Source organism: Kitasatospora indigofera, from assembly GCF_014655955.1.
GTDB lineage: Bacteria > Actinomycetota > Actinomycetes > Streptomycetales > Streptomycetaceae > Kitasatospora > Kitasatospora indigofera.
In genome coordinates this window covers 1-56,372 of sequence record NZ_BNBO01000023.1, presented here as the reverse complement: position 1 = coordinate 56,372, position 56,372 = coordinate 1, and the positions used below count along the sequence as shown (strand labels likewise).

Genomic DNA, 56,372 nt, shown 5'->3' with positions numbered 1-56,372 from the left:
ACCGGGCGGCCGTCCGGGCCGGGGCCGAGCAGGAAGACCGCGTCGGGCGGGGTGCCGTTCTCCGCGTCGCAGTGGGCGGCGGCCACCGTGCCGGGCTTGCCGTCCCCCAGGTCGGCGCCGAAGTGCACCGAGATCTTCACCGGGAAGGGTCCGCAGTCGAGGGGAAGTTCGGCCTTGGCCGGATCGGGTGCCTCGGCGGCCGGCAGGGCCCTGGGGGCCGGGCGTATCGGCGCGGGCGTCCCGGAGGCCGGGCCCGCCGCGAGCGCGCCGGCCACCACCGCGGCGCAGCCTGCGGCCACCACCGCCCAGTGCTTGACGCCGGGACGGGCGTGCCCGGGCCCGGCCGGCGGCCGGGCACCTCCCGCGGTCGTCCCCTCGGCCGTCGCCGTCCCGGACGCTGCTTCCACCAGGCGTTCCCCTCCACCGGTACGGTGCCCCCGCCGGGCACGGCGGGTGTCTGTGAGCGAGCATCCTCCCACACGCCGCCGGCGCTCCCCGCAGGGGGTCGGACGACCGCCGGGGCTCGCTCCACCTGCGACGACGCGAGGGGCGGTGCGAAGGGCCCGGGGCCCTTCGCACCGCCCCTCGCGGTGGTGTCGTGGTGGTGTCGCGGTGGTGTCGCGGTCAGCCGAGGTCCGGCGCGCCGGGCGCGTCCGTCTCGACGGCCTTGGCGGCGGCGCGGGCGGCGGCCCGCTCCTGGAGGCTCTGCTCGGGGGACCCGTTGTCGTAGTCCTCGCCGTACGAGCCCTTGGAGGGCCGGCGGCGGCGCAGCGGCGGCTCGACGCCGTCGGCGAGGCGGCGGGAGGTCAGCAGGAAGCCGGTGTGGCCGATCATGCGGTGGTCCGGCCGGACGGCCAGGCCCTCCAGGTGCCAGGTGCGGACCATGGTCTCCCAGGCCTGCGGCTCGGTGAAGGTGCCGTGGTCGCGCAGCGCCTCGACGGTCTTCGACATCTGCGTGGTGGTGGCCACGTAGCAGCAGATCAGACCGCCGGGGACGAGCGCCTTGGAGGCGACGTCCAGGCACTCCCAGGGAGCGAGCATGTCGAGGATGACACGGTCGACGTCGGCCTCGACCAGGTTGTCCTGGAGGTCACCGACGGTGAGCTTCCAGGCCGGGTGGGGGCCGCCGAAGTAGCGCTCGACATTGCCCTTGGCGATGTCCGCGAAGTCCTGGCGGCGCTCGTAGGAGGCCAGCAGGCCGGTGTCGCCGACGGCGCGCAGCAGGTAGGTGCTGAGCGCGCCGGAGCCGACGCCGGCCTCGACCACGCGGGCGCCGGCGAAGATGTCGGCCATCGCCAGGATCTGCCCCGCGTCCTTGGGGTAGATCACGGCGGCGCCGCGGGGCATGGACAGGACGTAGTCGGGGAGCAGGGGGCGCAGCGCGAGGTACGGGACGTTACCCGTGGTGCGCACGACCGTGCCCTCGGGGGCGCCGATCAGCTCGTCGTGGGGGAACGCACCCTTGTGGGTGTGGAACTGGTTCCCGGCCTGGAGCGTGAACGTGTAGTGGCGGCCCTTGGGGTCGGTCAGCTGGACCTGGTCCCCGACCTGGAAGGGCCCGCGTCGGCGGGTGGCACCGGTCGGTTCGGACATGCGGACAATTCTAAGGGCTGGCAGCCGTCCCACCGACCACAGTGATCACTGTGGTCACGCCGGCCGCCCGGTGAGGGCCTCAGGACGCCCCGGGCGCCCTCCCGGGCTCCCCTGCCCCCGGCCCGGCACGGGACGGCCTCAGCGGCCCGCGACGGCCTTGCTGAGCCGCTGCTCGACGTCGGTCAGCGCCAGCACCCCGTACGCCGACCCGTCCGGCTCGACCACCAGGTACTCGCTGGCCGGGGTCGCCCGCAGGGCCCGCAGCAGGTCCTCGCCGGCCAGGTCGGCCGGCAGCCGCAGGCCCGGCTCCAGGTCGCGGGCGAGGGCGCCCACCGCGACCCACGGACGGCGCTGCTCGGGCACCGCCCGCACCGCGGACTCCCGGACCACGGCGATCGGCGCCCCCAGCCCGTCCACCACCAGGACGGCGCCGGCCCCGGCCTCCCGGGCCCGGCGCAGCGCCTCGCCGAGCGGCGTGTCGGCGGTGACCGGGACAGCCCGCCGGGCCAGCTCCCGCAGCCGCAGGCCGGGCAGCGCCTCCTTCAGCCGGGCGCCCCGCAGGCCGCCGACCGCGCCGTTCCAGATGATCGCGGCCAGGATCGCGGCCAGCGCCGCGTCGATCAGGGTGTCCGTCCCGGTGCGGCCGCCGTCGTCCCGCGAGGCGCTGAACAGCGGCAGGCCGATCAGCACCGCGACGGCCAGCGCCCGGCCGGCCCAGGAGGCCGCCACGGTGCCGGCCATCGGGCGGCCGGTCAGGCCCCAGACCACGGCGCGCAGCATCCGGCCGCCGTCCAGCGGCAGGCCGGGCAGCAGGTTGAACACGGCGACCACGAAGTTGCTGACCATCAGCCCGGCCAGCAGCACCCCGGGCACGCTGGAGAGCTCCACCAGCCGGCCGGCCGCCAGGAAGACCCCGCCGAGCACCACCGAGAGCAGCGGCCCGGCGAAGGCCAGCCAGAACTCGCGGGCCGGGGTCTGCGCCTCGTTCTCGATCTCCGAGATGCCGCCCAGGAACTGCAGCTGGATCCGGCGCACGCCGAGCTTGTAGCGCAGCGCGACCAGGGTGTGCGCCAGCTCGTGCACCAGGACCGAGGCGTAGAAGGCGATCGCGAAGGACAGCGCGACCAGGTAGCGGGTGCCGCCCAGCTCCGGCAGCACCCGGGCGAGCTGCCCGCCGAAGATCCAGGTGATCAGCGCGGCGATGACGAACCAGGACGGGGTGACGTAGACCGGCACGCCGAACGGGCGGCCCATCAGGATGCCGCCGCGCGGGCCGGGCCCGCCGGCCGGGGGCGTGCCCGCGCCGGGTGTCCCGCCGGGCGGTGGCTGTTCGGAGGTCTGCTGCCCCCTGGTGTCGCTCACCGGTGTCCCTTCAGCTCGTCGTCCCCGTCGTGTCCGCGCCGTCCGCCCACGCTACGTGATCTCCGGCGGAATCCGGCGCCCGCCCCTCCTACGGGTCTCATACCCGTATCCGGCCCTCCCCAGAGCCGGCCGTGTCAGCGCCGTGGCAGCGGAATGACAGCGTTGGGCCATAGGGTCGGGGCATGCACCAGACCGACCACGGCCCGACCGTCGAGGCGCCGGCCCGCCGGGCCGCGCCCCCGACGGGGCTGTCCCCGTCGCGTGCGGGGGACTTCCTGACCTGTCCGCTGCTCTACCGGCTCCGGGTGATCGACAAGCTGCCCGAGCCGCCCAGCCCGGCCGCCACCCGCGGCACCCTCGTCCACGCCGTCCTGGAACGGCTCTTCGACAGCCCCGCCGCGGAGCGGACCCACGAGCGCGCGCTCGGCCTGCTGCGCCCGCAGTGGGAGCGGCTGCTGGGCGAGCGCCCGGAGCTGGCCGGCCTGTTCGGCGGCGGCGAGGGCGGCGCCGCGGAGCCGGACGGCGCCGCGCTGACCCGCTGGCTGGCGGACGCCGAGAAGCTGATCGGCCAGTGGTTCCGGCTGGAGGACCCGACCCGGCTGCACCCCGTCGAGCGCGAGCTCTACGTGGAGACGGCCCTGGAGTCGGGCCTGCTGCTGCGCGGCTACATCGACCGGGTGGACGTCGCGCCGACCGGTGAGGTGCGGCTGGTCGACTACAAGACCGGCCGGGCGCCCTCGCGGGACTTCGAGGGCAAGGCCATGTTCCAGATGAAGTTCTACGCCCTGGTGGTGTGGCGCTGGAAGGGCGTGATCCCGAAGCGGCTGCAGCTGGTCTACCTGGGCGGGGGCGGCGACGTGGTGTCGTACGACCCGGACGAGGCGGACCTGCGCGCGGTGGAGCGCAAGCTCATGGCGCTCTGGGAGACCATCTCGCAGGCGGTGGCCACCGGCGAGTTCCCGGCCACCAGGAACCGGCTATGCGACTGGTGCGACCACAAGGCGAGCTGCCCGGAGTTCGGCGGCACTCCCCCGCCGTACCCGCTCCCGCTGACCGGACCGCCCGTGGCGGGCGCGGCCGGTGGCGTCCCGGCCGCGCGGGACGGCTCCGCGCCCGCTCCCCCGGCCCCGGCGGCGTCGGTGCCCCCGGCCGCGCCCGCCACCCGATCCGACGAGGACGACCCCGCCGCCGAGGCGCCGCAGGGGTCGGACGAGCACCTGAGCAAGGAGTCCTAGGTGACGATCCGAGTGCTGCTGGTCGACGACCAGCCACTGCTCCGCACCGGCTTCCGGATGATCCTGGAGGCCGAGTCCGACCTGGTGGTGGTCGGCGAGGCCGGCGACGGCCAGCAGGCGCTGGACCAGGTCCGGGCGCTGCAGCCCGACGTGGTGCTGATGGACATCCGGATGCCCCGGATGGACGGCGTCGAGGCCACCCGCCGGATCGCCGGCCCCGGCCGCGACGGCCCGGCCAAGGTCCTGGTGCTGACCACCTTCGACCTGGACGAGTACGTGGTCGAGGCGCTCCGGGCGGGGGCCAGCGGCTTCCTGCTCAAGGACGTCCCGGCCGAGGAGCTGGTGCAGGCGATCCGGGTGGTCGCCGACGGCGCCGCGATGCTCGCCCCGAGCATCACCCGCCGGCTGCTGGACATGTACGCCACCAAGCTCCCGTCCGGGGACGAGGCGCCGCCGCAGGCCCTCACCGCGCTGACGGAGCGTGAGCTGGAGGTGCTCCGGCTGGTCGCCCGCGGCCTGTCGAACGCCGAGATCGCGGCCGAACTCTTCGTCAGCGAGACCACGGTGAAGACCCACGTCGGCCATGTGCTGACCAAGCTCCAGCTGCGCGACCGGGTGCAGGCGGCGGTGTACGCCTACGAGAGCGGGCTGGTGCGCCCCGGCGCGCTGTAGAACGCGGTCGCGCAGGGGCCGGGCGCCGACGACGGTGCCCGGCCCCTGCGCGTCGGGCCGCGCGGGCGTGCCCGTCCGACCGTGCGTCAGGCCCCGGGCGCCGGGCGGATCCGCCCGGGCACGAGGGTGGCCCCGGACATGAGGGTGGCCCGTCCGCCCCCTTGCACCAGGAGGGGCGGACGGGCCACCGGTCTGCGGGGCCGCGGCCCTGCTACTTGCTGCGGCCGATCTCCCAGAACCGGAACACGCCGGTGGTGTCGACCGTGGACTCCACGCCCGTGATGTTGGAGCGGAAGGCGTAGAAGGACTTCGCCTGGAAGATCGGGATCAGCGGGACGCCCTCGGCGGTGATGTTCTGCATCTGCGCGAAGACGGCGCCCGCGGCGGCCCGGTCGACCTGCTTGAGGCTCTCCGGCAGCAGCTTGTCGCTGATCCGGGGGTCGTTCCAGCCGGTGTGGTAGGCGCCGCCGTCGACGACCAGCGGGGCGACGAAGTTGTCCGGGTCCGGGTAGTCGGCCGTCCAGCCGATCGTGTAGGCCTGGTAGCTGCCGGCCTTCCAGCCCTTCTTGAACTTCTCCCAGTCGGCCTCCTGGGTGACCGTCACCTGGAAGAGGCCGCTGGCCTCCAGCTGCTTCTTCATCTCGGCGGCCTCGGCGCCCTCGGCCCGGGCCCGGGACCAGGTGAGGCTCAGCTTGACCGGCAGGGACACCTTGGCGGCGGTCAGGATCTGCTTGGCCTTCGCCACGTCCGGGTCGCCGTACTTGTCGAAGAAGGCGGTGTTGTGGCCGGCCACCCCGGCGGGGACCACCGAGTAGAGCGGCTGGACGGTGCGGGCGTAGACGTCGCGGGCCAGCACCTTGCGGTCCAGCAGCTGGGCGACCGCCTGGCGCACCGCGGGGTTGCCGGTGACGGCGTCCTTGGTGTTGAAGGCCAGGTAGCGGGTCTCGGAGCTGTCGCCGTCGGCGACCTGGACGGCCGTCTTGCCGGCCTGCTGGTCCGCCAGGTACTGGGCGCCCGCGCCCGGGTCGAGGCTGTTGTCGGTGAGGTCGACCTCGCCGGTGTCGAGGGCGGCCTTGAGGTCCGAGCCCTTGAGGAAGTACCGCAGGGTGAACTTCTTGTTCCGCAGCTTCTCGTCGCCGCTGAACTGGTCGTTGGCGACCAGGGTGACCTTGCCGGGCACCTTGGTGCCGCCGTCCGAGGCCATCGTCTCCAGGCTGTCGATCTTGTACGGGCCGGAGCCGACCAGCTTGTCGTTGGGCAGCAGCTTGTCGGCCGGGAACACCTGGTGGTCGACGATCGCGCCGGCCGAGCTGGCCAGCTTGGCCGGCAGCACCGCGTCCGGCTGGGTGAGCGTGAAGGTCACGTCGGTGTCGCCCTTGGCCTCCACCGACTTGATGGAGTCGAGCAGCGAGGACGGACCGTTGTCGTCCTTGATCTTCTTCATCCGCTCGATGGAGAAGACCACGTCCTGCGCGGTCAGCGGGTGGCCGTTGGAGAACTTCAGGCCGGAGCGCAGGGTGCAGTGGTAGGTGGTGGCGTCGGCCCCGGTGAACTCACAGGACTGCGCGGCGTCCGGGCTCGGCGCGGAGCTGCCGGCGGGGAACTTCAGCAGCGACTGGAAGGTGTTGTGCAGCAGCAGCCAGGAGCCGTTGTCGTAGGCACCGGCCGGGTCCAGCACGTTGGTGACGCTGGTGGTGCCCATCACGATCGCCCCGCCCGGGTCCGAACCGGTGACGGCCTTGGTGACGGAGCCGCAGCCCGCGACGGTGGTGGCGACGAGTCCGGCACAGGTGAGCGCTGCCAGTCGTTGAGCTGAAGTCATGCGGGTGGCGTCCTTCTCGGTGCGGCCGGCGGTGTGTGCCGGTGGCCTCCGCGCTGCCGCTCCCGATCGGGAGTGCGCCGGTGCGGCCGGGTGCCGCGCACCCACAGGCCCGACGGGGTTGCCCGTCTTCGGTGGTGGCGCGCGACATGAGGGTGTGGGGCGACAGCGGCCGGCCGGCCGGGATGGTTGTCCGGCTGGGGGCGACCGCTGAGCGGAATCGATCGGAAGTAGCGTGCCACATCGGCCGGGGATCGCCCCCACTCGTGCGGGGTCCGATCGAACTCCCGTCCGGCCGGCAACGGCCTCCGAACCGATGAGTTGTCAGGCAATGCCCGATTTCTCCCGGGCTGACGAGCACGTCCCGCCGGCCGGCCCGAGTTACCGGCCGGTACCGGGAGTTGACAATGAGACGACAATCACATCGGAACCGTTGGATCGGGACAGCCGCACCCCAAGGGTCGTACCGGCACGGCCGCGCGGCACCCGGCCGTCCGGCCCGGCCCGGCGCACCCCCGGACGGACCGCCACGGCACCGCCCGGCCGCCCGCCGGCGAACGGCCCGGGACGCCCGGACAACGGCCGGGACAACGGCCCGGACAACAGCGGGGACAACAGCGGGGACAGAGCGTCAGGACGGTTACCGGGACGGCGCACCCGGCGGGAGCCCCGGGGCGGCCGGGCAGCCCGGCGCACCGCCGGACGGCCGGCGGTGCGCCCCGCCCCCGCGTCAGACCCGCGAGGCCACCAGCGAGCGCAGCAGTTCGAGGTCGACCTGCTCCAGGGAGGGCAGCACCAGCCGGCCGGGAGCCGGCTCGATCACCGCCACCGACGGCACCGCGATCACCGGGCAGCCGGCCGCCTCGGCCGACCGCACCCCGGTCGGGGCGTCCTCCACCACCACGCAGCGGGCCGGCTCCGCGCCGAAGCGGCGGACCGCCTCCAGGTACGGGTCCGGGTGCGGCTTGGTGCGCGGCACCTCGTCCCCCGCGAGCGAGAAGGCGAAGTGGTGGGTGCCCAGGGTGGCCAGCACGATGTCGATGATGTGCCGGTGCGAGGCCGACACCAGGGCCGCCGGGACGCCGTGCGCGGCCAGCGTGTTGAGCAGCCGCTCGGCGCCCGGCATCAACGGCACCCCGCCGCCCAGCAGGTCCACGAACCGCTGGTTGATCAGCGTGGTGAGGTCGGCCGGCGCGAGGTCGACGCCGGTGGTGGAGAGCAGGTAGTCGATCACCCGGCTCATCGGGCCGCCGACCACGTGCGCCCGGTCGTTCTCGTCCAGCGCGTAGCCCAGCTCGGCGAAGAGCGAGACCTCCGCCTGCCACCAGAAGTCCTCGGTGTCGACCAGGGTCCCGTCCATGTCCAGCAGCACCGCCTGGAGGCCTTGCCCGTTGTCGTGGCCGAGGGTGCGGGCGGCGGTGGAGATGGTCGTCATGGTGGGAGTCCTTCCGTTCGCGCACACCCGGATCTGCCTCCGGGGATGGCACAGGCCGGCCCGCTGGTGAGCGGACCGGCCCGTTCAGGATGATCCAGGATACGCCGCCCGCGCCGAAATGCGGCGAACGCTGTGCGACATCCCGGTTACCGCGCGTTGAAGGGCCGCGGCGGCCGGCGCCGGGCCGCCGTCGTCAGCGCGCGTTGAAGTACTTCGCCTCCGGGTGGTGGATGACGATCGCGTCGGTGGACTGCTCCGGGTGGAGCTGGAACTCCTCCGAGAGCACCACGCCGATCCGCTCCGGCTTCAGCAGCTCGGCGATCTTGGCACGGTCCTCCAGCTCCGGGCAGGCCCCGTAGCCGAGCGAGAACCGGGCACCCCGGTACTTCAGCGCGAACATGTCCTTGACGTCCTGCGGGTCCTCGCCGGAGAAGCCCAGCTCGAAGCGGACCCGGGCGTGCCAGAACTCGGCGAGCGCCTCGGCCAGCTGCACCGACAGGCCGTGCAGCTCCAGGTAGTCGCGGTAGGCGTCCGCCTTGAACAGCTCGTTGGCGGCCTCCGAGATCCGGTTGCCCATGGTGACCACCTGGAGGCCCAGCACGTCCTTCTCGCCGGACTCCTCCGGGCGGAAGAAGTCCGCCAGGCAGAGCCGGCGCCCGCGCCGCTGGCGCGGGAAGGTGAACCGGGTGTGCTCGCTGCCGTCCTCGTTGTAGACCAGCAGGTCGTCGCCCTTGGACGCGGCCGGGTAGTAGCCGTAGACCACGGCCGCCTCCAGCCAGCCCTCGGTCTGCAGCCGGTCCAGCCACATCCGCAGCCGCGGCCGGCCCTCGGTCTCCACCAGCTCCTCGTACGAGGGGCCGTCGCCGCTGCGCGCGGCCTTCAGACCCCACTGGCCCTTGAACAGCGCGTCCTCGTCCAGCCAGGAGGCGTAGTCCGCGAACGGGATGCCCTTGACGATCCGGTCGCCCCAGAACGGCGGCTCGGGCACCCGGTTGTCGACCGCGACGTCGGAGCGGATCTGGCCGAGGTTCTCCTCGGGCTCCTCCAGCACCTCGACCCGGGCGTGCCGGCGCTGCTTCAGCTCCGGCAGGGCCGCGCCGGGCACGCCGCGCTTGACCGCGATCAGCGCGTCCATCAGCCGCAGGCCCTCGAAGGCGTCCCGGGCGTAGCGGACCTCGCCCTCGTAGATCTCGTGCAGGTCCTGCTCGACGTAGGCCCGGGTCAGGGCCGCGCCGCCGAGGATCACCGGGAACTCCGCGGAGAGCCCCCGCTGGTTCAGCTCCTGGAGGTTCTCCTTCATGATCACGGTGGACTTCACCAGCAGGCCGGACATCCCGATCACGTCGGCCCGGTGCTCCTGCGCGGCGTCCAGGATCGCCGAGACGGGCTGCTTGATGCCCAGGTTCACGACGGTGTAGCCGTTGTTCGACAGGATGATGTCGACCAGGTTCTTGCCGATGTCGTGGACGTCGCCCTTGACGGTGGCCAGCACGATGGTGCCCTTGCCCTCGTCGTCGGACTTCTCCATGTGCGGCTCCAGGTGGGCGACGGCGGTCTTCATGACCTCCGCCGACTGGAGCACGAACGGCAGCTGCATCTGGCCGGAGCCGAACAGCTCGCCGACCACCTTCATGCCGGCCAGCAGGGTGCTGTTGACGATGTCCAGCGCGGGGCGCCCGGTCAGCGCCTCGTCGAGGTCCGCCTCCAGGCCCTTGCGCTCGCCGTCGACGATCCGCCGCTGCAGGCGCTCCTCCAGCGGCAGGGCCGCCAGCTCCTGCGCCTTGGTCTCCGCGCTGGAGGCCGCCGAGACGCCCTCGAACAGCTGGAGCAGCTTCTGCAGCGGGTCGTAGCCCTCGGAGCGCCGGTCGTAGACCAGGTCGAGGGCGACCTCTCGCTGCTCCTCGGGGATCCGGGCCATCGGCAGGATCTTCGAGGCGTGCACGATCGCCGAGTCCAGGCCGGCCTGGACGCACTCGTGCAGGAAGACCGAGTTGATCACCTGGCGGGCCGCCGGGGAGAGGCCGAAGGAGATGTTGGACAGGCCGAGGGTGGTCTGCACGGCCGGGTGCCGGCGCTTCAGCTCGCGGATCGCCTCGATGGTCTCGATGCCGTCCCGGCGGGACTCCTCCTGCCCGGTGCCGAGGGTGAAGGCCAGGCAGTCGACCAGGATGTCGTGCTCGGCGACGCCGTACTCGCGGCCCAGCTGCTCGATCAGCCGCTCGGCGATGGCGACCTTCTTCTCGGCGGTGCGGGCCTGGCCCTCCTCGTCGATGGTCAGCGCGACCAGGCCGGCGCCGTGCTCCCGGGCCAGCGCGGCGACCTTGCCGAAGCGGGTGTCCGGGCCGTCGCCGTCCTCGTAGTTCACCGAGTTCAGCAGGGCGCGGCCGCCCAGCATCTCCAGGCCGGCCCGGAGCACGTCCGTCTCGGTGGAGTCCAGCACGATCGGCAGGGTGGAGGCGGTCGCCAGCCGGCCGGCGATCTCCTTCATGTCGGCGACGCCGTCGCGGCCGACGTAGTCGACGCAGAGGTCCAGCAGGTGGGAGCCGTCGCGGATCTGCTCGCGGGCGATCTCCACACAGGCCTGCCAGTCACCGGCCAGCATCGACTCGCGGAACTTCTTGGAGCCGTTGGCGTTGGTCCGCTCGCCGATCGCGAGGTAGGAGGTGTCCTGGCGGAACGGCACCGCCTGGTAGAGCGAGGAGGCGGACGGCTCGGGCTGCGGGTCGCGCGGGGCGATCTCGCGGCCGCGCACCCGCTCGACCACCTGGCGCAGGTGCTCGGGGGTGGTGCCGCAGCAGCCGCCGACCAGCGAGAGGCCGTACTCGCGGGTGAAGGTGTCGTGCGCGTCGGCCAGCTCGGCGGGGGACAGCGGGTAGTGCGCGCCGTCCTTGCCCAGCACCGGGAGGCCGGCGTTCGGCATGCAGGACAGGCCGATCCGGGCGTTCTTCGCCAGGTAGCGCAGGTGCTCGCTCATCTCGGCGGGGCCGGTGGCGCAGTTCAGGCCGATGTAGTCGACGCCGAGCGGCTCCAGCGCGGTGAGCGCGGCGCCGATCTCCGAGCCGAGCAGCATGGTGCCGGTGGTCTCCACCGTGACCTGCACGATCAGCGGCAGGTCCAGGCCGGCCTCGGCCAGCGCCTGCTTGCTGCCCAGGACGGCGGCCTTGGTCTGCAGCAGGTCCTGGCTGGTCTCCACCAGGAGCGCGTCGGCGCCACCCGCGATCAGGCCGGCCGCGTTCAGCCGGAAGCCGTCCCGCACGGTCGCGTAGGGGATGTGGCCGAGGGTGGGCAATTTGGTGCCCGGGCCGATCGAACCGAGCACCCACCTGGTGCGTCCGTCCTGGTAGGAGTCGGCCACCTCACGGGCGATCCGGGCGCCCGCCTCGGACAGCTCGAAGATCCGCTCGGGAATGTCGTACTCACCCAGGGCGGAGAGGTTCGCGCCGAACGTGTTGGTCTCCACGCAGTCCACGCCCACCGCGAAGTACGCCTCGTGGACGGAGCGCACGATGTCGGGGCGGGTGATGTTGAGGACTTCGTTGCAGCCCTCCAGGTCCTGGAAGTCCTCCAGCGTCGGGTCCTGCGCCTGGAGCATGGTGCCCATCGCGCCGTCCGCCACCACGACCCGGGTGGCGAGGGCTTCACGCAGGGCGCTCGCGCGCTCCTGCTGGACGGTGGACGGGGTGGCTGCAGTGGCCATGGGGCTTCTCCCTGGGTGCGACGGCTGTCGGCTTTGCGCTCCCCGCGGTCGGGGAGGCACCTCGCCAGGGTATCCGTCCGGGCCTTCGGACCGGCGAACCGTTTCGTATCCTGAGCGTTCGATCAAGACGGGGGAACAGAAATGAAGTCGTTCGGCGTACGTCTCCGGCGCGCGGCGGGGGCCGTGCGCGGCCGCTGGCGGGGACTGTCCCGAGGACGCCGGATCCTGCTCTGCGCGCTGGTGGCCCTGGCCGTACTGGTGCTCCCGGTGGGCTCGGCGGCCCTCGCGCTGCGGCTGCAGTACACGGGCGACCCCGGTGCCGAGGCCCGTACCCGGGGGCGGGACGCGGTCTGGCTCGGGCACGCCTGGGTGGACGGCCGGAAGAGTGACGCCGACGTGGCCGCGCTGGGGCGGCAGCTGGCCGGCACCGGCATCCGTGACCTCTATGTGCACACCGGTCCGCTGGAGCACGACGGGAGCCTGCCGCCCGCGCTCTACCCCCGGGCCGGGTGGTTGGTCGAGGCCGTCCACCGGACGCTGCCGGGCGTGCGGGTGCAGTCCTGGCTGGGCGACGTGGTGAAGCCGGAGAAGGCCGGGCTCGACCTGGAGGACGCCCCCTCCCGGGACCGGGTCACCGCCGCCGCCGGCCAGGTGCTGGACGCCGGCTTCGACGGCGTGCACTTCGACATGGAGCCGATCCGCCCCGGATCGGACGGCTGGCTCACGCTGCTCGACCAGGTGCGGGCGGTCACGGCCGCGCGCGGCGCGGCGCTCTCGGTGGCCGCCCCGCAGATCGACCCGCTGCCCGGCCTGCACGTGCTCACCACCGGCCTGACCGGCCACGGCAAGTGGTGGTCGCAGGCGTACTTCGCCGAGACCGCCCGCCGGGTCGACCAGATCGCGGTGATGTCCTACGACACCGGCCTGCCGGTCGAGTCGCTGTACGGCGGGTACGTCGCGCAGCAGACCGTGCTGGCCCTGGAGGTCACCCCGCCGGAGGTGGACCTGCTGATGGGCCTGCCCTTCTTCTGGGAGGACAAGGCGGGCCACTACGGCGCGGCGGAGACGGTGACGGCCGCCGTCCGCGGCGTCCGCCTGGGCCTCGGGCGGGAGGCGCCCGGCCGGCAGAACTTCGGCATGGCGCTGTACGTGGACTTCGCGTCCACCCCCGAGCACTGGTCGGCCTACCGGCGCGGCTGGACCGACTGACCGGCCCGGCCGCCGGGCCGGGCCGTGCGGTGGCGGGCCGGCCCGGCGGCTCAGCGCACCGCGCGGTGCAGGGCGATCAGCAGCCGCCAGACCTCGGCCGCGACGGCCTCCGGCGTCCCCCCGACGCTCCCGTGCAGCCAGTCGGCGAGCACACCGGTGAAGGCGGCGGCGACGGCCGAGGCGACCAGGCCGGCCTGCGGGGCGCCGGCCAGCTCGCGTTCGCGGCGGCTGCGCTCGCGCAGCTCCCGGTGGAGCAGGTCCCCCAGCGGGCCGCTGCCGCCGGGCAGCAGCAGGCTGCGGTAGAGGTCCGCGTGGCGGGCCGCGTCGGCGAGGAAGAGGGTCAGGGCCGGCGGCGGCGCGGCCGGGTCGGGCAGGCCGCGCCAGGCGTGCAGGGCGTCCACCGCCTGCCGGACGACCTCGGCGCAGGCGTCCACCGCGAGGGCCTGGAGGTCCTCGTAGTGCAGGTAGTAGGTGGCCCGGCCGAGCCCCGCCCGGCGGACCACCGCGGAGACGCTGACCTCGGCGAGCGGGCGTTCGGCGCACTCGGCGAGCAGCGCCCGGCGCAGTTTCTCCCGGGTGCGGGCCGCACGCGGGTCGGCCGGCGGGCGGGGCTCCGTCATCCGGCCACCAGGACGGCGGTCAGCGCGATCGCGCCGGGCAGGGCCTGCGCGAAGAGGATCCGCCGGTTGGCGGTGGCGGCGCCGTAGAGGCCCGCGACGACGACGCAGCTCAGGAAGAACACCTGCACACGGTAGCCGGTGGGGTCGGCGGCGATCAGGCCCCAGACCAGGCCGGCCGCCAGGAAGCCGTTGTAGAGGCCCTGGTTGGCGGCCAGCGGCGCGGTGGCCCGGGCCATGCCGGCGTCGAAGCCGGAGAGTTCGCGGCCTGGCCGGCGCTCCCAGAGGAACATCTCCAGCACCAGGATCCAGCCATGGAGCGCGGCCACCAGGGCGACCAGCACGTTCGCGGTGGTCTGCACGACCACTCACCCGCCTTCCGGAACAGCTTCGGGGTGCCCTGATGGACACCTGTCCATAGTTTATGGACAGGTGTCCATGAACACCACCGGCCGCCGGGTGTTCCGGGTCACGCCCCCGGCGCCTCCTCGGCCAGCCGCGCCCCCAGCGCGGTGAGGTAGCGCTCCAACTGTGCGGTGTAGCCGGTCACGAAGCGCGCGACGACCCGGAACAGCGGACTGCGGATCTCGCCGCGCTCGACGATGGTCAGGGTGCAGCCGCCCGGCCAGGGCGTGATCTCGTACGTCCAGCTGCCGCCGAACGGCAGGCGGGGATCGGCGATCGCGGTGACCAGCCGCAGCGGCGGGGTGGCGTCCACCAGCTCGTAGGCGACGTCGCCGTGGCTCTCGTACTCGCGCCAGCGGATCCGGCCCCGCTCGTCCGGGAGCCGCTCGACCCGGATCAGGCCAGGCCGCCAGCGGGGGTAGCGGTCGATGTCGGTGAGGGTTTCCCAGACCGCCTCGGGCGGCCGGTGCACCTCCAGCGACCGGCGGGCCGTGTGCTTCAGCGGCAGGCAGCGGCCGAGCGCGAAGACGGACGCGCCCGTCACGGCCACCGCACCAAGGGCGATCAGCGGCCTTCTCATCGGCCCGGCTCCTCGTCCGTCGTCCGGCCCCCTGCCTCCATCATCGCGCCGGGGCCGCCGCCGGGGCGCGGGCCGGGACACCCCGCGGCCGGGGCCGGGCCGGAAGGTGCGCGGGGCGCGGACCGGGCCGTCATCACCCCGCATGATCACTACCGGATCGCGCAACCGGCCGATCCCCGGGCGCCCGATTCCGTACACGCGAAGGAGGGCGGGTGCCGTGGCACCCGCCCTCCTTTTCGCCCGTCCGCGCGGGTCACGCCCGCCCGGTCACGCCCGGGCGTCCGCCGCGCGTTCCGGCCGCGGCACGGCTCAGACCCGGACCCGGGCCGGCGCCGTGGAGCCGCGCACCACCAGCTCGGGCTCGAAGAGCAGCTCGTCATGGGTGACCTTGACGCCCGCGATCTCCCCCGCCAGCAGCTCGACGGCGGCCCGCCCCATCGCCTCGATCGGCTGGCGGACGGTGGTCAGCGGCGGGTCGGTGCAGGTCATGAAGGCGGAGTCGTCGTAGCCGATCACGGACACGTCGTCCGGCACCGAGAGGCCGGCCCGGCGCACCGCGCGGACCGCGCCGAGCGCCAGCGGGTCGCTCGCGCAGACGATGCCGGTGACGTCCTGGCGCAGCAGCCGGGTGGTCGCGGCCTGGCCGCCCTCCAGGCTGAACAGGGCGCGCTCGACCAGCTCGTCCGGCAGCTCCAGGCCGGCCCGCGCGGCGGCGGCCCGGGCGGCGGCCAGCTTGCGCCGGGACGGCATGTGGTCGGCCGGGCCGAGCACCATGCCGATCCGCCGGTGGCCGAGCTGCTTGAGGTGGCCGATGGCCTGTTCGACCGCCACCGCGTCGTCGCAGGAGACCCGGGGGAAGTCCAGGTCGTCGATGGCCGCGTTCAGCAGCACGGTCGGCAGGCTGCGCTCGGCGAGCCGGTCGTAGTGCTCGTGCGGGGCGTCCTGCTGGGCGTAGAGGCCGCCGAAGAAGACCACGCCGGAGACGTGCTGCTCCAGCAGCAGGTCGACGTAGTCGGCCTCGGAGACGCCGCCGGCCGTCTGGGTGCAGAGCACGGGCGTGAAGCCCTGGCCCGCGAGGGCGCCGCCGACCACCTCGGCGAAGGCCGGGAAGATCGGGTTCTGCAGCTCGGGGAGCACCAGGCCGACCAGCCGGGCCCGCTCGCCGCGCAGCTGGGTGGGCCGCTCGTAGCCCAGGACGTCGAGCGCCGTCAGCACCGCGGCCCTGGTCGCCTCCGAGACGCCGGGCTTCTCGTTCAGCACACGGCTGACCGTGGCTTCGCTCACCCCGACCTTCTGGGCCACCTGAGCAAGTCGTCGTGTCATGCTTGCGAGTATACGACGAAAAGCGCAATTTCCTTGCGAAAATTTGCAAACCCCGGCTCGGCCTCGAACAGCCGGCCGCCCCCGCCGGTCCGGGCGCGGAGCTGGCCGGATATCCGTTGGATCGACGCCCGCCGGTCCCGCAAACTGACCCCACCGGCCTGCCGTCCGGCACCTGCCGCGCGCATCAAAGCCCGTAGGCTGGGCAGGTAGGGACCATGGGGCGAGCGGCCCCATGGGTGGAGAGGTTCAACAGTCGGCAGCCGGCCAACGGCGCCCTTGCAGGCCCGGGAGGGCCGGGCGCACGGCCGCCGGCCGACCGGAGGGAGACGCTGGGTGATCGAGCTGGAAGATGTTCCCGAGTTGATCGACCCGGTGATGGTGTGCGCCTTCGAGGGCTGGAACGACGCCGGTGACGCCGCCTCGGCGGCCGTGGCGCATCTGGACGAGACCTGGAGCGGGAAGGTGTTCGCCGCCCTGGACGCGGAGGACTACTACGACTTCCAGGTGAACCGGCCGACGGTCTGGCTGGACGGCGGCGTCCGCCGGATCACCTGGCCGACCACCCGGCTCTCGGTCGTCCGGGTCACCGAGCCCAGGACGAGGGACCTGGTGCTCGTCCGCGGCATCGAGCCCAGCATGCGGTGGCGCTCGTACTGCAACGAGCTGCTCGGCTTCGCCCACGAGCTGGGCGTGGAGCTGGTGGTGATCCTGGGCGCGCTGCTCGGCGACACCCCGCACAGCCGTCCGGTGCCCGTCAGCGGGGTCACCTCCGACCCCGACCTGGCCCGCACCCTCGACCTGGAGGAGAGCCGCTACGAGGGCCCGACCGGGATCGTCGGCGTGCTCCAGGAGGCCTGCACGCACGCCGGGGTGCCGGCCGTGACGCTCTGGGCGGCCGTGCCGCACTACGTCGCGCAGCCGCCGAACCCCAAGGCCACCCTGGCACTGCTCAACAAGCTGGAGGACCTGCTCGACCTGCGGATCCCGCCGGGCGAGCTGGGCGAGGACTCCCGCGCCTGGCAGCTCGGGGTGGACCAGCTGGCCGCCGAGGACAGCGAGGTGGCCGAGTACGTCCAGCAGCTGGAGGAGGCCCAGGACACCGCCGAGCTCCCCGAGGCGTCCGGCGACGCCATCGCCCGCGAGTTCGAACGCTACCTGCGCCGCCGGGAGAACCTCGGCCCGACCGGCGAGAAGCCGGTCGCCGGGCACGCCACCGCCGAGCGGCCGGCCGAGCCGGAGACCGGTGCCACCGACACCAAGACCGGCGAGGACGGGCCCGAGGCGGGCACCGAGGAATGAGCCGCGGACCGCGGCACCGGACCATGCCGAAGGGGCGTCAGGATCTCTCCTGACGCCCCTTCGGCGTGTCACGGGGCCCGGGGGTCCCGGGGCTCGGGAACGGCCTACAGCGCGACGCCCAGCAGGGCGTCGACGGTGCGCGAGACCAGCCCGGGGGCGGTGATGTCGCCGCCGCCGGCCTGGGCCTGGCGCTCGGCCCAACGGTCCACCGCGGCCAGCGCGGTGGGGGTGTCCAGGTCCTCGGCGAGCGCCGCCCGCACCTCGGCGAGCAGGCCCTCCGCCGACGGGCCGTCAGGGCGGGAGACGGCCGCGCGCCAGCGCGCCAGCCGCTCCAGGGCCTCGTCCAGGGTGGCCTTGGTCCACTCCCAGTCGGAGCGGTAGTGGTGGCCGAGCAGGGCCAGCCGGATCGCCGCCGGGTCCACGCCCTCGCGGCGCAGGGCGGAGACGAAGACCAGGTTGCCGCGGGACTTGGACATCTTGTGCCCGTCCAGGGCGACCATGCCCGCGTGCACGTACGCCTGGGCGTACGGGTGCTCGCCGGTGGCGACCTGGGCGTGCGCGGCGCCCATCTCGTGGTGCGGGAAGGACAGGTCGCTGCCGCCGCCCTGGATGTCGAAGGACATGCCCAGGTACTTGAGGGCGATCGCCACGCACTCGATGTGCCAGCCGGGCCGGCCGTGGCCGAGCTCGGTGTCCCAGGCGGGCTCGCCGGGCCGGGCCGCGAGCCACAGCAGGGCGTCCAGCGGGTGCTTCTTGCCGGGGCGGTCCGGGTCCCCGCCGCGCTCGGCGAAGACCGGGCGCATCTCGTCCCGGGTGAGCCCGGAGACCTCGCCGAAGCGCGGGTCCGACTCGACCGAGAAGTAGATGTCGCCGTCCAGGTCGTACGCGGCGCCGCTCGCCAGCAGCTTCTTCACCAGCGGCACGATCCACGGGATCGACTCGACGGCGCCGATGTAGTGGTCCGGCGGCAGCATCCGCAGCGCCGTCATGTCCTCGCGGAACAGCGCGGTCTCGCGCTCGGCGAGGGCCACCCAGTCCATGCCGGTCTCGACGGCGCGGACCAGCAGCGGGTCGTCCACATCGGTGACGTTCTGGACGTAGAGGACGTCGTGGCCGGCGTCCTTCCAGACGCGCTGCACCAGGTCGAAGGTGTTGTAGGTGGCGGCGTGGCCCATGTGGGTCGCGTCGTAGGGGGTGATGCCGCAGACATAGATCCGGGCGGTGCCGTCCTGCGGCACGACCTCCCGGATACAGCCCGCGGCGGTGTCGTGGATACGCAGGGGGAGCCCCTGACCGGGCAGGGCGGGAACCTCGGAGGCGGGCCAGGCATGCATGGACACGACTCTAACCTTGCGATCATTTGAAAGCCTAACCAGTACGCAAGATCGGCCGGAATCCGTTCGCGGACCGACCGGCCTCCCGCGCCGGGCGGTCATGCGGGACGGGCCGGGCCGCCGGCGGCGCCGGGCCGGCCGGGCCGGGTCAGGCCCGCTGCCAGAGCGCCGGGACGTTCGGCGGCTCCCAGCCGGTCATGGCGGTGTGTCCCTGGAGGCAGCGGTAGGTGACCCCGCCGTAGGTGACCCGGTCGCCGGCCGCGTACGTGGTGCCCGCCCGCCAGGTGCCGGACGGCTGGGAGGTGGGGCTCTGGGTGGGCCGCGGCGAGGCGCTGGTGGGGGTGATCGTGGGGGTGGCGCTCGGGCTGCCGGACGGGGACGGGGTCTGCGGCACGTCCAGCACGAAGTCGAAGCTGCCGAGCTTGCCCGAGCCGACCTGCTGCACGGTCATCAGCAGCGCCGGGTCGTAGATCGTGTCGCTGCTGTTGCGCGGCTCCCCCGGGAAGTACAGCTGGGTGGTGAGGATCGGCCGGCCCGGCGCCTGGACCTTCACGTGGATGTGCCTGGTCCGGCCCGGGTAGAGGCCGGGGACGATCGTGGTCAGGCTGAACGCGCCCTGGGCGTTGGTGAACTGGTGGCCGCGGAAGGTGAAGCCGACGTTGTCGTAGGTGCCGTTCACGTCGGCCTGCCAGAAGTCGAGCAGGGCGCCGGCGATGGGCAGGCAGGCCCGGCCGAAGACGTAGCCGCTGACGGTCAGCGGCGTGCCCGGGGTGCCCGCGGTCACCAGCGAGGTGCGCAGCGGCGAGTTCGGCTTGAAGTACGGGCCCTCGGTCTGCTCGATGGTGGGGTGGTCGCCGTCGTCGCACTCGGGGGTGAGGTCGAGCGGTCCGCCGCCGGGGCCGAGGTCCCGGGCGAGGGCGGCGCCGCCGCCGAGCAGCAGCGGGGTGGCGCCAGCCAGTACGGCGGCCTTCAGGACGGTCTTGCGGCTGATCCGGCGGTCGGCCGGGGCCTCGGCCCCGGCGGCGGGGTCTCGGGGGTCGCGGGCGTCTGTGGGGGACATGCACCGACTCCTTCGGGTGGTGGGATGGGATGTCGCAGGCCTTCGGCATGCGCATGACAGGCAAGGAGCCCGGCGGTGGCCCGCACCGGCACGGCGCACCCCGTGGGCCTCACGGCACCGCACGGTGCACCACGGCCGGGCCGCGGTGGGGAGCTGCAGCCAACCTACGGGCGGTCCGGCGGGCCCGCGATGGACTCGATCCGGGGATCGTGGTGCTTTTCTGCACCGGCGGACCGGAACTCCCCCGGGGTCACCCCGGTCTCCCGCCGGAAGAACCGGCAGAAGTAGGCCGGGTCCGCGAAGCCCGCCTGCCCGGCGATCTGCCGGACCGTCAGACCGGTGTTCAACAGCAGCCGTTTGGCCTCCAGGGCCTGCCGGCCCCGGATCAGCTGGCCCGGCGTCCGGCCGGTCGCCTCCTTGACCAGGCTGTGCAGATGGCTCGCCGACACGCCCAACTCCCTCGCGTACCAGGACACCTGTCGCTCCACCGGGCCCTCGGTCGCGATCAGCCGGGTGAACCGGGACGCCAACTCGGCCGCCCGGCCCGCCGGCTGCGGAGCCTCCGGGGTCAGCGCCCGGGCCGCCCGGACCACCAGGATGTGCAGGTAGGCACGCAGCACCCCGGCGCAGCCGGGCAGCGCCGCGCGGTACTCCCGCTCCAGCTCGGCGAAGAGCGCGGCCAGGCCGCCGGCCTCGGCCCCCAGGTGCAGCCAAGGGGTGCCGGCCAGCTGCCGCAGGGCGGCGGCGTCCTCCGGGTGGTCGAGGAAGTCCTCGTTGAACAGCGCCACGAAGCCGCTGAGCTCCTCGGCGCCGTCCCAGTGGTGCACCTGGCCCGGTGTGATCACGCACAGGTGCGGGGGGCGCAGCGGCCAGTGCGCGAGGTCCAGCACGTGGGCGCCCCGGCCCCCGGTGACGTACACCATCTCGTAGAAGGAGTGCCGGTGCGGGAACGCGGCGCGGGACAGCGGCCCGATGGTGTCGAAGGTGCCGATGGCGAACGGGAGGACGTGCGGCGAGGGCACCTCCAGGTCGTGCCGTGGCACGGCCTCCTGCGACCGGCGGCCCGCCGCCCCGCGCTCGCCGGTCCGGCCGGTCCCTGGACGATCCACCGGTGCAGTCTGGGCCCTGCGCGGCCCGCCGTCCAGGGTGCGGACGCGGGACGGCCGGGGCACCGGGCGGGCCGGTCCTAGATCGGCGGCCAGGGGATGGAGGGCCAGTCCTCGGACGGCAGCGGATGCTCGGCGGTGCGGAGCAGCGCGGCCGTCCGGTCGGCGGCGGCGGCGATCTCGGCCCGGGTGAGGTGCGGGGCCAGGCGCTCGCCGAGGGCGCCGTCGAGGTCCGCGGCGAGGCGGCCGAGGACGTCCAGCGCCTCCGCGGGCAGCGGGGTGCCGGCCCAGCCCCAGAGCAGGGTCCTGAGCTTGCCCGGCACGGCGAAGGTGACCCCGTGGTCGATGCCGTAGATCCGGCCGTCGGCGGCGGGGATCAGGTGGCCGCCCTTGCGGTCGGCGTTGTTGAGCACCGCGTCCAGCACCGCGAGCCGGCGCAGCCGGGCGTCGTCGGGGTGCACGAGCAGCGCGGTGCGGCCCCCGCCGACGTCGGCCCGGACGATCGGCAGCCAGCCCTCCTCCGGGCCCGCCGGGTCCTGGAGGGCCAGCAGGGGTGCGGCGCCCGGGTCCGGCTCGACCCAGAGCTGCACCATGCCGGGGCCGTGCGGGCCCTCGCGCAGCAGGGTGGGCGGGATCAGTGCCCAGCCGGCGGCGGCGGACACCTCGTACGCGGCGACCTCGCGCCCGGCCAGCGTGCCGTCCGGGAAGTCCCAGAGCGGGCGCTCGCCGGCGACCGGCTTGTAGACGCACTGGGCGGTGACGCCGTCCAGGGTCACCGAGCAGTAGAGGGCGGCGTTGGAGGCGTCGGTCAGCCGGCCGTGCAGGGTGAGGGCGCCCTCGCGCAGCAGCCGCAGGGCGGCCGGGGCGTCGGCGGCCAGCGCGGCGCCCGCCACCGGGTCCGCCTCCGGGACGTCCTGCGCCTCGGGCCCGGGCTCCGACACGGCTTCCTCCTGGTCCGCCGGCGCGTCCGCGTTCAGCGCCGGTACCCGTTCGCGCGGGGGCACAGGTGGCCCTCGGGGTCGAGCGGCAGGTTGCAGAACGGGCAGGGCTTGCGCCCGGCGGCGACCAGGTCGAGCGCCCGCTTGGCGAACACCCGGGCCATCGCGCCGCTGAGCCGCACCCGCAGCATGTCCGGGCCGTTCTCGTCGTCCTCGAAGACCTGCTCGGCGCCGTCCTCCTCGGCCTCGGCCTCGCCCTCGACGACCGCCTGCGCCTCGACCACCAGGCAGGAGTCCACGCTGTCCCAGGCCAGGGCCATCGTGCCGACCCGGAACTCCTGCTCCAGCGGGAGGTCGAGCGGGGCGGTGTCGATCAGTTCGACCGGGGCCCGGGCCGGGATGGCGGCATCGCCGCCGCTGCGCCGCAGGGCCTCGTCGAGGACCTCCTCGATCCGCTCGGCGAGCGCCGCGACCTGGGTCTTCTCCAGCAGCACGCTGGTGATCCGGCCTCGGGCGCTGGCCTGCAGGTAGAACGCCCGGGCGCCGGGCTGGCCGACGGTACCGGCCACGAACCGTTCGGGCTGGTCGTAGAAGAAGACCTGACGGGACACGCTCTCGCTCCGGATCGTTCTGTCGTCGTCGTGCAGGAGACCGGCACCGGGTGGTACTGGCCGCGGTACCCGCCGGGCCGTCGTACGAACGGGGCCCGAGTGTCACCCTACGGCCTGGGCGCCGGGCCCGGGGCGGGAGCCCGCAGGCCGGCCGGACCGGGTCAGCTCGTGCCGGTGTCGCCGCCGACCACCGCGTCGCCCGCCGGGGCGTCCGCCCGGCCGGGCCGGGGGCCGAGCGAGGAGAGGTCGCCGGTGTCCCCCATCCGCAGCAGGAACGGCCGCTGCGGGGTGTAGCGGATCGCGGTGACCGAGCAGGGTTCGACGTTGATCCGCTGGAAGTGGTCCAGGTGCAGGCCGAGCGCGTCGGCGACCACCGCCTTGATGACGTCGCCGTGCGAGCAGGCGATCCAGACCGCGTCGTCACCGTGCTCGACGGCGACCTTCTCGTTCCACTCGCGGACGGCCGTGACCGTCCGGTGGCTGAGTTCGCGCAGCGACTCCCCGCCGGGGAAGGCGGCCGCGGCGGCGTGGTCCTGCACGGTGCGCCAGAGCGGTTCGGTGGCCAGCTCGGCGAGCGGGCGGCCGGTCCACTCGCCGTAGTGGCACTCGCCGAGCCGCTCGTCCAGGGCCGGCCGGGACAGGCCGGGGCGGCCGGCCAGCAGCGGCTCCAGGGTCTGCCGGCAGCGTTCCAGCGGGCTGCTGACGGCCTGCGCGATCGGGACGCCGGTCAGGCGCCCGGCCAGCGCGGCGGCCTGGACCCGGCCGGTGTCGTCGAGTTCCACGCCGGGGGTCCAACCGGCCAGGATTCCGGCCGTGTTCGCGGTGGAGCGGCCGTGGCGGACGAGCAGCAGGGTGGGCATGGGGCCAAGCGTACGGCCTGGCCGCGGCGGCCCGGCACAGGGTGCCGCTCCGCCCGCCCGGACCCGCCCGGACCACGGCCGGGCGGGCCCGGGCGGGACCCCGGGGCGGGCGGCGGGCCGGACGGCGTCGCGCCGGTGCTGTGACGACGCGGTGAGCTTTCGGCGGACCGGATACCGGTCCGCCCCGGTCGGCGCGACAATGTCCCGCATGATCGTCGATTGCGCCACCTACCGCGACGGGCACCGTGTCCAGGGCCCGGAGGACTACTCCGACGCCCTGGCGGCCGCCCGGGCGGCCGGTGACAGCTTCCTCTGGATAGGGCTGTACGAGCCGACCACGGCCGAGCTGGACCTGGTCAGCGAGGAGTTCGGGCTGCACCCGCTGGCCGTCGAGGACGCCGTCAGCGCCCACCAGCGGCCCAAGCTGGAGGCCTACCAGGACTCGCTCTTCATGGCGCTCAAGACGGTCGGCCACCGGGACGGCACCCAGGCGGTCAGCACCGGCGAGATCATGGTCTTCGTCGGCGACGCCTTCGTGATGACCGTGCGGCACGGCACCGACAGCCCGCTGCGGGAGCTGCGCAGCCGGCTGGAGAAGCAGCCGGAGGTCCTGCGGCACGGCCCGAGCGCCGTGCTCCACTCGGTCTGCGACACGGTGGTGGACCGCTACCTGGACGTGGCCGTCGCCCTGGAGGGCGAGCTGGACGAGCTGGAGGCCGACGTCTTCGCCCCCGGGCGTCCCGCCGGGGGCGCCGCCGAGCGGATCTACGGCTACAAGCGGCAGCTGGTGACGATGCGGCGGGCCACCGGGCCGTTGCAGGAGCCGCTGCTGCGGCTGGCCCGGGGCGGGGAGCCGTTCGTCACGGCCGAGGCCCTGCCGTACCTGCGGGACGTGGCGGACCACCTGTCCCGCGCCGACGAGCAGGTGGACGCCATGGACCGGCTGCTCACCGACATCCTGAGCGCCAACCTGGCGCAGGTCAGCGTGCAGCAGAACAGCGACATGCGGAAGATCTCCGCCTGGGCGGCGCTGGCGGCCGTGCCCACCCTGATCGCCGGGGTGTACGGGATGAACTTCGAGCACATGCCGGAACTGCACCAGCGCTGGGGCTACCCGGGGGTGCTGCTGCTGATGACCGCGGTCTGCCTGGTGCTGCACCGGGTGTTCAAGCGCAGCGGCTGGCTGTAGGGGCCCCGGCGCCCGCCGGGGCCCCCACGGCGGGCACCTACTCCGCCAGGCCGGCGCGCTCCAGCGCCTGCACGCCGGTGCGCAGCGCCAGGACGCGCTCCTCCAGGGTGAACCCGGCCGGGGCCAGCGTGAGGGTGGTGACACCGGCGTCCGCGTAGGCCTGCATCCGGTCCGCGATCCGGGCGGTGTCGCCGAGCAGCGAGGTGGCGTCGATCAGCTCGTGCGGGACGGCCGCGGCGGCGCCGGCGTAGTCCTTGGCGAGGTACTTCTCCTGGATCTCGTCGGCGGCCTGCTCGTAGCCCATCCGGCGGGTCAGCTGGTTGTAGAAGTTCTTGTCCTTGCTCCCCATGCCGCCGATGTAGAGCGCGGCGTAGGAGCGCTGGCTGTCCGCGGCGGCCTTGACGTCCTCGCCGACCGAGATGGTCACGGTCGGGCAGAGGTCGAAGCCGTCCAGGGTCTGCCCGGCCTTGGCGCGGCCGGCCTTCAGCGGCTCCAGGGAGAGCGCGGCGTGCTCGGGGGCGAAGAAGATGCCCAGCCAGCCGTCGGCGATCTCGCCGGTCTGCTCCAGGTTCTTCGGGCCGATGGCGGCGATGTACAGCGGGATGTGCTCGCGGACGGGGTGCACGGTGAGCTTCAGCGGCTTGCCGGGGCCGCCGGGCAGCGGCAGCGTCCAGGTCGCGCCCTCATGGACCAGGCGCTCGCGGGACATCGCCTTGCGGATGATCTCCACGTACTCCCGGGTGCGGGCCAGCGGCTTGTCGAACTTGACGCCGTACCAGCCCTCGGAGACCTGCGGCCCGGAGACGCCCAGCCCGAGGCGGAAGCGGCCGCCGGAGAGGGTGTCCAGGGTGGCGGCCGTCATCGCCGTCATGGCGGGGGTCCGGGCCGGGATCTGGAAGATCGCGGAGCCGACGTCGATCCGCTCGGTCTTCGCGGCGACGTAGCTGAGGACGGTCGCGGCGTCGGAGCCGTAGGCCTCGGCGGCCCAGCAGACCGAGTAGCCCAGGCGGTCGGCCTCCTGGGCGACCGCGATGTTGTCGGCGTCCATGCCGAGTCCCCAGTAGCCGAGGTTGATGCCGAGTCGCATGTGGGTGCCAAGCCTTCCGTAGGGGTCCGCGCGCGGCGCGGCGTCCAGGGGTGGTGGGCGCCGCGCGCACGCCGTCGAGCCTAGCCGCGCCGCGCGGCCCAATGCTACTGACCGGTAGCTGTGGCGCGCGTCACATCGGCGTGTCGTCCGCCCGGCCTGCCGTTCTGCGGGTCTGCGCCCCTGCCCGGGCGGTGGCCGCTACGCTCAGCCGACGTGGGGATGCCTCACCCACCAGCACGTTTACCAGCCAGCGGAGGGCCTGACCGATGGAAAAGCGACACCTCGGCCGTACCGGGCTGCGGGTCTCCAGGCTCGGTCTCGGCACCATGACCTGGGGCCGGGACACCGACGAGCACGAGGCGGCCGAACAGCTCAAGGAGTTCGTCGACGCCGGCGGCACCCTGGTGGACACCGCCGACGTCTACGCGGACGGCGGCGCCGAGTACCTGCTCTCCCGGCTCACCGACAACCTGATCCCCCGCTCCGAACTCGTGATCGCCACCAAGGCCGGCAGCGTGCCCGACTCGGACCGGCGCTTCGACACCTCCCGCGGCCACCTGCTGGCCGCCCTGGACGGCTCGCTGCGCCGGCTCGGCACCGACTACGTCGACCTGTGGCAGGTCCACGCCTTCGACCCGGACACCCCGGCCGACGAGACCCTGCACGCCCTCGACATCGCCGTCAGCTCCGGGCGGGCCCGGTACGTCGGCGTGTCCAACTACAGCGGCTGGCAGCTCGCCAAGGCCGCCGCCCGGCAGGGCGCCGGCCCCGACCGGGTGCCGCTCGCCGGGACGCAGATGGAGTACTCGCTGCTCCAGCGCGGCATCGAGCGCGAGGTGCTGCCCGCCGCGCTGGACGCCGGGGTCGGCCTGCTGGCGTCCTCCCCGCTCGGGCGCGGCGTCCTCACCGGCAAGTACCGGCACGCCGTGCCGCAGGACTCGCGCGCGGCCTCCCCCTACCTCTCCGGCTTCGTCCAGCCCTACCTCGACGACCGCTCCCGCCGGATCGTCGACGCGGTGTCGACCGCCGCCGACGGCCTCGCCAGCAGCCCCCTCGCGGTGGCGCTCGCCTGGGTCCGCGACCGCCCGGGGGTGACGGCGGCACTGGTCGGGGCGCGGACCGTGGTCCAGCTGCGGGCGGCGCTGTCGGTGGAGGCGCTTACGCTTCCGGATGAGATCCGCGGTGCGCTCGACGACATCTCGGCGCCGGTCCACCGCTACCCCGACCACGAGTGGAGCGAGCTCTAGGCCTTCTCCGACGATTCCCGCCGGACGCGCGGACCGTCGGACCCGGCCCGGGCCGGCGCACCGGGCCCGGCCCGGCGGCGCCCGGTGCCCGCCCGCTACCACGACGACGACCGGCCGCGGCCGCCACCCCCGGGGTGGCGGCCGCCCCACTGCCCAGCAGTGGCGTACCCCTTTGGAGCGAATGGTGAGCGACGCAGAGAACAGCGCTCCGGGCGGCCCCGCCGACGGCGGCCGGGCGGACGACAGCCGGGCGGACGGCGCCCCCGCCCAGGACGGGCGGGCCGACGGCGGCAGTCCCCAGGGCGGCCGGGCGGACACCGTCGCCGCGCTCGCGGAGAAGATCCGGGCGATCGGGCAGCAGTCCACCGCCGGCCCCGACCTGCCGCCGGCGGACCGGGGCGCCGACGGCGCCGAGCCCGCCGCGGCCCCCGACGCCTCCGCCCGGCGGACCGCGCAGCCGGACGAGCAGCGGGCCCAGGCCCTGCGCGCCACCGCCGAGGTCCTGACGGCCGGCGGCGCCCCCGCCGACTTCGCCGCCGCCGCCGTGGCCGAACTGGGTGAGGGGGCGGCCGAGCTGCTGCGGGCCGACCCCTGGGCCGTCCTCGCCCTGCCCGGGGTCCGCCCCGAGCAGGCGGACGGCTTCGCGCGCGGCCTGCTCGGCGCCGGGGCCGGCCCGGGCGACGAGCGCCGGGCCCGCGCCCTGGTGCCGTGGCTGCTGGAGCAGGCCGCGCTGCGCGGGGACTCGGCCGTGGAGATCGGCGAGGTCGCCGCCGGCCTGGAGCGCCTCGGCCTGCCGGAGCCCGCCACCGCCCTCCAGGCGGTCGTGGTCGACGGCCTGGTGATGCCGTTCCAGGACGAGCTCACCGGCCCGGAGGCCCGCGCGACGGCCGCCGGCTCCGATGACGACGACGAGCCGCCGACCCGCACCCTGCTGGCCCTGGAGCGGCTCGCCCTGGCCGAGGAGAGCCTCGCCGACGGCCTGGTCCGGGTGATGTCGACCTTCGTCCCGGGGGAGGACGCGGCGGAGGACGCGGAGGAGGGCGCGGGCAGCGAGGACGCAGCGGACGCCGAAGGCAGCGAGGACGCCGAGGACGCGGAGACGGAACCGGCAACGGCGGCGGGCGCCGCGCTGGACGACGGCCCCGGTGCCGAGGCCGGTACCGGGAGTGATGCCGAGGCAGCCGGCGGGAGCACGCCGCCGGCCCCCGGGCCCACCGCCTGGGAGGCGGCCGCCACCGCGGCGCCGTCCTCCTCGGCCACCGCACTGGTCCGGGCCGTCGCCGACAGCGCGCTGGTCGCCCACACCGGCGGCGAGGCCTCCCGGGCCGAAGCGGCCGCGCTGCTGCACGCCGCCCAGGGGCTCGGGCTGCGCGCATGGGCCGCCACCTGGACCGACCAGGGCCGGCAGAGCCTGACCGGGCTGCTCCCCGCGGGCGCCGCCCCCGACGTCGCCACCCTGGCCGACCTGCTCTCCGGCACCGCCGGGCCCGGCCGGTCCGGGGACAGCACCCTCGCGCTCGACCTGCTGATCGTGCTGGACGCGCCGCTGCTGGACGCCGAGCTGGCCGCCACCCTGCTGGAATCGCTGGCCGACGGCACCCGCCTGGTGCTCAGCGGCGACCCCGGCCAGCTCTGGTCGGCCGGTCCCGGCCGGTTCTTCGCCGACCTGCTGGCCGCCAAGGTCTGCCCGGTGGTCGCCTCCCGCACGCCCGACTTCGGGCCGATCGGCGAGCTGGTGTCGTCCGTCGGCATCGGCGAGCTGCAGCCCGTCGACGCGCCGGACAAGGAGGTGGTGATCCTCACCGCCAAGGACGGCGCCGAAGCCGTCCACCGCGCCGTCCAGCTGCTGACCGACTCCATCCCGCGCGCCCTCGGCATCCCCGCCGAGCAGGTCGTCCTGCTGACCCCCGGGCACGGGGGCAGTGCCGGCACCCGGGCGCTGAACGCCGCCGCGAAGGCCCGGCTGAACCCGGGCCCGGGCCGGTTCGGCGGGTTCGACCCGGGCGACCGGGTGGTCCACTCCCCCGCCCCGGGCGTGATCCGCCCCGGCCGGGTGCTGGACGGCGACGCCACCGGCCTGCACCTCGAGCTCTCGGACGGCACCCGCAGCACGGTCGCCCCCGCCGAGGCCGCCAAGCTGCGGCACGGCTGGGCCCTGACCGTGCATCAGGCGGTCGGCCGGCGCTGGCCCGGGGCGGTCGTGGTGCTCCCGGACGACGCCGGTGCCGGGCTGACCAGGCAGTGGGTCTACACCGCCTTCGGGCGGGCCGAGCGGCACCTGTCCGTGGTGCACGCGGCCGGCCCGGCGCTGCCGCAGGCCGTCGCCGAACGGCCGGCCCGGCCCCGCACCACCCGGCTGCGCACGATCCTGGCCGAGAACGCCGAGCCGGCCTACTAGCGGCCCGGGCCCGGCGTACGGGGGCCCGGCGGCCCGGGCCGGGTACCCAGGGCCGGTGGCCCCAACGGCACCGGGCGGTACCGGAGCAGGTGCTCTGGTACCGCCCGGTTTCAGGTCCGCGGGGGCCCGCAGGCCATGGGGCGGGCCGCGTCCGGCACGGCCCGGTCGGGCGGGGTCAGCCCGTGGCTCTCGTCGGCGGCGTCACTCCTCGGACTCCTCGTCGTCGTAGACCTCGCTGACGTCGAAGCGGCAGATCAGCAGCTGCGGGTCGGCGTTCTCGAAGGGCTCGGGCAGCCACTCCCCCGGGTCGGTCGGCTCGGCGGCCGAGACCCAGAGCGTGGAGTCGCCCTCCTCCAGGCCGAACTCCTCGCTCCGGGCGGCGATCTCGTCCGGCTCGAACTCGCCGAACAGGACCCCGATCGCCGCGTTCACGCCGCCCGCGCCCCCGCCTCCCGGCGTGAGCGTGCTGTCCAGGCGCTCGGCCTGGGCGCGCAGCCGCTTCGGATCGGCGATGTGGTAGTCGCGGCGGATCAGCACGCTGATCGCCTCGGGCTGGTCAGGGCCGTTGTAGGCGCCCGGACCCTCGTCCCCGGGGACCTCGAAGGGCGTCACCTCGTCGTAGACCTCGTAGAGGAGCTGGTCGTACACGATGGCCGCCGACGCGAGCTGCTCGTAGGCGGCGAACACGGCGGGATCGTCCCCCGCGGTGGGGCTGGACACCGCTTCCAGATGACGGTCGATGGCGGCCTTGACCGCCTCGGCGGCGGCGCGTACCTCGGCAATGGTTGGCTGCGCGGCATCAGACATGGTGCAGACGCTATCTCCCCCCGGTGCCGTGACGCACAGCGGTTGTCACCTACACCCGCGTTTTCACCGCAACTTCCCCCCTGATGTCCGATCCGTGTGGTTCTGTGACAGGCCTCCACGGCGTCGCCACGCCCCTCCGGAGCCGGGCGCACCCGCATCCCGGCCGCCGGATCTGGGTATCCCGTCAACAGCAGCAGCGGAACTGATGACCTGTCAGTGCGAGGGGCGGCCACCGCGCCCGTAACGGCAGGTGACCGGAGGCGGGCCGGGCCGGAAAAGCCTGGCCCGGTTGTCGGAGGCAGGCCTTAGGCTTGCCTGTAGGCGTCCCCAGGAGGAGAGTCTTGACCCCACCGAAGCTGGTCCGGCAGCCGGAGTACGAGTACCAGTCGCTGCGCATGCCGCGCGGCACCACCCGAAACGCGGCCAGGCAACTGCTCACCGAGCACGCCGAGTACGGGCACTGGGAGTTGGACCGGCTACGGCTGTTCCCCGACGGGAGCCGTACCGTACTGCTGCGCCGGAAGATCATCCGGCAGGTCCGGAGCTGGTGACCGCCCCAAGCCGCTGACCGGCCGGGGCCGGCCACCGTCCGGAGCCGACGGCCGCTCCACGGCGGCGGCGCCGGCCACCCGGCCCCCTGCCCGGACCTCCGCCCGGCGGACCGCCCGCGGGACCGTCCCGTCGGCCGATGTCACCGGCCGCACCGCCCGCCCGCCAGACGCCCGCCCGCATGACCGCGCGCCCAAGGCCGCCGGGGCGGCTTCGGGCGCGCGAGGGGCACAGGAGTCAGCGGACTCCGGCCCGGGCACGGCGGTAGAGGACGCCGCCACCCAGCAGGGCCGCGAGCCCGGCCGCACCGAGCATCTCCACGCCGCCGGCGCCGGTGGACGCCAGCTGCGGAGCGGTGGCCTGGGCCGGGACGACCGCGGCGGCCGGCGCGACGGCCTGGGTCACGGGCGGGGCCTCGGCCGGGCCGCCGGCCCGCGGGGTGCCCGGGGTCTCCGGCGGCGGGGTCGAACCGGCCTCCTCCGGCGGGCACTCCTCCTCGGTGGTGGCCGGCGGGGTGGGCACCGACACGTTGCCGCAGGAGTTCCCGAAGGCCGGGTTGGCGGCCCCCACGACGTTCGCCGAGTTGCCGCAGGCGTTCACCGGGATGCTCACCGGGACGGCCGCGCTGTTGCCCGAGAGCACACCGGGCGAACCGGCCGTCGTGCCCGAGGCGGACGCGCCGCCGCCCGAGATGCCCGAGGCGTCGTGACCGCCGGGCCGCTGGCCGGACTGGTGCGCCGGCTCGGAGTGGGCGGGTGCCGGCTGCGCGGGCGCCGAGTGGGCGGGCGCGGACTGACCGGGGGCGCCGCTCGTCGCGGAACGGCCGGGCTCGGGGGCGTTGTGGGCCTTGGCGGCGTGGCCGTGGGTACCGGCGTCGGCGTTGGCGCACCGGTTGCCGTAGGCCGGGTTGAGCAGGCCGATCACGTCCACGGTGTTGCCGCAGGCGTTGACCGGGACGTCCACCGGGACCTGCACGGTGTTCCCGGATCCCACCCCCGGCGAGTTGACCGCGCCCCCGTGGGCCTCGGCGCTCGCGTAGGCGTAGCCGGCGGTCGAGGCCAGCACACTGCCGGTGGCCACGGCCGTGAGGAGCCCCTTCTTGGCTACATTCCTCATACTTTCCCCTGACGTGTTGAGAAGACGTGTTGAAAGTCGGAATTACCGAATTGCCGACTACACCTTCGGCTGCACACGGGACAACGAGAAGCCGGGCCAAAGGTTGAGCCGAACGGCGTCGCTTCACCCGATCGGGCGATGGCACTCTGGCGGACGAGCTGAATGCGGCATAAAGCGTCCCCCCGGGACAAAGGCGCGCCCCCGGGCGCGGTCGTCCGCGGCCCGGGGGCACCTGGTCCGGCCGACGGCCGGTCCGTCCGACGACCCGTCGGACGAGCTCCCCGCCGGACGACCCGGGGCGCCGGCCGGCCACCTCGGCCGGCACCCCTGGTGTCACGCTCAGATGTTGGCGCAGCTGTTGCCGAACGCCGGGTTGAGCAGGCCGATGACGCTGACGGTGTTGCCGCACACGTTCACGGGCACGTGGACCGGCACCTGGATCAGGTTGCCCGACAGCACGCCCGGCGAACCGGCCGCGACACCCTGGGCGGCGGCTCCACCGTGCGCGGCGGCCATGCCCGCACCGGCGAGGACCAGACCACCGGTGGCGGCGGCGACAGCGGCGAGCTTCTTGACGTTCATCGTTCCTCCTGTTGATGTCACAACCCTTTCAGCGGGTTGCACAGGGATGAACGAGGGCGGGGCCGACGAGGTACGGAGGCGCCTGGCCATTCACCCGCAACGGTGATCACTCGCACGGATGACCGACCCGCAATGCCGCCGGATAATCGTTTCTGTTGATCTCTCCGTGCCCGTACCAAATCATTCGCTAGGACAATGCGCACGGCCCGCCCCCGGGGCTTAGGTTCTAGGGATCGTCGCAACACCCCAGCTCCAGGGGTAGCGATGGATTTTGAGATCCGAGACCGGTCTGTGAACCAGGGGTGCCGGGCGCTGGCGGAGGAACGGCTTGCGTACCTTCAGCTCGTGGAGCAAGGCGCGAGCAACAAGGAAGCGTGTCGGATCGTTGGGATCAACTCCCGGACGGGGCGGCGGTGGCGTAACGGCCGCGCCCCGTCCGGCAGTGACGTGGGAGCACTGCCGATCACGGCTCCGCCGCCCGGAGCGCTGTCCGGTCCTTCCCGCTACCTCCGGGAGGACGAGCGGATCCATATCGCCGACCGGCTGCGCGAGAAGGCGACCGTGCGGGCGATCGCCGCGGAGCTGAGCCGCAGCCCGTCCACGATCAGCCGTGAGATCCGCCGCAACCGCCACCCGGGCAACGGCCAGTACCGACCGCACGCGGCCCAGGCCCGTGCGGACACGCGCCGGCCACGGCCCAAACCCGGCAAGATCGCCCGGAAGCCCGAACTGCGGGACTTCATTCAGCACCGCCTGGACAGGAGGTGGAGTCCGGAGCAGATCTGCCAGGCTCTGCGGGACACCTTTCCCGCACAGCCGGAGATGCATGTGGTCCACGAGACGGTCTACCAGGCCCTCTACGTCCAAGGACGAGGAGAACTGCGCCGTGAGCTGACCGGCGCTCTGCGGACCGGCCGGGTCCGGCGCAAGCCGCACCGGCAGGCCGCCTGCCGCCAGCCCAGGTTCGCCACCCCGATGGTCATGATCAGCGACCGTCCGGCCGAGGCCGAGGACCGGGCGGTTCCCGGCCACTGGGAGGGCGACCTGATCATCGGCAAGGACGGCGCCTCCGCGATCGGCACGCTCGTCGAGCGCACCACCCGCTACGTGATGCTCCTGCACCTGCCGGGCGGCCGCACCGCCGAGCACGTGCGCCACGCCCTCGTCGAGACCGTCCAGACGCTGCCCGCCCACCTGGTGCGCTCGCTGACCTGGGACCAGGGCTCGGAGATGGCCGCCCACGGCGCGTTCACCGTCGCCACCGGCATCCCGGTCTACTTCTGCGACCCGGCCAGCCCCTGGCAACGCGGCTCGAATGAGAACACCAACGGCCTGCTGCGACAGTACTTCCCCAAGGGCACCGACCTCGCGGTCCACGCCCCGGAGCACCTGACTGCCGTCGCCGCCGAACTCAACGGCCGCCCACGCAAAACGCTCGGCTGGGAAACCCCAGCCGAGCGCCTGCATAAACTCCTCGCGGCCTGACCAAACCGACCACGTGTTGCAACGATCGCTAGAAACCGCCGGGTCGGGGACGGGCCGTGCGCGCCGGCTCCCGGCCGGCTTCCGGTCAGCTCAGCAGGCGTCGATGAACCGGTCGAGCACCCGGACGCCGAACTTCAGCCCGTCCACCGGCACCCGCTCGTCCACGCCGTGGAACATCCCGGCGAAGTCCAGGTCCGGCGGCAGCTGCAGCGGCGCGAAGCCGAAGCAGCGGATCCCGAGGTCCTGGAACGACTTCGCGTCGGTGCCGCCGGAGAGGCAGTACGGCACCGCCCGCGCGATCGGGTCCTCCGCCTTCAGCGCCAGCTGCATGGCCTCCACCAGCGCCCCGTCGAAGCCGGTCTCGATCGCCTTGTCCGAGTGCAGGCTCTCGCGCTTCACCCGCGGGCCGAGCACCCGGTCCAGGTCGGCCAGGAACTCCTCCTCGTAGCCGGGCAGGAAGCGCCCGTCCACGTGCGCGGTCGCCTGGCCGGGAATGACGTTGACCTTGTAGCCGGCGCCGAGCATGGTCGGCTGGGCGGTGTTGCGCAGGGTGGTGCCGATCATCTTGGCGATGCCGCCGAGCACCCGGAGCGTCTCGTCCATGTTCTCCGGGTCGAGCTCGACGCCCAGCGCGTCGGAGAGCTCGTCGAGGAAGGCCCGGACGGTCTTGGTGATCCGCAGCGGGAACTTGTGCCGCCCGAGCCGGGCCACCGCCTCGCACAGCTCGGTGATCGCGTTGTCGTCGTTCTCCATCGAACCGTGCCCGGCCCGGCCCTCGACCGTGAGGCGCATCCAGTGCATGCCCTTCTCGGCCGTCTCCACCAGGTACAGCCGGACCTGGTCGTTGACGGTGAAGGAGAAGCCGCCGACCTCGCCGATCGCCTCCGTCACACCCTCGAACAGGCCCGGGTGCTTGTCCACCAGGTAGCGCGCGCCGTAGGTGCCGCCCGCCTCCTCGTCGGCGACGAAGGCCAGCACCAGGTCACGCGGGGGCTTGCGACCCGTCCGGAGCCGGTCGCGGACGACCGCCAGGGTCATCGCGTCCATGTCCTTCATGTCGACCGCGCCGCGCCCCCAGACACACCCGTCGGCGATCTCGCCGGCGAAGGGGTCGTAGGTCCAGTCGGCGGCGTTGGCCGGCACCACGTCGGTGTGGCCGTGGATCAGCAGGCCGGGCCGGGAGCGGTCCTCGCCCTCGATCCGGACGACCGTCGAGGCCCGCCCCTTGGCCGACTCGAAGATCTGCGGCTCCAGCCCGAACTCGGCGAGCTGCTCCGCCACGTACTCGGCCGCCTTGCGCTCCCCGGGCCCGGAGCCGTCGCCGTAGTTGCTGGTGTCGATCCGGATCAGGTCGCGACAGATCTCCGCGACCTCCGACTCGCCCGTCACCTTCGGGCCGGCCACCCGCTCCGCCTTCGAGTCGCTCACGGTCACTCCTCGTCGTCTCTCACCTGCCCGGGAGCGGTCCGCACCACCCCGGAGCCGCGCCCGGGGTCGTACGGGCACGGCTCGCCCATCCTCTCCCAGCACCGGCCCCTCCCCAAGGAGAACCCCCGGATCGCAAGGCCCCGAGCCGGTCCAAACCTCCGGACCGGCCGTTTTTGGGACCGGAACCCGATCTTTGCTACAGTTGTCGAGTCAGCGCGGCACGGAGCAGCGAGGACGAGCGGTACACCCGGTCCGGGTGGCGGAATGGCAGACGCGCTAGCTTGAGGTGCTAGTGCCCTTTATCGGGCGTGGGGGTTCAAGTCCCCCCTCGGACACAGATCGTCTCCCTCGGGGAGATGCAGCGGTGATCAGGTGCGGATCGAGTTCACTCGGTCCGCACCTTTGTTTTCGGCTGTCGGCTGTGAGCCGCGGGCCGTCGAACGGGCGACCGTGGGCCCGGCCGCGAGGTGTACGGCGGCCGGTGTCGGGGCCGGGCCCCGGTGACGGATCGAACCGGCCGGATCGGCCGGGGTCAGGGGGCCGGTACCAGCAGGCAGTTGACGACGGTACCCGCGCCGTCGCCGTCGCCGCCGATCAGGGTGCAGGTGTCACCGGTGGCGCCGCCCGAGGCGGTGACGGCGTCGGGGCCGTCCCCGCCGTCGACCGTCGCACCGGCGGCGTTGGCGGTGCCTCCGGCGGACGTCCCGGCCCCGCCGGTCAGCCTGATGCCGTCCCGGCCGGCGTTGCCCTGGACGGTGCCGGTGTTGGCGGGGCCGCCCCGGGATCCGCCGCCGCCCCGGACGGTGAGCACGTCCGGTCCGGGGCCGCCGGCCACCGTGCCGCTGTTGCCCGCGGCGCCGAGGTCGCCGTCGGACGTCCGGGCGGTGCCGCCGGTGACGGTGACCGTGGCCGTCCCGGTGCCGGAGGCGCCCTTGATCCGGCCGGTGTTCCCCGCCGCCGACCCGCCGGTCGCCTCGATGGTGGTGCTGCCGCTGTCGGACCCGATGACGGTGCCCGTGTTGCCGCCGGCCCCGAGGGCCCGCACCGTGTGCTCGCCGGTGCCGATCATGGTGATGGTGCTGTCGTTGCCGTTGCCGCCGGCCAGGCCCCGCACCGTCACCGAGCCCCGCCCGAGGGTGATCGGCCCGCCGTTGCCGCCGGCCGGCGACCCGTCCGCGCCCGGCCCGCCGTGGGCCAGGGAGCCCCCGACGCCCGGCCCGCCCGTTCCGGGGATGCCGCCGGTGACCCTGAGGGTGATGCTGCCCGGGAGTCTGGTGTTCGCACCGCCCGCCTGGTTGACCGTCCTGCTGTTGCCCGGGGCGGCGTTGCCGCCGTCACCGCCCTCGCCGTCGTACCCGGGACGCCGGTTCGGGCGCCCCGCACCACCGGCGGCGCCGGCGCCCCCGCCCCGGCCGCCGTCGCCGCCGGTGATCGTGACGGTGTCCTGCCCGGCGGCGTGGACCAGCTCGCCCGCGTTGCCGGGGGCGCCGTCGCCACCGTCCCCGCCGTCGCCCCCGTCGCCGCCACCGAGGTGCCAGACGCCGTCCGGGTGGCCGCCGGCTCCGCCCGCTCCCCCGTCGCCGCCGTTCCCGCCGCTGACGGTCACGGTGTTGATGCCGGCCCCGAGCCGGACGGAGCCGGTGGCCGTGATGCCGGCCCCGCCGTCGCCGCCGGGTCTGCCGTCCAGGCCGTCCCCGGCCCCGTCGAAGTCGAAGAAGCCGCCTGCGTCGTCGCCCCCGGGCCCGTCCGCGCCCCGGGCGCCGGGGGCACCGGTGATCACCAGGGTGGTGTCGCTGCGGCCCAGCACCAGGGTGCCGGCGACGCCGCCGCGCACGGTGATGGTGTCCCTGCCCTTGTCCGTGCCGGTCAGCACGGCCCCCTGCGGAATGCCCCGTGCGCAGACGACGGTGTCCCCGTCGGCGCCGACCGTTCGCGAGCACCCGGCCGGGTCGGCGGCCCTCGCCGCGCCCGCCGGGACGCCCAGCATCGCGGCGGCGGCGGACAGCACGGCGGCCAGCCGCAGCCGGCGGCGCGGGCCGCCCCCCGATCCCGTCCACGTCATGCCGCGCCTTCCCCTCCCCGCCGGCCGGCGCCCCCACCCGGGCCCGGATGCCAAGCATGCGAGCGGGGGGAGGCGGGTTCGGCGGGAGGTCCGGCACGACCACTCGAAAGGCTGGTCGTGAGCCCGGAGGCGCATGATTCCGGTGGGCGGGCGCCGGCCCGGCGGCACCCGGGCGGCGGCAGGGGAAGGACGGCGCCGCGGGCTGCGGGCCACCCGGCGTGACGCGGCGCGGGCGGCCGCGCGCGGACGGGGTGCGGGCGCCGTCCGGCCACCGCACCCCGCCCGGCCCGCCAGGTGGTGTCCAGCCGCACTGCCGGCCGTCCTCCTGCCGCCCGGTGGGGACGGTCAGTCGGCCACCCGCAGGACGATCTTGCCCCGGGTGCGTCCCTCGGCGAGCTCGCGGTGCGCCCGGGCCGCCTCCTCCAGCGGGAACACGGCGGCCACCTCCACCGCGAGCCGGCCCCGCTCGACCAGCCCGGCGAGCGTGGTGAGGGCGGTGCCGTCCGGCTCCACCAGGAAGGGCGCGACCCGGACGCCACGGGCCCGCGCCTCCTCGGCCAGGGCCGGCGAGACGCCCGACGGCACGGCCACCAGCAGGCCGCCGGGGCGCAGCACCGAGAGCGAACGGGTGCTGGTGGCGTCGTGCTCGTCGCCGACCAGGTCCACCACCACGTCGATGCCGGAGATCTCCTTCTCGAAGCGGGTGCCGGTGTAGTCGACCACCTCGTCGGCGCCGAGTCCGCGCAGCCAGGCGTGCTTGGCCGCGCCGGCGGTGCCGGTGACGTGGGCGCCCAGGTGCTTGGCGATCTGGACCGCGAAGTGGCCCACCCCGCCGCCGGCGGCGTGCACCAGTACGCGCTGCCCCGCCGTGACCCCGGCCGTGTCGACCAGGATCTGCCAGGCGGTGAGCGCGGCCAGCGGCAGGGCGGCGGCCTCGTCGTGGCCGAGGCCGGCGGGCTTGCGGGCGAACTGGCGGGCGGGGGCGGTCACGTACTCGGCGTACGCGCCGGCCGCCCGCGGGAACCAGGGCATCCCGTAGACCTCGTCGCCGACGGCGAGGGTGTGGACGCCGAAGCCGACCTCCTCGACCACGCCGGAGACGTCCCAGCCGAGGACGAACGGCGGCTCGCCGAGCACCCCGGCCATGCCGCCGCCGGCCCGGGTCTTCAGGTCGACGGGGTTGACCCCGGCGGAGACCACCCGGACCAGGACCTCGGTGGGCAGCGGCACCGGACGCGGCAGGTCGGCGACGGTCAGCACCTCGGGGCCGCCGAAGGCGTGCTGGGTGACGGCGCGCATGGTCGGTGCGTCGGTGGGTCGGATCACGGTGGGGCTCCTTCACTGGCGGCGGCCGGACTCGTCCGCCGGTCTCGCTGTTCCACCGCCGACGCTACGTGGATGACCGTAGTAACCCGCAAGGGCAGCTACTATCCTTTGGGAAGCTATGCACGTCAGAACGGAACGGAGCGATTCCTTGGCCACCAGCTGCGCCACCGGCCACCACGACCGGCACGACGTCTACGCCGCCCTCTGCCCTTGCCGCGACATCCTCGCCCTGCTCGCCAACAAGTGGAGCGCCCTGACCATCGGCGCCCTGGAGAGCGGGCCGTTGCGGTTCGGCGAACTCCAGCGGCTGCTGGAGGGGGTGAGTCCCAAGGTACTCACCCAGACCCTGCGCCGGCTGGAGGACTCCGCCCTGCTGACCCGCACCATCTACCCGGCGGTGCCGTTGCACGTCGAGTACGCCCTCACCGATCTCGGCCGCAGCGCCGCCGAGCCGCTGGCCGGCATCCGGGCCTGGGCCGAGCAGAACATCGACCGCTTCCCGGCCTGAGACCGCCCCGGGCCGGAGGTCCGGGGCGGTCACCGGCGCCGGCCGGCGGTACCGCCGGCGGTGGCCGCTCAGGCGACCCAGGTGCTGGTGACCCCGATCACCCGGGTGCCGTCCGGGTCGGCCAGCTTCCCGGCGATGAAGGCGCGGGCCGCGTCGGAGGTCTGCACCCGCGGGGCGGGCCGCTCGGCCGTGAGCACCCCGACGACCGACGCCGCGGCGTCGGCGGCGGACTGGGCGTTGGCGAAGGCGCCGGCCGTCCGGGCCAGGTAGGCCTCCAGTGCCGGGGTGTACGGGCCCATCCGCTCCAGCAGCCCGGAGCGGTCGTCCGGCACGCCGACGTTGGCCACGAACTCGCTCGCCACGGCGGCCGGCTCCACCACCGTGACGCTCACCCCGACCGTGGCCGCCACCGGGGTCAGCGACTCCAGGTAGCCCTCCACCGCGAACTTGGCGGCACAGTACGCCTCGTTGAACGGCTGTCCGACGACGCCTCCGACACTGGTGACGGCGATCAGCCGCCCGCCGGTCGCGCGCAGGTGCGGCAGCGCCGCGGCGGTCACGTTCAGCACCCCGAAGAAGTTGACCTCCATCACCCGACGGGCGGCCTCGACGCCGTCCACCTCCAGCGTGCCGACATGCCCCGCACCGGCATTGTTGATCACCGCGTGCAGGGCGCCGTGCTCGGCCACCACCGCGGCCACGCAGGCGGCCGCCGCGTCGGGGTCGGTCACGTCCAGCCGCCGGACCTCGACCAGGCCGGCCACTCCGGCCGCCTCGGCGGCGGCGCGCAGGGCGCCCGCCTTGGTGGTGTCACGCATCGTCGCGACCGTGCGCCAGCCGGCCCTGGCCGCGGCGACAGCCGTCTCCAGGCCGATGCCGGAGGACGTGCCGGTGATCAGAACGGTGCTGGTGGTCATGGGAATCCGCCTTCGAAGGAGTGACACGCGCGGCGCGGGGGCAGCGGCGCGGGAGGGAGCCGGCCCGGGGCCGGTGGACCGGGCCACGGCGCATCATTCCGGTTGGAGTGCGCTCCAAGGCAAGCCACGCCCGGAACCCTCCGGCCGGTGACCCGCCCGGCGCCCGGCCGACGGGGGGCGGGCAGGTCCGGGGACGGGCGGACGGACGGGTCGGCTTCGGACGGACGGACGGGCGGGTCGGCTTCGGACGGGCGGGTCGGCTTCGGACGGGCGGGTCGGCTTCGGGCGGACGGGTCGGCTTCGGGCGGACGGACCGACCAGGGCGGACGGACCGACGGGCCGAGCGGCGGCCTTCCCGGCCCTCCCGGGGCCGTACCGCCCGCTCAGGCCGAGTCGGCGGAGGTGTCGATCGAGGTGACGGCAGGCTGCCCCAGCAGGGCGGCGTCGCCCTGGAAGCCGGCCTCGGCCAGGGCCCGGGAGGCCATGGCGAGGGCCTGCCGCTCGGCGCCGCGGCTGTCCTCGGCGGTCACCTCCAGCCGGAGGGTGAAGGTGGGCCCCCCGTCGTTCAGGGTGAGCATGTCGAGGTCCTGGGGGTCCGAACCGACCTCCTGCGGGTCGGCCCCCCGCAGCGCGCCGAGCAGCTGCGCTTTCGCGGCCTGGGTGAGCTCCTGCTTGAAGGTGCCGGGCAACGAGATGACGAAGTTGGTCATGGCTGCGGCCTTACGTCGGGCGGCCCTCGCCTTCGGCGGCGGGACGCGGTGGCGGACAGGTGCGACTGGACGGTCCGGCTGACTCGGCCGGGCGGACCGGCCGGACCGGCCGGCTGGGCGGACCGGCTTGCGTCTCCCCTCGATCATGCCGCCGAAACGCGGGTGCACGCAGCGGCGGCGGTCCGTGGTTGGGCCGTCAGGTCCACTCGCGGCGGGCGCCGAGGTTCCCCAGCACGCCGTAGACCAGGGCCGCCAGCCCGTAGTCGAGCACCAGCTGGAGGGTGGTCCCGGCGACCTGGAAGATGCCACGGGACCAGGCGGCCAGCCAGTCGGCGGCCTGCTCGATCCAGTGCACCACCGGGTTGCCGGTGTTCGCGCCGAGCAGGCGCAGCAGGATCCAGACGACCAGCACGGCGACGGCGGCGTTGGCGAGCACTCGTATCACGACGAATAGTCCTCTCATGCCCTGTCGCCTTGCACCGAAAGGGAATTGCAAACGCACCGGGGCGTTCTTCGGTGCCGGCCACCGTCCCCGGCCCCATCCCGGCCACCGTCCCCGGCCCCATCCCGGCCCCGTTCCCGGCGCCCGTCGGCGTCCCCCGGAGCGGCCGCGGACGTCGGCGGAACAGCCGGGCATGACCGGGCCGCGAGCGGGCAGGCGCCGGACAGCCCCCTCCCCTCCCGATCGGAGTGAACCCGGTGACACAGGTAGAGGAATCGATCGAAGTGGCCGTCCCCGTCTCGGAGGCCTACCGCCGCTGGACCCGGTTCGAGGACTTCCCGAGGTTCATGGCGGGCGTCGAGCGGATCGACCGGACGTCCCCCGGGCTGACCCACTGGGTGGTCAGGGTCGGCGGGGCCACCCGGGAGTTCGACGCCAGGATCACCGAGCAGATCCCGGACGAGCGGGTCGCCTGGACCACCGTGTCCGGCGACCTGCACCAGGCGGGCGTGGTCACCTTCCACCGGCTGGAGGACGCCAGGACCAAGGTGATGCTGCAGCTCGCGCACGACCCGCACGGACTGGTCGAGACGGTCGGCGACAAGCTCGGCTTCGTGCACCGCCAGGCCATCGACGGCCTCCAGCACTTCAAGGACTTCGTCGAGTCCCACCGTGCCGGGCCCGACGCCGGGCCGTCCCCGAGCTGACCGCCGGCCCGGGCGCCGGCCCGGCACCCCGGCACGCCCCCGACCCGGCCCCGGACGGCTCCGGCCGACCAGGCCGGGGCCCGTACGGGCGAGGAAGCACCGGCCGGGGCGGCCGGTCAGAGGATCGAGTGGTCGCGGACCCGGCCCGCCAGGGAGGCCTCCGGTCCGGTGGTGGCCCGGTCCAGGTCCTGCTCCGCCGCGAACCGGCCCACCACCGGCAGCACCCGGTAGCGCGCCGGGGCGCCGTAGCCGGGCTGGTCCCGGACCACCAGCCGACGGTCGCAGAGGCGGTCGAGCAGGTCGTCCGCCTGGCGCGGCCCGAGGTCGAGCAGGGCGGCGGCCTGTTCCAGCGTGAAGCCGAAGGCGGGCAGGCCGCCGAGCAGGGCGGTGAACCGCAGGTCGTCCGGACGGGTGCCGTAGTGGCTGCGGGCCAGGCAGGTGCGCAGGTCCAGGTCGCCGACCGAGAGTTCGTCCAGGCAGAGCGGGCCGTCCAGCAGGCCGGCCAGCCGGGCCAGGCTCCAGTGCGGGCGGGTCGCCAGCCGGGTGCCGGCGATCCGGACCGCCAGCGGCAGGAACCCGCAGGCCCGCAGGATCCGGGCGGCGGACTCCGGCTCGGCCGCGACCCGGCGCCGGCCGGCGATCCGCCCGAGCAGCTCGACGCCCTCCTCGGGGCTGAACCCGCCGATCTCCACCAGCTGCGCGCCGGTCAGGCCGGAGAGCCGCGAACAGCTGGTCACCAGGGTGGCGCAGGAGCCGGTGGTGGGCAGCAGGGGGCGGATCTGGGCCTCGTCCAGGGCGTTGTCCAGCAGGACCAGCACCCGCCGGCCGTGCAGTCGTTCGCGGTAGAGCCGGATCCGGTCGGCCACCGGCGCGGGGACGTCCTCGCTCGGCAGGCCGGTCGCCCGCAGCAGGCCGGCCAGCGCGTCGGCAGGGTCGCGCGGGGTGCCGTCGGGGGCGCGGAGGTCCTGGTAGAGCAGGCCGCCGGAGAAGTGGTCGCCGGCCGTCCGGGCCGCGCTGTTGAGCAGGGTCGACTTGCCGGAGCCGCCGGGCCCCGAGACGACCGCGAGAGTCCAGTCGGCGGGTCTCTGGCCCGGTCCGTCCTCCTCCGGGTGCAGGATCTCGCGCAGCCGCGCCGAGGCCTCCCGCCGCCCGACGAAGTCCGCCAGCCCGGGGGGTAACTGACTTGTGCTGCCCCTCAGTTGGATCGCCCTAGGCCGCCCGGCCAGGCCCGGCAGGCCGACCTCGCCGTGGCCCTCGATGACGGCCTGCTGGAGGCGCTGCAGGACGGCCCCGGGCTGCAGCCCGAGCTCCTCGGCCAGCAGCCGGCGGACGGCGTCGAACACCATCAGCGCCTCGACCTGGCGGCCGGTGCGGTAGAGCGCGATCATCTGTTGGGCCCGCAGCCGCTCCCGGTACGGGTGGGCCTCCACCAGCGCGTCCAGGTCGGCCAGCGCCTCGAAGTGCTGGCCCAGGCCGAGCCGGACATCGATCGCCAACTCGGCTACCGCCAGGCGTCGTTCGGCCAGCCGGACGCTCTCCTGCTGGACCAGCGGCGAGCGCTCCATGCCGTCGAAGGGCCGTCCGCGCCAGAGCGCCAGCGCGCGCTGGAAGAGCCGGTCGGCCTGCTCCGGCTCGCCCCGGCGGACGGCGGCCGTGCCCTCGGCGGCGAGCGCCTCGAAGCGGGCCAGGTCGACCTCCTCCGGCGCGGTGGAGAGCAGGTAGCCGCCGGGGCGGCTGAGCACCCGCGGCCCGTCGCCGGGACTGACCAGCGCCTTGCGCAGGTAGTGGACGTTCACCTGGAGGTTCTTCGCGGCCGTCCGTGGCGGGTTCCCCCACCACAGGGCCTCGGTGAGGCGCAGCGTCGACACCGTGGTGTTGGCCCGGCAGAGCAGGGCCGCGAGCAGGAAGCGGAGCTTGCCCGATCCCAGGTCCACGCGAGTCTCACCGACGTGCACTTCGAGCGGTCCGAGCACACTGAACTCCATGTCGATCCCTCCCCGGGCATGGAACGCTCCGTGCGCGCCCCACCCCTGGGCGCGTCAACCGGCCTGTCATCATTGCGGCCTGACGGTATGTCGTCAACGGGACGCACAGCGTGGTACCCGGGCGCCCGCACCGGCGGGAACTCCAGGGGCCGGACGTCCCACCCACCACAACCGGGCCGGCCGCGGGCCACCGCGCGCGGTGCCCGCGCCGCCCCTCAGGGCCGGGCCGCCAGTGCCTCGGTGAGCGCCTGGAGCAGCCGGCGTCCGGCGTCCCGCCGCTCGGCCGGCAGCGCGGTGAACGCCTGGACGAGCGCGACCACCTCGGTCAGCTCGGCGGAGCCCTCGCCGTGCAGCACCTGCCGTGCGCTGCGGGCGCGTTGCACCGTCGCGAGGGCGGCGGCCGCCTGGGCGGCGAACAGGCCGAGCCAGTCCAGGTCGCGCAGCGCGGACTGGCGCCGGACGTCGCGGTCCAGCACCTCCAGCACCCCGAGCACCCGGTCGCCGTGCAGCAGCGGCGCCGCCATCAGGGCGTCCGGCACGTACCGGGTGGACTCGGCGATGTCGCGGTCGAAGACCGGGTTCTGTGCCAGGTCGTCGACGATGACCGGCTCGGCGGACACCAGGACCCAGCCGGCGATGCCCCGGGCGGCCGGGAACCGGTTGCCGACCAGGAAGTCCTCGCCCTCCCCCGAGACGGCCTCGAAGACGAGCTCCTCCGTCCCGGGGTCCAGTCCGATGATCGAGGCGGCGCGGGCGCCGAAGACGCCGCGGGCCGCCTCCACCACGGACTGCAGCAACTCCCGGTGCCCGGTGTCGGAATCGGTGACGGCGAGGGCCGTGGCGAGCGCGTCCTGGGGGTTCATGGGGCTCTCCTGACGTTCGCCGAGGTGAGGTGCAGCAGGCTCTTGACCTGGAAGGGCGTCAGCCCCGGGTGGTTGCCCAGGATCCGGGCGCAGAGGCCGGCCACGTGCGGGGTCGCGAAGCTGTTGCCGGTGCAGCGGCGGGTGCCGCCCTCCAGCCAGGCGACCGGGACTTCGACGCCCCGGGCGAAGAACTCCACCGGGGGCACCGGGTTGTAGAGCAGGTGCAGCGGGTCGGGCAGGTCGTGGCTGCCCACCGAGATCACCGAGGAGAACCGCCAGGGGAAGCTCTCGACCCGCAGGTTGTGCGCGGAGGCGACCAGCAGCGAGCCCGCGAAGTAGGCGGAGTCGGCGAGTTGGTGCAGCCGCAGCACGAAGTCCCGCTTGGTGGTGGACAGGCTCATGTTGATCACGTCGAAGCGCTGCTCCACGGCCCAGCGCAGGCCGGCGAGCAGGGCCTCCCCGGTGCCGGAGAGGCCGGAGCCGAGCACCCGCAGGCTGACCAGCTCGCAGTCCGGGGCCAGCGAGCGGATGATGCCGGCGCAGGCCGTGCCGTGGCCGCAGGTGTCGCCGATCTCGTCCGGCTCCACCACCTGCTGCCCGTCCGGGCCGGTGCGCACGGCGAAGGACCCGTCGAGCCGGCCGACCTGCGGGTGGTCGGGCACCACGCCGCTGTCGACCACGCAGACCCGGACGCCGGCGCCGGTCCCGGTGGCGGTGGCGAGCGGCTGGGGCGGCAGCTCGGGGCTCGGCCAGCGGCTGTCGAGGGTGAGCGGGGCGTCGCCCAGGTCGGTGAGCCGCCAGGTGAGCGGTTCGCCGCCGGGGGACTTCCAGTGCGGGGTGGTCATCGCGGGCCGCCGTCCCGCAGGCGGGCCGCCCGCAGCGCGCCGACCAGGTGGCCCTTGCCGGTGAAGGCCCGCTCGGCCCGGTCGGCCACCGTCCGCGCGTGCTCCTGGTCACCGACCGCCAGCAGCACGACGGCCCGGTTGAGCAGCGCCTGGGCCCGGCCCACCGGGGAGTCGGTGCTCTCGGCGAGGCGCACCGCCTCGGCCGCCAGGCCGGCCGCCCGGTCGTGCTGCCCGCCGGCGGCCGCCAGCCGGGCCCGGACGGCCTGGTGCTCGGCCCGCTGGAGCGGCGAGTCGCCGACCCCGGCCCGGACGGCGTCGGCCAGGCCCTGTGCCTCGGTGTGCCGCCCCTGGTCCAGCAGCAGCGCGGCCAGGGTGTCGGCGGCCGTGGCGTGGGTGTCCGGGTCGCCGGAGGCCAGGGCGAGCGCGCAGGCCCGGCGCAGCCGCTCCTCGGCGGCGCCGGGCGCGCCGGCCAGCGTCTCCACCAGCCCGCCGAAGGTCTGGATCGCCGCCTGCGGCACCGCCACCCCGAGGTCCTCCGCGATCCGTTCGGCCTCGGCCACCAGGGCCCGGGCCTCGGTGAAGTCGCCGCCCATCGCGAGCAGCACCGCCAGCGGGCAGCAGAGCGCCGCCCGGACGGCCCGGCGGCCGGCCGCGTGCCCGGCCAGCAGCTCCCGGCAGCGGGCGACGGCGGCGGGCACCGGCTCGGGGCCGAGCCAGAGGGTGACGGCGAGTCCGCCCAGCGCGGTCGCCTGTTCCAGCACCGCGCCGGCCCGGCCGCCGCTGGCGAGGGCGGCCTCGAAGTGCCCGGCCGCCTCCACGTAGCGTCCGCGGGCCTGCCGGCCGTGCGCCACGTAGAGCCGGGCGCGGGCCTGGCCGAGTTCGTCGGCGGCCGCCGTGAAGACGGGCAGCAGCTCGCGGGCGGTCTCGACCAGGGGTTCCAGGCCGGTCTCGGGGACGGCCAGGTAGGCCAGGTGCAGCCGGGCGTGGGCCGCCGGGCACGGATCGGGCCCCGGCCCGGCCGGGCCGGGGCCGGCGGAGGGAGCGGAGAAGGGAGCGGAGAAGGCGGACGGAGCGGGGACGGCGCCCGCGGACGGTCCGGCGGGGGCGTCCGCCAGCAGTCCGAGCAGCAGGTCGCGGGCCTGTCCGGCCGCCCCGGTGGCGATCAGCGCCTCGGCCAGCCGGAGCCGGGCCGCGCTGCGGTCCGGCGTGCCGGGCTGCGCCAGTTCGGCTGCCTGGGTGAGGAGTTGGGCGGCCCACGAGCACTCGCCGCGGGCCAGCGCCCGCTCCCCCGCCGCCAGCAGGTGCCGGGCCGCGCCCGCGCCGAGCCGGGCCAGGCCCTGCCGGTCGGAGCCGAGGTCCCGGTGGTGGCGGTGGGCCTCCGCGAGGTGACGGCCGACCAGTTCGTGGCGCACCGGCTCGCCCGCGGCCAGCCGGCCGGCGTAGGCCTCGTGCAGGGCCGCCCGCCGGCGCTTGGGCAGGCCCGCGTAGCAGACCTCGCGGACCAGCAGGTGGACGAAGCGGTACCCGGCGGCCCCGGGCCGGCGCCCGGCCGGCTCCACCAGCCGCCGCCGCAGCAGCGCCTGCATGACGGGCGTCAGCCGGTCCCGCTGCTCCGCGGCGCCGGCCGGGACGTCGTCGCCCGGAGCACCGCCCCGCAGGGCGGTGTCCTGGAGGCCGACGTCCCGCAGGCCCGGGACGGTGAACTCGCGTCCGATCACCGAGGCGTGCTCCAGCACCTCCCGCTCGGCCCGCGGCAGGCGGTCGAGCCGGGCCTCCAGCAGCGCCTGGACGGTCGGCGGCAGTTCGTCCGCCGTGCCGCCGTCCGCCAGGACGGCGACCAGCTGCTCGGCGAAGAGCGGGTTGCCCTCGGCCGCCGCCGCGACCCGGCGGACGGTGCCGGCCTCGCTGTGCGCCGTCACCTCGGCGCAGGACTCGACGAGCTCCTCGCAGTCGGCCGGCGACAGCGGGCCCAGCACCAGGGAGGTGGCCGACAGCTTCGCGCCGCCCCAGCCCGGGCGGACGTCCAGCAGGTCGAGCCGGGCCAGGCAGAGCAGCAGCAGCGGGGCGCCGGCCGTCCAGTCCGCCAGGTGGTCGATCAGGTCCAGCAGGGTCGGCTGCGCCCACTGCAGGTCGTCGAAGACCAGGGTGACGGGCCGTAGCTCGCCCACTGCCTGGAGCAGCAGGCCGGTGGCCCAGAAGGTGTCCTCGGTCGCGGCGCCCGTCCCGTCCAGCACGGATCCGAGCAGTGCCACGGCGGCCGGGCCGCCCTCCTGGCCGTCCAGCAGGGCGCGCAGCGCCGCCCGTTCGGCGGCGGGGCCCGCGGGCCCGGCCCCGCCGGCCGGGCCGCCGGGCGGCGTGCCCATCGCCTGCCGCAGCAGCTCCGCCAGGGTCTGCAGGGTGCCGGCGCCGCCGTACGGGTGGCAGCGGCTGACCGCGACCGCGCCGCCGCCCTCGCGCAGCCCGGCGAGGAACTCGGCCACCAGCCGGGACTTGCCCACGCCCGGATCGCCGAGCAGGGTGAACAGGTGGCAGCCGCGCTGGGTGACGGACCGCTCGCGGGCCAGCTCCAGCTGGTGCAGCTCCTCGCGCCGGCCGATCAGCCGGGCACTGCCGGGCCGGGCCGTGGCCTCCGGGTCGGGCTGCACGCCGGTCAGCCGCCAGACCGCCAGCGGCCGGGACTTCCCCTTGACGGTGAGCGGTTCGACCGGCTCCGCGGTGATCCCGGGCGCCGCCACCCGGTGGCTGACCGCGCCCAGCAGGATCCCGCCGTCGGGGGCGTGCTGTTCGAGCCGGGCCGCGACGTTCACGGTGTCGCCGGAGACCATCGCGTGGCCGTCGCCGAACTCCCTGGACCAGAGCACCTCTCCGGTGTTCACCCCGATCCGCAGCCGCAGCCGCACCCGCAAGGCCGGGTCGAGGCCGGCGTTGAGCTCGTCCATCGCCTGCTGCATGTCCCAGGCGGCCCGGACGCCCCGCAGGACGTCGTCCTCACGCACCCGGGGCACCCCGAAGACCGCCATCACGGCGTCGCCGATGAACTTCTCGACGGTGCCGCCGTGGTGTTCCAGGCAGTCGCGCATCAGGGTGTAGTAGCGCAGCATGACCTCACGCAGCGCCTCCGGGTCCAGCCGCTCGGCCAGCGCGGTCGAGCCGGCCAGGTCGGCGAAGACCACGGTGACGGTGCGCCGGGCCCGGACGGGTTGCGCCGCCGCCTCCAGCGGGCGTCCGCAGGCCATGCAGAAGCGCGCGCCCGGCGCGTTCTGCCCGGTGCACGAGGGGCACTCCATGGTCGCCCTCCTGAGGGTCGCGGCCGGACGGCCGCACGCGAGCTGCCGGCGCGCGGCGGGTGCCGGGATGGGGCGGGTACGTCGGGGGACGGACGGTGCGGGAACGGAAATCGGGACGGAGATCGGGGACGGAGATCGGCGGGACGGGGCCCGGGGGGACGGGGCCCGGGGGCGGGAGCCGGGCCGGGCCGCCGCTGCCGGCGGGCACGGCCCTCAGAAGAAGAGCCCGCCCACCATCAGGTGCGCCTGCACCTCCGGGCCGGCCTCCGCCAGCCGTAGTCCGACGCCGGCGAGCACCGCGACCTCGTCGGCCGACAGGGCGGCCAGCACCGCGCGCTGGCCGTCGGTCAGCTCGTCGATCGGGAAGCCCGACGCGGCCAGCACGTCGAGCGGGGCAGCAGGGGTGTCGGGGCTGTCGGGGGCGTCGGGGATGCCGGGGGCTTCGCGGGCGTCGTCCATGGTCGGCCCGTTCCTTTCTCGATCCGGGGGTGCCGTACCGGCGCGGACCACGGGCCCGCGCCGGTACGACCGCTTGCCGACGGGACGGTTACCAGACCACTCCGCCGGTGGTGTTGGAGTCCTGGCTGTGGGCGGCGACGTCGCCGTCCAGGCGCGACTTGATCGAGTTGATGACCTCGACCTCCTCCGGGGACAGGTGGGCGATCACCGCCAGCTGCTCCTCGCTCGCCCCCTCGAAGCTGTGGCCGCTCGCGGCGAGAGCCGCAATCGAGTCGAATGCCATGTCCGTTCTCCTTCTCGTGAAGTACGTGACGTCGTCACAGGTTCGGCATGTCCTACGGTTGTCCGTGGCGCACCGGGAGCGACCGGGGCCGGACGGTGGTGCGGCAGACCCCCTGCCGCACCACCACCCCGGCGCCGCGGCCACCGGCGGTCACTACCAGACGAGGCCGCCGACGGTGTCGCTCGGCGGCGCCACCGAGTGGGCCGCGACCTCGCCGTCCAGGCGCGACTTGATCGAGTTGATGACCTCGACCTCCTCCGGGGACAGGTTGGCGATCACCGCCAGCTGCTCCTCGCTCGCCCCCTCGAAGCTGTGGCCGTTCGCCGCCAGGGCCTCGACCGACTCGTTCGCCATGTCTACCTTCTTCCGTGATCCGTGCTGACGCCCCGGCCCGACCGGTCGGTCCGGCCTCGCGTCGTCTGCGGAGCCCGCCAGCGCGGGCCTTTCGGGGGTGCCGGCCGGGTCTCGGCCGGTCTCGGGCGGCGCCGTGCGCTCGGCGGCGGCGCCGGCCGCTTCAGGGGGACCGTCAGGTCCGGGTGCGTCGGCGGGTCCGGACGCGTCTCCCGCTCCGGGGGCGCCGGCCGTCTCCGGGGCGCCGGCGGCGCCCTCCACGGGGGCCTGCCCGGCACCGTCCGCGGCGCCGCCGCCGGGGCCGTCCGCCGGATCGTCCGCGGGCCCGTCCACGTCGGCCGGCCGCAGCCGGAGGAACACCCCGCCGAGCACGGCCAGCCCGGTGCCGGCCCCGGCCAGCACCCAGCCCAGGCCGATCCAGACCGCCAGCGCGGCCCCGACCAGCGGCGCCGAGATCTGCAGCACCGTGGGCACGATGTTCACCACCGTGCTGACCCGCCCCATCAGCTCCTGCGGCGTGGCCCGTTGGACGAGGTAGAGGAAGACCACCAGGATCCCGGTCGAGCAGAGCCCGATCCCGACCGCCACCGGCAGCCAGAGCGGCGGGGCCATCCGGAACCCGGTCAGCACCGCGGCGCCGATCAGGGCGATCAGGACGCCGGTGGCCGCCTGCGAGGTGGCCAGCAGGGTGAAGGCGTTCCAGCGCTGCCCCCACTGGCCGACCAGGACCGTCCCGGCGACGGCGCCGGCGGCGACCGCCGCGATGGCCGGCCCGTACAGGGACTGGGAGATCCCGAGCTGCACCAGGACCAGCGGTGAGAGGGTGTCGAAGGCCAGGACCAGGAAGATGGTGGCGGAGAGGCTGCCGATCGCGATCAGCAGCACCCGGTTGCCGAGCACGAAGGCGATGCCCTCGCGCAGTTCGTGGCGGAAGCCCGTCCGGCCCGCCGGTCCGGACCCGGCGTCGGCGTCCGGGTCGCCGGTGACGTCCCCGGCGGCCGCTTCGGCGCGGCGCGGCGGGCGGGCCGGCAGCCGGAGCCGGGACAGGATCAGGGCCGAGAGCAGGAAGGTCGCGGCGTCCACCACGAAGGCACCCTGCGGGCTGGTCACCGCGAGCAGCACGCCGCCCAGGGCCGGCCCGGCGATCTTGCAGACCTGGGTGACGAAACCGCTGAGCGAATTGGCCGCCAGCAGCGCGGACTTCGGCACCACCAGGGTGACGGTCGACTGCTGGGCCGGCACGAACAGCGTGCTGACCGCCACCTTGGCGACCACCAGCACCACCAGCACCGGGAGGTTCGGCGCCAGCAGGTACCCGAGCACCAGGGCGGCCCTGGCCAGGTCGCAGCCGATCATCACCTGCTTCTGCGGCAGCCGGTCGGCCCACACCCCGGCGAAGGGCGCCACCAGCATCCACGGGACGGCGGCCGCCGCCGAGACCACGGCCAGACCGCCCGCGCCGGCCTCCCACTGGTAGGCCACCAGGGAGATCAGCGCGACGAAGTCGATCCAGTCGCCGAAGCTGGAGAGCAGCTGGCCGCCGAAGAGCAGCCGGTACTGACGGTGGTTCAGCGCGGACAGGAATCCGGATCGGGGCATCGCGGCCGCCTCCCGGTCAGACCGGCCGGGCGGCGGGGCCGGGGCCGGCGACGGGCGCGGGCGGGGCCTCGGGCGCGGTGGCGAGCAGTTCCTCGAAGAGGACGGTGGTGGCCTGCAGGGTGTGCAGCGCGCTCACCCCGATGGCCGTGTGGTGCTCCGGGCCGAGCGGCAACTCGTCCAGGAAGCGCAGGAGTTCGTCGCGGTGCCGGACGTCGAGGGTGGCGTGCCGGTGCAGTGTCCGGAACCCCTCGGCGGGGTAGCCGGTGCGCTCCCGCAGGTAGGCCGTGAGCTGTGGCGAGGGCGGGTAGCCCTCCAGCACGGCGATGTGGCCGAGCAGGCAGACCGGGTGGTGGTGGCGGATCCAGTAGTACTGCGCGCCGACCAGGTTGGCCACGGCCGTGCCGGGCATCGCGCTCAGCAGGGTGTCCGGGTCCTGGCCGATCGCGGCGAGGTCCTCCCGGACCCAGTCGTCGTGGCCGCGTTCCTCGCGCCGGTGCTTGGTCAGGTAGCCGACCAGGCCGGCCGCCACCGGGTCGGTGGGCGCGAGCGCCTCGGAGCGTTCGAGGGCCAGGTCCATCAGCGGCACGGTGGCGCGGATGGCGGTGTGCAGCAGGCGCAGGTAGCGCGGGTACAGCTCGGCCACCGACGGGGAGGTCCACAGTCGCGAGGTGAGGGCGGAGAAGCCGGGCATCAGCAGCCCGATCTTCGCCCGGACCAGTTCGCTGTTGCGGCGGGAGCCGCCGGACGGCCCAACCGCGGTGGCCGGCCGCGCGGGCGGCGTGACGGCGCTCGGCGTGACGGCGCTCGGCGTGACGGTGCTCATCGGTGTGCTCCCCTTCCCACCAGGTCGATCGCGCTCAGCAGCAGGTCGTCCTGCTCGGGGACGACCCGCCGGGTCATCGCCCAGCAGAGTCCGCAGATGTCGGCGAACTCGCGGTCCGCCAGGTCCGTGAAGCGCGGGTGCGCGGTCAGCGCCCCGCCGCCGGCCGTGCCCATCGCGCGGTACAGCGGGTTCTGCTGGAACTCCTCCACGGCGTGGCCGACCTCCTCGCCGCTGGTGCAGTCCCGCCGCAGCGCGGCCGGCCCGCCGCCCATCAGCACGGACTCGTTGCAGCAGGCGGTGACCCGGCCGTCGTAGCGGATCACCGGTGAGATCACCAGTTCGCAGGCGCCGAGCGTCCGCCCGGGCACCCGCTGGGGGCGCTCGAAGATCGCCGCGCCGCGTCCGTGCGGGAGCCCCTGGGTGGCGACCAGCTCGGCGTACTGCGCCCAGCCGGCGCCGAAGGCCTGGACGAGCAGTTCCTCGGCCCGTCCCAGCGCGTCGCCCTGGTCGACCACCTGGACGACGATCGGCAGGTCGTGGCCGGCGATCGCGCGGGCCGCGCCGGTGAAGCGCTCGGGGCCGGTGCCGGCCTCGTGGTAGGCGTCGGTGCTGAGGTAGACGCAGCGGCAGCGCGCCAGCACCTCGTGGATCCAGCGCGGCGGGTCGGCGGCCCGGCCCCAGACCCCGCTGGTGTAGACGACCAGGTCCTTGCCGGCCTCGGTGATCCGCCGGGCGGCGTAGCTGAGGCCCCGCCGCTCGACGAAGGGCTCGCCGCCGGAGACACCGATCATGGTGCGCACCGGGTCGGCGCTGAGCCGGTCGACGATCTGCTCGAAGAGGTCGAAGTCGGTGATCCGGGGGCTGTCCGGCCGGGAGTCCACCGAGCAGTGGCCGCAGCCGACCGGGCAGCGGTCGGTGATGAAGAGCAGGGCGGTGGCGCCGCGGGTCTGCCGGATGCGGTTGATCTCCGCGTGGGTCAGCCGGTCCATGCGAGGTCCTGCCGGGAGGCGTCGCGGTGTCCGGCCGCGGCCGGCTGCGGGGTGTCCCCGAGCGTGATCAGGTCGGCGTAGCCCGGGACCCCGAAGCGGCGCGCGAAGCCCAGCGGGCCGGCGTCCACCGAGACCTTCTCCACCGCGTCCCGGACGGCGATGGTGGACGGCAGCAGGGTCAGCGCCTGCACCCCCTCCTTCACACCCGGTGTGGTGGAGAGCTTCCAGCAGGTCTGGCAGTAGCCGTCGCAGCTCTCCTGCCCGCCGAAGCGCTCGGCGAGGTACTCCGGGCCGTAGGTGCGGATCGCCCCGACCATCGGGGACTCCAGCGCCTTGCGCTTGACGGTGTCCCAGTCGTCCCGGGCGATGTGGCCGAGGAACAGGTGGGCGGGCAGCGGCACCTTGCCGTCCATCACGTCCTGGTTGCCGCAGGAGGTCACCTGGCCGTTGAAGCCGATGACCGGCCAGCAGGCCAGGGTGCAGGGCGCGGCGGTGGCGGGGTAGGCGGCCTGCGGGTGGGTGGCCATCCACTCCCGGGCGCGGCCCACCGGCGAGAGCGGCACCACCAGCATCGGCACCCGCTCGCCGAACTCCCGGCGGACGGCGGCGGTGATGTCGGCCAGGTACGGGTCGTCCGGCCCCTCTCCCGTGATCTGCAGGCTGACGTCCTTGCCGGCGTCCAGCAGCTCGTGCAGGACCCGGAAGACCGCCGCCCTCGGGACCTCCTCCTCGTGGAACCGGTCGGTGCTCGCGGAGAAGTGGTCGACCGCCTCGATGGCGGCCCGGACCGGCTTGGGGATCCGGGGCTTCTGCGCGAAGTACAGCCCGGACAGGACGTAGCTGCGTGAGCCGACGGCCCGCGCCCGGTCCGCGATGTCGCGCACCAGCCCCGGGCGCAGCAGGGCCTCGCCGCCGGACATCAGGGTGAGCTCGGGCCGGTTCTCCGGGGTGAAGGTCTCCGCGAAGCGCAGGAACATCTTGGCCGGGAACTGCTCACTGTCCATCAGGGACTCGGTGGAGCAGTGGCGGCAGTGCAGCGGGCACCTCCGGGTGAGACCGAAGTACACCGCGGCGGCCGGGACCGGCCTGAACCTCAGGATGTCCTGCAGATGCACGCGAATCGCTCCCTTCGAGGCGCAGCCGGGCCGGCTACAGACCGATCCTCTTCCCTCCTGGTTCGCCTCCGGTTTGAAAGGGGTTTGAGAACGGCTACGGCGGCCGCCGCACCAGGCCCGCAGCGCCGGCGGGCCCGGCCGGGCGGGTGCGCGGGCCGGGCCGGGCGGGTGCGCGGGCCGGGCCGGTCCGGCGGGCGCCGGCACGGCCGGGGCCGCGGCGGCCCAAACCCGGACGGCGGGATTCGGCTCCGGGCGGCGCAACGGGCCTGCGCCGACCGGGCGACCCTTCGACGGCGGCTGCCGGGATCGGCGGCGCGGCTGTGCCTAGTCTCCGGGACAGGGAACGCCGGCCTCCCCGGCCGGCAGCAGGGACGGCCCCGCCGGGGCCGCTGCCCGTCGAGAGGACCTCATGCGAGAAGAGAACCGCGAGCCCGGCCGCCGGAGCCTGATCCGCGGGCTGGTCGGCGGCGGCACCGTCGCCGCGCTGACCGGCTCGACGGCGCTGCTGCCGCCACCGGTCGCCCGGGCGGACTCGTCGCCCGCCCCAGGCGGTGACCCCTTCGCGCTCCCGAGATTCGAACCCAACGGCCGGGTCAGGGAGTTCTGGGTCCAGGCCGAGTCCTTCCAGCACAACGCGGTGCCCAACGGCACGGACGCCATGATGGGCCGGCCCTTCACCCCCGAGCAGACCACCTTCTGGGCGCTGGGCTACCGCGCCTACACCCCCGACTGGGGGAGCCCGCTCGACCCGGACCTCGGGCCGAACGGCATCGGGGCCAACTCCGGCATCCCCGGCCCGGTGCTGCGCGCCGAGGCCGGCGACGTGATCCGGGTGCACTTCCGGAACAACGACGAGCACTACCGCTGGCCGCACAGCATGCACCCGCACGGCGTGGTGTACGACCGGGACAACGACGGCGGCTGGCTGGCCGACGACGAGAAGCGGGCCGGCAGCGCCGTGCCCTACGGCGAGAGCTTCACGTACACCTGGTACTGCCACCCGAGTTCGGTCGGCACCTGGCCGTACCACGACCATTCGCTGCCGCAGACCCCGCCGGGGGCGGACCCCTCACCCGGGGCCTCGGCCGACACCCGGCACGGGGCGCGGGGGTCCCGCTCGCAGCCGGGCCGGAGCGGTCCTGAGCAGGACGGCGGCGCGGTCCACGGCGGAGCCGCCGGGAACGGGGACACCGCCGGACACACGGACGCCGCCGGGAACGGGGTGGTCGCCGGCAACCAGGACCGGCCGCGGCACCCGGGCGGCGGGCACGACGGGGACCACGACGGCACCCAGCACCCCGGGCACGAGGGCGGCCAGGACGACGGCCAGGACGGCAGCCAACCGGCGGGCGGGAGCCAGGACGGCGGGACCGACGACGCCCAGCCCCCGGGGCACGGCGGCCAGGACGACGGCCACGGCACCGGGCAGGACGACGGGACGGCCGGGGGCCAGGACGCCGGCCACGGCAGCATGGTGATGGAGATCGGCGCCGAACTCGGCCTGTTCGGCATCCTGGTGGTGACCGACCAGCAGACGCCGGCGGTGGACCGGGAGTTCGTGATCTTCCTGCACGACCTGAACCGCCGCTCGGCCCGCTCGCTCGGCCAGGGCCTCAACATGTTCAACGGCCGGGCGTTCGTGGACAACACCCCCACCTGCACGGCGAAGGTCGGCGACCGGGTGCGCTGGCGGATCGCCTGCCTGGGCGAGGAGTTCCACGTCTTCCACATCCACGGGCACCGCTGGCGCAGCCGGCAGGGCTACCAGGGCTGGGTGGACTCGCAGATCATCGGGCCCTCCACCACCCTGACCATCGAGTACACCGAGGACAACCCGGGCGACTGGATCTACCACTGCCACGTCACCCACCACATGACCGGCGGCATGGTCGGCCGCTACCTCGTGACGCCCTAGGCCGGGCACGCGCCTGCTCCCGGCCGCGCGCGACGGCCGGGAGCAGGGCTGGAACAGGACGGCCCGGGAGGGGCCGGGTGAGCTGTCGGGTCAGCCGGTGGCGGGGACGGTGTCGGTGAAGGTGGTGCCGGCGGTGCGGTAGC

The 56,372-nt window shown here is 74.8% G+C and carries 48 protein-coding genes and 1 tRNA gene (1 of these 49 running past the window's edge); 13 read left to right on the top strand and 36 right to left on the bottom strand.

From position 1 onward, the window contains the following. The 3 genes from IE329_RS20425 to IE329_RS20415 form a co-directional block, all read right to left on the bottom strand. Positions 1-407, bottom strand: partial view of a hypothetical protein gene (locus tag IE329_RS20425; RefSeq protein ID WP_190212381.1) — the 5' portion only. Its footprint begins 211 nt before the window's first position; the window shows 407 of its 618 coding nt (coding positions 1-407); the start codon lies at positions 405-407; the stop codon falls past the left edge of the window. 217 nt (positions 408-624) lie between these two features. After that, a complete protein-coding gene (locus IE329_RS20420) occupies positions 625-1,593 on the bottom strand; it encodes a tRNA (adenine-N1)-methyltransferase (protein ID WP_073921594.1) in 969 nt (322 codons plus the stop codon). Between the two features lie 138 nt (positions 1,594-1,731). Next, complete coding sequence (locus tag IE329_RS20415) at positions 1,732-2,955, bottom strand: site-2 protease family protein (protein WP_229927614.1); 1,224 nt, start codon at positions 2,953-2,955, stop codon at positions 1,732-1,734. A 182-nt stretch (positions 2,956-3,137) separates the two neighbouring features. Here IE329_RS20415 and IE329_RS20410 point away from each other — a divergent pair, with 182 nt between their 5' ends. Beyond that, the gene (locus tag IE329_RS20410) at positions 3,138-4,190 is read left to right on the top strand and encodes a RecB family exonuclease (RefSeq protein WP_190212380.1); all 1,053 of its coding nucleotides are present in this window, start codon (positions 3,138-3,140) and stop codon (positions 4,188-4,190) included. Next, entirely contained in the window at positions 4,191-4,862 is a 672-nt protein-coding gene (locus IE329_RS20405; protein ID WP_073921596.1) for a response regulator, read from the top strand. It abuts the gene before it with no gap. A gap of 211 nt (positions 4,863-5,073) precedes the next feature. Here IE329_RS20405 and IE329_RS20400 read toward each other — a convergent pair whose 3' ends face one another. The 3 genes from IE329_RS20400 to metH all read right to left on the bottom strand — a co-directional run bounded on the left by IE329_RS20400 (position 5,074) and on the right by metH (position 11,813). Beyond that, positions 5,074-6,684, bottom strand: coding sequence for an ABC transporter substrate-binding protein (locus IE329_RS20400; RefSeq protein ID WP_190212379.1), 1,611 nt, complete (start codon positions 6,682-6,684; stop codon positions 5,074-5,076). Positions 6,685-7,411: 727 nt separating this feature from the next. Then, on the bottom strand, positions 7,412-8,116 hold the full coding sequence (locus IE329_RS20395) for an HAD family hydrolase (RefSeq protein WP_190212378.1): 705 nt from the start codon (positions 8,114-8,116) through the stop codon (positions 7,412-7,414). 193 nt (positions 8,117-8,309) lie between these two features. Next, positions 8,310-11,813: a methionine synthase gene (gene metH / locus IE329_RS20390; RefSeq protein ID WP_190212377.1), complete on the bottom strand. Its 3,504-nt coding sequence runs from the start codon at positions 11,811-11,813 to the stop codon at positions 8,310-8,312. A 141-nt stretch (positions 11,814-11,954) separates the two neighbouring features. Between metH and IE329_RS20385 the strand changes: the two genes are divergently transcribed. Next, positions 11,955-13,022 carry a glycoside hydrolase family 18 protein gene (locus IE329_RS20385; protein WP_229927613.1) on the top strand — a complete coding sequence of 356 codons (1,068 nt, stop codon included), beginning with the start codon at positions 11,955-11,957 and terminating at the stop codon, positions 13,020-13,022. Positions 13,023-13,072: 50 nt separating this feature from the next. Here IE329_RS20385 and IE329_RS20380 read toward each other — a convergent pair whose 3' ends face one another. The 4 genes from IE329_RS20380 to IE329_RS20365 all read right to left on the bottom strand — a co-directional run bounded on the left by IE329_RS20380 (position 13,073) and on the right by IE329_RS20365 (position 15,947). Further along, positions 13,073-13,642: a TetR/AcrR family transcriptional regulator gene (locus IE329_RS20380; RefSeq protein ID WP_190212376.1), complete on the bottom strand. Its 570-nt coding sequence runs from the start codon at positions 13,640-13,642 to the stop codon at positions 13,073-13,075. Then, a complete protein-coding gene (locus tag IE329_RS20375) occupies positions 13,639-14,001 on the bottom strand; it encodes a DUF1304 domain-containing protein (RefSeq protein ID WP_190212440.1) in 363 nt (120 codons plus the stop codon). Before IE329_RS20375 ends, IE329_RS20380 begins: the two co-directional genes overlap by 4 nt. 107 nt (positions 14,002-14,108) lie before the next feature. Beyond that, positions 14,109-14,624, bottom strand: coding sequence for an SRPBCC family protein (locus IE329_RS20370; protein ID WP_190212375.1), 516 nt, complete (start codon positions 14,622-14,624; stop codon positions 14,109-14,111). 309 nt (positions 14,625-14,933) lie between these two features. Then, positions 14,934-15,947: a LacI family DNA-binding transcriptional regulator gene (locus IE329_RS20365; protein WP_190212374.1), complete on the bottom strand. Its 1,014-nt coding sequence runs from the start codon at positions 15,945-15,947 to the stop codon at positions 14,934-14,936. A gap of 333 nt (positions 15,948-16,280) precedes the next feature. On the opposite strand from IE329_RS20365, the gene IE329_RS20360 reads away from it, so the two are divergent. After that, positions 16,281-17,246, top strand: coding sequence for a PAC2 family protein (locus IE329_RS20360; RefSeq protein WP_190212373.1), 966 nt, complete (start codon positions 16,281-16,283; stop codon positions 17,244-17,246). Between the two features lie 104 nt (positions 17,247-17,350). On the opposite strand, the gene mshC is transcribed toward IE329_RS20360, so the two are convergent. The 6 genes from mshC to IE329_RS20330 form a co-directional block, all read right to left on the bottom strand. After that, the gene (mshC, locus tag IE329_RS20355) at positions 17,351-18,580 is read right to left on the bottom strand and encodes a cysteine--1-D-myo-inosityl 2-amino-2-deoxy-alpha-D-glucopyranoside ligase (protein ID WP_190212372.1); all 1,230 of its coding nucleotides are present in this window, start codon (positions 18,578-18,580) and stop codon (positions 17,351-17,353) included. Between the two features lie 148 nt (positions 18,581-18,728). After that, positions 18,729-19,640 (bottom strand): dioxygenase family protein, encoded by a 912-nt coding sequence (locus IE329_RS20350; RefSeq protein WP_190212371.1) that lies wholly within the window; start codon positions 19,638-19,640, stop codon positions 18,729-18,731. A 164-nt stretch (positions 19,641-19,804) separates the two neighbouring features. Then, positions 19,805-20,749: a helix-turn-helix domain-containing protein gene (locus tag IE329_RS20345; RefSeq protein ID WP_190212370.1), complete on the bottom strand. Its 945-nt coding sequence runs from the start codon at positions 20,747-20,749 to the stop codon at positions 19,805-19,807. Positions 20,750-20,826: 77 nt separating this feature from the next. Further along, positions 20,827-21,624 carry an SCO1664 family protein gene (locus IE329_RS20340; RefSeq protein ID WP_190212439.1) on the bottom strand — a complete coding sequence of 266 codons (798 nt, stop codon included), beginning with the start codon at positions 21,622-21,624 and terminating at the stop codon, positions 20,827-20,829. A 95-nt stretch (positions 21,625-21,719) separates the two neighbouring features. Then, positions 21,720-22,295 (bottom strand): DUF3090 domain-containing protein, encoded by a 576-nt coding sequence (locus IE329_RS20335; protein WP_190212369.1) that lies wholly within the window; start codon positions 22,293-22,295, stop codon positions 21,720-21,722. A 161-nt stretch (positions 22,296-22,456) separates the two neighbouring features. Next, complete coding sequence (locus tag IE329_RS20330) at positions 22,457-23,155, bottom strand: histidine phosphatase family protein (RefSeq protein WP_190212368.1); 699 nt, start codon at positions 23,153-23,155, stop codon at positions 22,457-22,459. 199 nt (positions 23,156-23,354) lie between these two features. On the opposite strand from IE329_RS20330, the gene corA reads away from it, so the two are divergent. Then, on the top strand, positions 23,355-24,344 hold the full coding sequence (corA, locus tag IE329_RS20325; RefSeq protein ID WP_190212367.1) for a magnesium/cobalt transporter CorA: 990 nt from the start codon (positions 23,355-23,357) through the stop codon (positions 24,342-24,344). 37 nt (positions 24,345-24,381) lie between these two features. Here the strand turns inward: corA and IE329_RS20320 are convergent, their stop codons facing one another. After that, complete coding sequence (locus IE329_RS20320; protein ID WP_190212366.1) at positions 24,382-25,431, bottom strand: LLM class F420-dependent oxidoreductase; 1,050 nt, start codon at positions 25,429-25,431, stop codon at positions 24,382-24,384. A 266-nt stretch (positions 25,432-25,697) separates the two neighbouring features. On the opposite strand from IE329_RS20320, the gene IE329_RS20315 reads away from it, so the two are divergent. Next, a complete protein-coding gene (locus IE329_RS20315) occupies positions 25,698-26,678 on the top strand; it encodes an aldo/keto reductase (RefSeq protein WP_190212365.1) in 981 nt (326 codons plus the stop codon). A 181-nt stretch (positions 26,679-26,859) separates the two neighbouring features. Next, on the top strand, positions 26,860-29,076 hold the full coding sequence (locus IE329_RS20310; protein WP_190212364.1) for an ATP-binding domain-containing protein: 2,217 nt from the start codon (positions 26,860-26,862) through the stop codon (positions 29,074-29,076). Between the two features lie 201 nt (positions 29,077-29,277). On the opposite strand, the gene IE329_RS20305 is transcribed toward IE329_RS20310, so the two are convergent. Further along, on the bottom strand, positions 29,278-29,883 hold the full coding sequence (locus IE329_RS20305; protein WP_073921613.1) for a hypothetical protein: 606 nt from the start codon (positions 29,881-29,883) through the stop codon (positions 29,278-29,280). A 341-nt stretch (positions 29,884-30,224) separates the two neighbouring features. On the opposite strand from IE329_RS20305, the gene IE329_RS20300 reads away from it, so the two are divergent. After that, complete coding sequence (locus IE329_RS20300) at positions 30,225-30,434, top strand: DUF5703 family protein (RefSeq protein ID WP_073921614.1); 210 nt, start codon at positions 30,225-30,227, stop codon at positions 30,432-30,434. 235 nt (positions 30,435-30,669) lie between these two features. On the opposite strand, the gene IE329_RS41865 is transcribed toward IE329_RS20300, so the two are convergent. After that, positions 30,670-31,548, bottom strand: a complete 879-nt coding sequence (locus IE329_RS41865) for a chaplin (RefSeq protein WP_190212363.1) — start codon at positions 31,546-31,548, stop codon at positions 30,670-30,672. 339 nt (positions 31,549-31,887) lie between these two features. Continuing rightward, a complete protein-coding gene (locus tag IE329_RS20290) occupies positions 31,888-32,130 on the bottom strand; it encodes a chaplin (RefSeq protein WP_190212362.1) in 243 nt (80 codons plus the stop codon). Positions 32,131-32,394: 264 nt separating this feature from the next. Between IE329_RS20290 and IE329_RS20285 the strand changes: the two genes are divergently transcribed. After that, entirely contained in the window at positions 32,395-33,615 is a 1,221-nt protein-coding gene (locus tag IE329_RS20285; RefSeq protein WP_190212361.1) for an IS30 family transposase, read from the top strand. Positions 33,616-33,705: 90 nt separating this feature from the next. Here IE329_RS20285 and IE329_RS20280 read toward each other — a convergent pair whose 3' ends face one another. Further along, positions 33,706-35,043, bottom strand: a complete 1,338-nt coding sequence (locus IE329_RS20280; RefSeq protein ID WP_073921617.1) for a M20/M25/M40 family metallo-hydrolase — start codon at positions 35,041-35,043, stop codon at positions 33,706-33,708. A gap of 250 nt (positions 35,044-35,293) precedes the next feature. Here IE329_RS20280 and IE329_RS20275 point away from each other — a divergent pair. Further along, a tRNA-Leu gene (locus tag IE329_RS20275) sits at positions 35,294-35,378 on the top strand. 197 nt (positions 35,379-35,575) lie between these two features. Here the strand turns inward: IE329_RS20275 and IE329_RS41555 are convergent. Both IE329_RS41555 and IE329_RS20265 read right to left on the bottom strand, forming a co-directional pair. Further along, positions 35,576-37,105, bottom strand: coding sequence for a hypothetical protein (locus IE329_RS41555; protein ID WP_190212360.1), 1,530 nt, complete (start codon positions 37,103-37,105; stop codon positions 35,576-35,578). A gap of 345 nt (positions 37,106-37,450) precedes the next feature. After that, positions 37,451-38,404, bottom strand: coding sequence for an NADP-dependent oxidoreductase (locus IE329_RS20265; protein WP_190212437.1), 954 nt, complete (start codon positions 38,402-38,404; stop codon positions 37,451-37,453). 175 nt (positions 38,405-38,579) lie between these two features. Between IE329_RS20265 and IE329_RS20260 the strand changes: the two genes are divergently transcribed. Then, complete coding sequence (locus IE329_RS20260) at positions 38,580-38,939, top strand: winged helix-turn-helix transcriptional regulator (RefSeq protein ID WP_190212359.1); 360 nt, start codon at positions 38,580-38,582, stop codon at positions 38,937-38,939. Between the two features lie 68 nt (positions 38,940-39,007). On the opposite strand, the gene IE329_RS20255 is transcribed toward IE329_RS20260, so the two are convergent. From IE329_RS20255 to IE329_RS20245, 3 genes are all read right to left on the bottom strand, one after another. Further along, positions 39,008-39,856 (bottom strand): SDR family NAD(P)-dependent oxidoreductase, encoded by an 849-nt coding sequence (locus IE329_RS20255; RefSeq protein WP_190212358.1) that lies wholly within the window; start codon positions 39,854-39,856, stop codon positions 39,008-39,010. Positions 39,857-40,239: 383 nt separating this feature from the next. Beyond that, complete coding sequence (locus IE329_RS20250; RefSeq protein WP_190212357.1) at positions 40,240-40,566, bottom strand: hypothetical protein; 327 nt, start codon at positions 40,564-40,566, stop codon at positions 40,240-40,242. Between the two features lie 196 nt (positions 40,567-40,762). Next, on the bottom strand, positions 40,763-41,029 hold the full coding sequence (locus tag IE329_RS20245; protein WP_190212356.1) for a hypothetical protein: 267 nt from the start codon (positions 41,027-41,029) through the stop codon (positions 40,763-40,765). Between the two features lie 236 nt (positions 41,030-41,265). Here IE329_RS20245 and IE329_RS20240 point away from each other — a divergent pair, with 236 nt between their 5' ends. After that, positions 41,266-41,715 (top strand): SRPBCC family protein, encoded by a 450-nt coding sequence (locus IE329_RS20240; protein ID WP_190212355.1) that lies wholly within the window; start codon positions 41,266-41,268, stop codon positions 41,713-41,715. A gap of 116 nt (positions 41,716-41,831) precedes the next feature. Here IE329_RS20240 and IE329_RS20235 read toward each other — a convergent pair whose 3' ends face one another. The 10 genes from IE329_RS20235 to IE329_RS20190 all read right to left on the bottom strand — a co-directional run bounded on the left by IE329_RS20235 (position 41,832) and on the right by IE329_RS20190 (position 54,314). Beyond that, the gene (locus tag IE329_RS20235; RefSeq protein WP_190212354.1) at positions 41,832-43,700 is read right to left on the bottom strand and encodes an AfsR/SARP family transcriptional regulator; all 1,869 of its coding nucleotides are present in this window, start codon (positions 43,698-43,700) and stop codon (positions 41,832-41,834) included. A 215-nt stretch (positions 43,701-43,915) separates the two neighbouring features. Next, positions 43,916-44,563 carry a GAF domain-containing protein gene (locus IE329_RS20230; protein WP_190212353.1) on the bottom strand — a complete coding sequence of 216 codons (648 nt, stop codon included), beginning with the start codon at positions 44,561-44,563 and terminating at the stop codon, positions 43,916-43,918. After that, complete coding sequence (locus IE329_RS20225; protein WP_190212352.1) at positions 44,560-45,408, bottom strand: S8 family peptidase; 849 nt, start codon at positions 45,406-45,408, stop codon at positions 44,560-44,562. The genes IE329_RS20230 and IE329_RS20225 overlap by 4 nt, the downstream gene beginning before the upstream one ends. Beyond that, the gene (locus IE329_RS20220) at positions 45,405-48,695 is read right to left on the bottom strand and encodes an adenylate/guanylate cyclase domain-containing protein (protein WP_190212351.1); all 3,291 of its coding nucleotides are present in this window, start codon (positions 48,693-48,695) and stop codon (positions 45,405-45,407) included. The genes IE329_RS20225 and IE329_RS20220 overlap by 4 nt, the downstream gene beginning before the upstream one ends. Positions 48,696-48,908: 213 nt before the next feature. Further along, entirely contained in the window at positions 48,909-49,154 is a 246-nt protein-coding gene (locus IE329_RS20215) for an aroma-sacti cluster domain-containing protein (protein ID WP_190212448.1), read from the bottom strand. Positions 49,155-49,242: 88 nt separating this feature from the next. Further along, positions 49,243-49,437, bottom strand: coding sequence for an aroma-sacti cluster domain-containing protein (locus tag IE329_RS20210; protein ID WP_073921629.1), 195 nt, complete (start codon positions 49,435-49,437; stop codon positions 49,243-49,245). Between the two features lie 153 nt (positions 49,438-49,590). Then, positions 49,591-51,387: an MFS transporter gene (locus tag IE329_RS20205; RefSeq protein ID WP_190212350.1), complete on the bottom strand. Its 1,797-nt coding sequence runs from the start codon at positions 51,385-51,387 to the stop codon at positions 49,591-49,593. 16 nt (positions 51,388-51,403) lie between these two features. Next, a complete protein-coding gene (locus tag IE329_RS20200) occupies positions 51,404-52,210 on the bottom strand; it encodes an iron-containing redox enzyme family protein (RefSeq protein ID WP_190212349.1) in 807 nt (268 codons plus the stop codon). Further along, on the bottom strand, positions 52,207-53,199 hold the full coding sequence (locus IE329_RS20195; RefSeq protein WP_190212348.1) for a radical SAM protein: 993 nt from the start codon (positions 53,197-53,199) through the stop codon (positions 52,207-52,209). Before IE329_RS20195 ends, IE329_RS20200 begins: the two co-directional genes overlap by 4 nt. Continuing rightward, positions 53,187-54,314 carry a radical SAM protein gene (locus IE329_RS20190; protein WP_190212347.1) on the bottom strand — a complete coding sequence of 376 codons (1,128 nt, stop codon included), beginning with the start codon at positions 54,312-54,314 and terminating at the stop codon, positions 53,187-53,189. Before IE329_RS20190 ends, IE329_RS20195 begins: the two co-directional genes overlap by 13 nt. A 409-nt stretch (positions 54,315-54,723) precedes the next feature. Here IE329_RS20190 and IE329_RS20185 point away from each other — a divergent pair, with 409 nt between their 5' ends. Then, positions 54,724-56,229, top strand: a complete 1,506-nt coding sequence (locus IE329_RS20185) for a multicopper oxidase domain-containing protein (RefSeq protein WP_190212346.1) — start codon at positions 54,724-54,726, stop codon at positions 56,227-56,229. Positions 56,230-56,372: the final 143 nt, after the last annotated feature.

Excerpts from the sequence above, each read along its gene's own strand:
- IE329_RS20420 (WP_073921594.1), bottom strand. The coding sequence starts at position 1,593 with ATGTCCGAACCGACCGGTGCCACCCGCCGACGCGGGCCCTTCCAGGTC.
- IE329_RS20410 (WP_190212380.1), top strand. The coding sequence starts at position 3,138 with ATGCACCAGACCGACCACGGCCCGACCGTCGAGGCGCCGGCCCGCCGG.
- IE329_RS20400 (WP_190212379.1), bottom strand. The coding sequence starts at position 6,684 with ATGACTTCAGCTCAACGACTGGCAGCGCTCACCTGTGCCGGACTCGTC.
- IE329_RS20395 (WP_190212378.1), bottom strand. The coding sequence starts at position 8,116 with ATGACGACCATCTCCACCGCCGCCCGCACCCTCGGCCACGACAACGGG.
- metH (WP_190212377.1), bottom strand. The coding sequence starts at position 11,813 with ATGGCCACTGCAGCCACCCCGTCCACCGTCCAGCAGGAGCGCGCGAGC.
- IE329_RS20385 (WP_229927613.1), top strand. The coding sequence starts at position 11,955 with ATGAAGTCGTTCGGCGTACGTCTCCGGCGCGCGGCGGGGGCCGTGCGC.
- IE329_RS20380 (WP_190212376.1), bottom strand. The coding sequence starts at position 13,642 with ATGACGGAGCCCCGCCCGCCGGCCGACCCGCGTGCGGCCCGCACCCGG.
- IE329_RS20370 (WP_190212375.1), bottom strand. The coding sequence starts at position 14,624 with ATGAGAAGGCCGCTGATCGCCCTTGGTGCGGTGGCCGTGACGGGCGCG.
- IE329_RS20365 (WP_190212374.1), bottom strand. The coding sequence starts at position 15,947 with ATGACACGACGACTTGCTCAGGTGGCCCAGAAGGTCGGGGTGAGCGAA.
- mshC (WP_190212372.1), bottom strand. The coding sequence starts at position 18,580 with ATGCATGCCTGGCCCGCCTCCGAGGTTCCCGCCCTGCCCGGTCAGGGG.
- IE329_RS20350 (WP_190212371.1), bottom strand. The coding sequence starts at position 19,640 with ATGTCCCCCACAGACGCCCGCGACCCCCGAGACCCCGCCGCCGGGGCC.
- IE329_RS20330 (WP_190212368.1), bottom strand. The coding sequence starts at position 23,155 with ATGCCCACCCTGCTGCTCGTCCGCCACGGCCGCTCCACCGCGAACACG.
- corA (WP_190212367.1), top strand. The coding sequence starts at position 23,355 with ATGTCCCGCATGATCGTCGATTGCGCCACCTACCGCGACGGGCACCGT.
- IE329_RS20320 (WP_190212366.1), bottom strand. The coding sequence starts at position 25,431 with ATGCGACTCGGCATCAACCTCGGCTACTGGGGACTCGGCATGGACGCC.
- IE329_RS20315 (WP_190212365.1), top strand. The coding sequence starts at position 25,698 with ATGGAAAAGCGACACCTCGGCCGTACCGGGCTGCGGGTCTCCAGGCTC.
- IE329_RS20310 (WP_190212364.1), top strand. The coding sequence starts at position 26,860 with ATGGTGAGCGACGCAGAGAACAGCGCTCCGGGCGGCCCCGCCGACGGC.
- IE329_RS20305 (WP_073921613.1), bottom strand. The coding sequence starts at position 29,883 with ATGTCTGATGCCGCGCAGCCAACCATTGCCGAGGTACGCGCCGCCGCC.
- IE329_RS41865 (WP_190212363.1), bottom strand. The coding sequence starts at position 31,548 with ATGAGGAATGTAGCCAAGAAGGGGCTCCTCACGGCCGTGGCCACCGGC.
- IE329_RS20290 (WP_190212362.1), bottom strand. The coding sequence starts at position 32,130 with ATGAACGTCAAGAAGCTCGCCGCTGTCGCCGCCGCCACCGGTGGTCTG.
- IE329_RS20285 (WP_190212361.1), top strand. The coding sequence starts at position 32,395 with ATGGATTTTGAGATCCGAGACCGGTCTGTGAACCAGGGGTGCCGGGCG.
- IE329_RS41555 (WP_190212360.1), bottom strand. The coding sequence starts at position 37,105 with ATGACGTGGACGGGATCGGGGGGCGGCCCGCGCCGCCGGCTGCGGCTG.
- IE329_RS20265 (WP_190212437.1), bottom strand. The coding sequence starts at position 38,404 with ATGCGCGCCGTCACCCAGCACGCCTTCGGCGGCCCCGAGGTGCTGACC.
- IE329_RS20255 (WP_190212358.1), bottom strand. The coding sequence starts at position 39,856 with ATGACCACCAGCACCGTTCTGATCACCGGCACGTCCTCCGGCATCGGC.
- IE329_RS20250 (WP_190212357.1), bottom strand. The coding sequence starts at position 40,566 with ATGACCAACTTCGTCATCTCGTTGCCCGGCACCTTCAAGCAGGAGCTC.
- IE329_RS20245 (WP_190212356.1), bottom strand. The coding sequence starts at position 41,029 with ATGAGAGGACTATTCGTCGTGATACGAGTGCTCGCCAACGCCGCCGTC.
- IE329_RS20235 (WP_190212354.1), bottom strand. The coding sequence starts at position 43,700 with ATGGAGTTCAGTGTGCTCGGACCGCTCGAAGTGCACGTCGGTGAGACT.
- IE329_RS20230 (WP_190212353.1), bottom strand. The coding sequence starts at position 44,563 with ATGAACCCCCAGGACGCGCTCGCCACGGCCCTCGCCGTCACCGATTCC.
- IE329_RS20225 (WP_190212352.1), bottom strand. The coding sequence starts at position 45,408 with ATGACCACCCCGCACTGGAAGTCCCCCGGCGGCGAACCGCTCACCTGG.
- IE329_RS20220 (WP_190212351.1), bottom strand. The coding sequence starts at position 48,695 with ATGGAGTGCCCCTCGTGCACCGGGCAGAACGCGCCGGGCGCGCGCTTC.
- IE329_RS20215 (WP_190212448.1), bottom strand. The coding sequence starts at position 49,154 with ATGGACGACGCCCGCGAAGCCCCCGGCATCCCCGACGCCCCCGACAGC.
- IE329_RS20210 (WP_073921629.1), bottom strand. The coding sequence starts at position 49,437 with ATGGCATTCGACTCGATTGCGGCTCTCGCCGCGAGCGGCCACAGCTTC.
- IE329_RS20205 (WP_190212350.1), bottom strand. The coding sequence starts at position 51,387 with ATGCCCCGATCCGGATTCCTGTCCGCGCTGAACCACCGTCAGTACCGG.
- IE329_RS20200 (WP_190212349.1), bottom strand. The coding sequence starts at position 52,210 with ATGAGCACCGTCACGCCGAGCGCCGTCACGCCGAGCGCCGTCACGCCG.
- IE329_RS20195 (WP_190212348.1), bottom strand. The coding sequence starts at position 53,199 with ATGGACCGGCTGACCCACGCGGAGATCAACCGCATCCGGCAGACCCGC.
- IE329_RS20185 (WP_190212346.1), top strand. The coding sequence starts at position 54,724 with ATGCGAGAAGAGAACCGCGAGCCCGGCCGCCGGAGCCTGATCCGCGGG.